The organism is Pseudomonas sp. CHM02 (genome assembly GCF_000612585.1).
Classification (GTDB): domain Bacteria; phylum Pseudomonadota; class Gammaproteobacteria; order Pseudomonadales; family Pseudomonadaceae; genus Aquipseudomonas.
This window is the reverse complement of sequence record NZ_JFCA01000021.1, coordinates 1-57,671: the sequence shown is the minus strand read 5'-3', so window position 1 is coordinate 57,671 and position 57,671 is coordinate 1. Positions and strand designations below refer to the sequence as shown.

The window sequence follows — 57,671 nt, the reverse complement described above, 5'->3', positions numbered from 1 at the left end:
AGCCTCGGCTGGGTGAACTACCGCCTGGGCAACCTGGACGAAGCCGAACGCTTGCTGCGCCAGGCACTGGAGCGCTTCCCGGACCAGGAAGTCGCCGCTCACCTGGGCGAAGTGCTGTGGGCCAACGGCAAGCAGCGCGAAGCACGCCAGATCTGGGAAAAATTCCTCAAGGAACAACCCGAAAGCCCCATCCTGCGCGGCACCATCAAGCGCCTGACCGGATCCGAGACCCTTTAAGCTTATGTTCTTGCGCCACATTGTCGTTTTCAGTTTCATCGCCCTGCTCGCCGGTTGCGCGGGCTTCGGTGCCCGTGAATCCGTTGAGGGTCAGGGCAACCCGGCGCAATGGAAGCAGCACAAGGATCAGCTCAGTAGCATCGATGGCTGGCAGATCGAAGGCAAAGTCGGTGTACGTGCGCCGAAAGACTCTGGCAGCGGCACCTTGTTCTGGCTGCAACGCCAGGATTACTACGACATTCGCCTCTCCGGCCCGCTCGGTCGCGGCGCAGCCCGCCTGACCGGCCGTCCGGGTCAAGTCAGCCTCGAAGTGGCCAACCAGGGTCGCTATGAAGCGACTTCGCCAGAAGCCCTGCTGGAAGAGCAGATTGGCTGGAAGCTGCCGGTGTCTCACCTGGTCTGGTGGGTACGCGGCCTGCCCGCGCCTGACAGCAAGAGCCGTCTGGGCCTGAACGGCGACAGCCGTCTGGCCACACTGGAGCAGGATGGCTGGCAGGTCGAATATTTGAGCTACGTGGAACAAAGCGGTTATTGGCTGCCTGAGCGCATCAAGCTGCATGGCACTGACCTTGACGTCACGCTGGTGATCAAGGACTGGCAACCGCGCAAGCTGGGGCAATAACGTGTCCGTACAAACATTGACCCTGCCCTCCCCGGCCAAACTCAATCTGATGCTGCACATCCTGGGTCGCCGTGAAGACGGCTATCACGAGTTGCAGACGCTGTTTCAATTTCTCGACTACGGCGATGAGCTGACGTTCGCCGTGCGCGACGATGGCGTCATCCAGTTGCACACCGAATTCGAAGGTGTGCCTCATGACAGCAACCTGATCGTGAAAGCGGCGAAAAAACTCCAGGAACAATCCGGCTGCCGGCTCGGCATCGATATCTGGATCGACAAGATCCTGCCCATGGGCGGCGGTATCGGCGGTGGCAGCTCGAATGCCGCGACAACTTTGCTGGGTCTGAACCACTTGTGGCAACTGGGCTGGGACCACGATCGCCTGGCGGCGCTGGGCCTGACGCTGGGCGCGGACGTCCCGGTTTTCGTGCGTGGGCATGCGGCTTTCGCCGAGGGTGTGGGCGAGAAACTCACCCCGGAATACCCCGAAGAGCCGTGGTATGTCGTGCTTGTTCCGCAAGTATCTGTAAGTACAGCAGAAATTTTTTCAGATCCACTGTTGACACGTAACTCTCCTCCCATTAAAGTGCGCCCCGTTCCCAAGGGAAACAGTCGAAATGACTGCTTACCGGTTGTAGCAAGGCGTTATCCAGAGGTACGTAACGCTTTGAATTTGTTAGGTAAATTTACCGAAGCAAAATTAACCGGCACTGGAAGTTGTGTGTTTGGGGGCTTCCCAAGCAAAGCTGAAGCTGATAAAGTCTCGGCCCTTCTTACAGAGACCCTTACAGGGTTTGTAGCAAAGGGAAGCAACGTTTCGATGTTGCATCGCAAGCTGCAAAGTCTGCTCTAAAAGGAACCGAGTGTTAGGCACTCGTTGCAACAGATACAGGGGCGTCGCCAAGCGGTAAGGCAGCAGGTTTTGATCCTGCCATGCGTTGGTTCGAATCCAGCCGCCCCTGCCATTTTCCTATACTCATCCAGGTTACCCTCAGCCTCTAGGTACTGCGCGTGTCCAAGATGATGGTCTTTACGGGGAACGCTAACCCCGATCTGGCTCGACGTGTCGTACGTCAGCTGCATATCCCTCTCGGTGACATCTCTGTCGGTAAATTCTCCGACGGCGAAATTACAGCCGAGATCAATGAAAACGTCCGCGGTAAAGACGTCTTCATTATTCAGCCGACTTGCGCTCCGACCAACGATAACCTGATGGAACTCGTCGTGATGGCTGATGCCTTCCGCCGCTCCTCAGCGACTCGAATCACAGCTGTAATCCCTTACTTTGGTTATGCCCGTCAGGATCGCCGTCCGCGTTCCGCACGTGTGGCCATCAGCGCGAAAGTCGTTGCTGACATGCTGACCGTGGTAGGTATCGACCGTGTTCTCACGGTTGACCTGCACGCTGACCAAATCCAGGGGTTCTTCGATATTCCGGTAGATAACATCTACGGCTCCCCAGTATTGGTGGATGACATCGAAGACCAGCGCTTTGAAAACCTGATGATCGTGTCCCCGGACATTGGTGGCGTCGTGCGTGCACGGGCTGTTGCCAAATCCCTGGGCGTGGACCTCGGGATCATCGACAAACGCCGCGAGAAAGCCAATCACTCTGAAGTGATGCATATCATCGGTGATGTCGAAGGGCGTACCTGTATTCTGGTCGATGACATGGTCGACACCGCCGGCACCCTGTGCCACGCGGCGAAAGCCTTGAAAGAGCACGGTGCAGCAAAAGTCTTCGCCTACTGCACACACCCTGTGCTGTCTGGCCGAGCGATCGAGAACATCGAAAATTCCATGCTGGACGAACTGGTGGTGACCAACACCATTCCGTTGTCCGCTGCTGCTCAAGCCTGTTCGCGTATCCGTCAACTGGATATCGCACCGGTTGTTGCCGAGGCGGTTCGCCGCATCAGCAATGAAGAATCGATCAGCGCGATGTTCCGTTAAGGGTCAAACCTTCGGTACATCTCACTGACGAAAAGCGCCCCGCCCCGACATTCTGTTGGGGCGGGGCTTTTTTGCCCATGTCGAGTCTGGCGCTGGTCGCAAACGCCGCTCGATGATGGCTATTTTGGAGATACAAAATGACTGACTTTACTCTGAACGCCCAAGCGCGTACTGACCTGGGGAAAGGTGCGAGCCGCCGCCTGCGTCACGCCGCCAACATCCCAGCCGTTGTATACGGTGGTAACAAGCCTGCTGAATCCGTGACCATCCTGGCCAAGGAAATCGCCAAGCTGTTCGAAAACGAAGCTGCCTACAGCCACGTTATCGAGCTGAACGTCGACGGCGCCAAGCAGAACGTCATCGTTAAAGCGATGCAACGTCACCCGTCCAAGCAGTTCATCATGCACGCTGACTTCGTTCGCGTTGTGGCTGGCCAGAAGCTGACCGCTATCGTCCCTGTGCACTTCGTCGGTGAAGAAGCACCGATCAAGAAAGGCGGCGAGATTTCTCACGTTGTGAACGAAATCGAAGTGACCTGCCTGCCGAAAGACCTGCCTGAGTTCATCGAAGTCGACCTGTCGGCTGCTGAAGTTGGCGCCATCATCCACCTGTCCGACCTCAAAGCGCCTAAAGGCGTTGAGTTTGTCGCACTGGCTCACGGTGATGACAAAGCTGTTGCCAACGTTCACGCTCCACGCGTTGCTCCAGAAGCTGAAGAAGGCGCTGCAGAGTAATTCACTCTGTATTGCCGGAGCTTGAGGAAACATCGCGGACCGAAACGTAGCGAGAAAGCGGGCGATAACGCGGCGTTTACTCTTGAGTAAATGATGTAGTGTTGTCCACTTTCGCCGCACCCAGGTCTGGCGATCTTATCCACAACTCCAAAGGAAGGGCCCCTGTCGTGACTGCCATTAAACTGATCGTTGGCCTGGGAAATCCAGGCGCCGAATACGAACAGACCCGGCATAACGCGGGGGCCCTTTTTGTTGAGCGCATCGCCCACGCCCAAGGTGTGAACCTGGTGGCCGATCGCAAATATTTTGGCCTGACCGGGCGCTTCTCGCACCAGGGTCAGGATGTTCGTCTGCTGATTCCCACCACCTACATGAACCGCAGCGGCCAGGCTGTCGCGGCGCTTGCGGGCTTCTTCCGGATCAAACCCGAGGAAATCCTGGTGGCCCATGACGAACTGGACCTGCCACCCGGTGTTGCCAAGCTCAAGCTGGGCGGCGGGCATGGCGGGCACAACGGCCTGCGCGACATCATCGCGCAGTTGGGCAATCAGAATAATTTCTACCGTCTGCGGCTCGGCATTGGCCACCCAGGCGTTGCCAGTATGGTTTCAAATTTCGTCCTGGGTCGTGCGCCACGCGCCGAACAGGAAAAACTCGATGCCAGCATCGACTTTGCCCTCGGCGTGCTGCCGGATATCTTCGCCGGTGAATGGAACCGCGCGATGAAAAACCTGCACAGCCAGAAGGCCTGACTCTTACCGAGGGGAAACACCATGGGATTCAATTGCGGCATCGTCGGCCTGCCCAACGTCGGCAAATCCACCCTGTTCAACGCCCTGACCAAGTCCGGTATTGCAGCGGAGAACTTCCCCTTCTGCACCATCGAGCCCAACAGCGGCATCGTGCCTATGCCCGATCCGCGCTTGGAGGCTCTGGCGGCCATCGTCAATCCCAAGCGCATCCTGCCGACCACCATGGAATTCGTCGACATCGCAGGCCTGGTTGCCGGCGCATCGAAAGGCGAAGGCCTGGGCAACAAGTTCCTGGCCAACATTCGTGAGACCGATGCCATCGCCCACGTGGTCCGCTGCTTTGAAGACGAGAACGTGATTCACGTCTCCAACAGCGTCGACCCGAAGCGCGACATCGAGATCATTGACCTGGAACTGATCTTCGCCGACCTCGACAGCTGCGAGAAGCAACTGCAGAAAGTCGCACGCAACGCGAAAGGCGGCGACAAGGACGCCGTGGTCCAGAAAGGCCTGCTGGAGCAATTGATCGCGCACTTCACCGAAGGCAAGCCTGCTCGCAGCCTGATGAAGAACATGGGCGCTGACGAAAAGGCCGTGATCAAAGGCTTCCACCTGCTGACCACCAAACCTGTGATGTACATCGCCAACGTCGCCGAAGATGGTTTCGAGAACAACCCGCTGCTCGACGTGGTCAAGGCCATCGCCGACGAAGAAGGCGCTATCGTTGTTCCGGTGTGCAACAAGATCGAAGCCGAAATCGCCGAACTCGATGACGGCGAAGAAAAGGACATGTTCCTCGAGGCCCTGGGCCTGGAAGAGCCTGGCCTGAATCGCGTGATCCGCGCCGGTTACGAGATGCTCAACCTGCAGACCTACTTCACCGCGGGTGTCGAAGAAGTCCGCGCCTGGACCGTCAAGGTCGGCGCCACCGCGCCACAGGCCGCTGGCGTGATCCACACCGACTTCGAAAAAGGCTTTATCCGCGCCGAAGTGATCGCCTACAACGACTTCATCCAGTACAAGGGTGAAGCCGGTACCAAGGAAGCGGGCAAATGGCGCCTGGAAGGCAAGGATTACATCGTTAAAGATGGCGATGTGATGCACTTCCGTTTCAACGTGTAAGCGTTACCTGCGGTTTACGCTGTAAATAAAAAGCCGATGCATTGCATCGGCTTTTTTGTGCGCGCTTGATTCTCATCGAATGTCGGACATTGAAATAACCTGATAGGTCCTCTCATGTGGGAACCTCATGAGCAAGACTGCTTTACATATATACCCAAAAAGCCGCCCCATTAAAGTTATTCCCTGCAATATTAAGACTTCTCTTACATAACACGGCCAAGTTTACTCATTTAAATTCAAACCCAATGACTAATTACCACTCACACTTTTAAAGTTACCTGATGCCCTGACAAGATCATGACAATATAAAAAAATCCTGTTTAACTGAACGCACAGGGAATAGCCCTTTAAAAAGCGGCCAACGCACTGGAGCAAAATACTGTGTCAACGCTCAGCCAGAACAGGCTTATGACAGATATAACTTTTTCTGATTGCCCGAGCATCGAAGCGACTGTAAACAACACGGCCCCCCTCGATATAGATATTCTCCTGCTGGGAGAAACAGGTACCGGTAAAGATACGCTGGCACAGCGTATACACCACCTGTCCCGGCGCAAAGGAAACTTCGTTGCAATCAACTGTGCCGCCATTCCGGAAAGCCTCGCCGAGAGCCAGTTGTTCGGCGTAAACACTGGCGCCTATACGGGCGCCATGCAATCCCGGGCCGGATTCGTTGAAGCGGCCCATCTGGGTACCTTGTACCTCGATGAGATCGATAGCATGCCGCTGACGCTGCAAGCCAAGCTGTTACGCGTTTTGGAGTCCCGTGGGGTGGAGCGTTTAGGCTCCACCCGATTCATACCGGTAGACATGCGCGTGATCGCGTCTGCCCAGCACGCCCTGCACGAGATGGTCGAGCAGGGCACCTTCCGACGTGACCTCTACTTTCGCCTGAATGTCGTCAGCATTCACCTCCCGGCCTTGCGGGATCGGCGAGAGCGAATCATCCCGATGTTCCTAGACATGATTGAGCAGGAGGCTGGTCATTTCAAACTCCCCACCCCGCCGCCGCCCAACAAGCAGTTGTTACAACAGTTGCTGTGTCACTCATGGAAGGGCAATGTCCGCGAATTACGCTCCACAGCGAAGCGCTTTGTATTGGGACTGCCACCGCTTTCAGCGACAGTGATAACCCGTCAGGAAATGGAAATGAGCCTGAAGGCTCGTCTGCATCAGATGGAAAAGTCGCTGATCGAGGAGTCTCTACGTCAGAACAGCCACTGCGTTGATAGCGTGGCCGTGGAACTGGGTGTCGCCAAAAGAACGCTCTATCACCGAATGAAACACCTGGGCGTGTCACTGAACTGAGTGATGGCCACAGAGGCACGCCAGAAGTAAACAGTTACATTTCTTGAAGCGTCGTATTCAGAAATGCATGGAACGTATAAATCTCTTGAACCACATAAATGATGGAACGGCAGTACTGTTGTGCGAAATTTTCTCAATGTATTGCCGAACCCAGTAAATTGACATTATCCACGGAGAAACAATATGACTATTCCTAGCGGATCATCCTACTCACCTTATTCCGGCGGTTTCGGCAGCGGCAGCATGTCTGCTCAAGATGCTGACGCCGGTTTGGAAGCTTCGGAAGCAAAGAAGCGTGCAGACGGCGTAAAAAACGCATTTAAAGCTGCAGAGAACGCCAATACCAGCGGTATCAAGAGCGCCGTTGACGCTCTGCGTTTGTAATCATCTTAAAGCGTACTGGCCTTTCCGACATACGCTGTCGGGAAGGTCATTCGAACAAGCACTTCTATTACCAGACATACACACTGAAACTTCAATAACTCGGTGGTAGGGCGACATGATGATAAACGTTTTAAATACGACCGAACTCAAGATTCCCGGCACCTCTCAAATAGATGGCGTATCCGTTTCAAACACCGATGTAAACTTTTTCAACGCCATGATGCCCCCGTCACTGCAGCCTGGTACAACCCACCCTGCGCACTCACAGAACCTGTTATCCGAGGCAGCAAGCACGCTGAACTCCATGACCAACCGCATGACGAAAAGCCTGCGCGCGTTGGGCAGCAGTGACAAATATGAAGAGGCTCGAAAATACCCGGAGCAACTCTCTCAGGCGGTGTTGCTTCAACACATGTTGACGAAGTGTGTCGGTAAAGCCGCTCAAGGCATCGATAAGATCAGCAACCTCCAGTAGGTAAAAATGACCCGCACGTTGCTTACCGTAGTAACGCTTTCTCTCACCCTCATGCTGAGTGCCTGCAGTGAACGTGTCGAGTTGCATCGGCAGTTAACAGAACAAGAGGCCAATGAGGTTGTAGCAGAGTTGGCAGACAAACATATTCGCGCCACTAAGGTTCCTGCTAAAGATGGCGTTATCGTCGTAGTCAACGCCACCGATATTGCGCGCGCCGTACGAACGCTGGAGGCTGTAGGACTACCTCGGGCAGCACGCGCCACGCTGGGTGGCACCTTTCGCAAGGAAGGCGTGATCTCAACGCCACTGGAAGAAAGAGCGCGCTACATCTACGCATTGTCCCAGGAACTGGAAACAACCTTATCGAATATCGACGGCGTCATCGTCGCCCGGGTACATGTGGTACTGCCCGAGCGCGTTGCTCCAGGCGAACCCGTACAGCCAGCCTCCGCGTCGGTGTTCATCAAGCATGACCCGAGGCTCGACCCCGACAACATCAGGGCACGTGTGCGCAGGATGGTTGCCAGCAGCATCCCAGGCATGGCCGCAGCGTTCGATAACCCGCAAAAATTGACCGTCGTATTCGTGCCTGCAACGGCTTATCTGGAGCAACAACGCTTGGCTTACTTCGGGCCGTTTCTGGTGCCTGGGGATGACCTGGCTTTCTGGCGAACCAGTGTGACGGTTTCGCTGCTCGCCTTGGTACTTATGGTGTCGGCAGGCATCTTCTGGCTAAAGCAAAAGCAACGGGTCATGCAGGCATCTGCCCTACGCGCCCAAGCGCATACGCCTTCTCCTGGCGGGCCTGCTCATTCAAGCAATGAGTAATCTTTCATGGGTCCAGTGGTGGGCAGCCCCCTGGTTGTATGCACATGAGGACTGGAAAAGCCCGACTATCCACGCAGCACTTGTAGAACTTCATCGCAGCGGGCAGGTAGCCGTCGGGCCCCATTACGGCATTGCCCCCTGCCTGCCTCCCATGCCTGACCCCGCATTACTTCAACTGGCAATTGCTTCAGCGGACCAACTTGACCTGGCGGTCGCACTGATTGATGGCATCTGCCGTCCTGCCTATGCGGCAGCATTGGATGAGCACCATCACCAGTGGTGCAACAGCCTGTCCAAGGCCCTGCCCCTTGATATCGTGCAGCCTGATAACGACCCGTTGCTGTTACTACGCGCCTGGGTCCCCCCTGCCACCTGGCAAAGGATCAGGCTGCGCTTTCCTCGACGACGCGTGCTTGAGCTGGAAGAAAGGCCACTGCCGCTCAACGGCTCGCACAGCCGCCTCGATACCCTCTGGCATGCGGTGGTGTGGCGTATGGGTGCGAGCGGCACCAGTAGCGCTCTCGGCCCACCGGAGCATGGAGATTAACGATGTTATGTCGACGCACAATCAACTCGCCTGGAGGAAAGCCGGCCCTGTCGGGTAGCCTGATCTCCTGCGAAACCCTGGCAAGTTACACCCAGGCCGATGACGTGGTGGAACAGGCAAAAGCGGGTGCCGAACAGTTACTGAGGGAGGCAAACAAGCAACGTGAAGACATGCTTGAAAAAGCGGGCCTGGAAATATGGCAACGTGCCGATGCCCAGCTCAAACGCTGGGAAGCCGACCGCCAAGCCTTGTGTGACAACCTCGAACGATACGCCACTGCAATTGCCAACCAGACTATTTACCTTTTGCTTGAAGAAACGCCTGCCCCCCGACGTATTTCAGCCCTGATCAAGCAACTGCTGGGATGCCATGTTCCTGCCATCAAGGCCACACTGGTTTGCAATCCCTATGAACTTGAAACGGTGAGGCAATACCTTGAAAGCTGCAGGTGTCATCACTGGACGTTGCGCGCGGAAAACACGCTTGAACCCCAGACGCTCATCTTGAATACCGAAGAGGGCGATTTCCGTATTGACTGGATCTCCATGGTTAACGCGCTCATGAAAAACGCTGACAGCCCTGCGGTAAAAGACGGCTGGAGCACATTTCATGAAATATAAAACCACTGCGCATGGAACCATTTCGAAATAAAAGCCAAGAAGGGGTACACACCTACGAAGGCACCCCACATGAATTTTTTCGATGGCCTTAAAGACAGGCTTCTTAGAGACGCAACACTCGTTAAACGGGAAGTCGACCAGGCCCTGGAGAATTACTCAGGGTCAGAGGAGGACGCGAATCAGTTTTACGAACTTCTCATGCAACACCGTAAATCCGAATACCTGGTCAATGAGCAAACCCGAGTCAACTTCATGCTTATGAAGTCTGGCCTGGACAGCGCCCAGTAAATTGAAAACGTTACTTGCCGAGTGCCTGAAAAGTCGCACCGGGGTATTCAGGTTTTTCGAGAACGATGACGAAGTGGTATTGCGTCACGGTCCAAACACCCTGTGGCTAAGCGTCCAACTGACCCAACACCCCCCGAATGAATCAATGCTGAGGAGCTGGATGCGACTCGGAGCGGTCAGCCTGGCTCACTTTCAGGGTGCTCTCGCCCAGTCCCCAGCCGGTGGTGAACTCTGGCTGATTCATTGCGTGCATAACCCACGCGACGAGCAGCAGCTGCAGCGCTGTATCGAGTCCCTGCTCAACCAACGCGATACCTGGCGCGCCACCGTGGCGCGCCTGAATAAGACGGCACATCGGCTCAAACCTACCTCGCTACGTTCGTTGTTGCACTAAACAGGGAAACACCTATGCATAACAAGATCTACAAGCGCAGCAGCTTGCGCGTTAACCCGCCTGTAGCTTCATCCCGGCGGGCCGACTGGCGATGCCTGATCGCACTCGCCTGTTTGCTGGCGCCCGTGCATGACGCCCTTGCTGCCATTCCACCCGAATGGAAAAATACCGCCTACGCCTATGAGGCCGAGCACAAACCGCTACGTGAAGTGCTCGAAGACTTCGCCCAGACCTTTGGCACGCAACTGCAAATCGAGGGCCTGCTGGAGGGCGACGTCAACGGCAAGATCCGCGCGAACACCCCACAATCACTGCTGGACAGACTAGGCGTCGAGCACCGTTTTCAGTGGTACCTCTACAACAATACCCTTTACATCAGCACGTTGGATCAGCAGGAGTCCGCGCGACTGGAGGTTTCTTCAGAGACGATCTCCGACCTCAAACAGGCCCTGACCGATATCGGGCTGCTTGATAGCCGTTTCGGCTGGGGCGAGTTGCCGGAAGATGGGGTCGTACTCGTCTCCGGTCCCAAGCGCTATATCGAACAAATCAAGCAGTTCAGCAGCCAACGCCGCTCGCCGGATGAAAAACAGAGCGTGTTGAGTTACCCATTGAAGTTCGCCAATGCGGCAGACCGCCAGGTGGACTACCGAGGCGAAAAGCTCAACGTTCCCGGTGTCGCCAGCATTTTACGCGGACTGCTGGAACCACGTGCCACCTCTACGCTCACAGGACTGAACCCGCGGCCAACCTCTCAACCAACCCCTCTCACGCCAACTCTGCCACGGTTGGGCAACCCGCTGCTGGGCCAAATGCTCGGTACAACTGGCAGCACAGCGCACGTAGATACCGCGCCTGCAGTGACGCCACGCGCATCGGTATCCGCCAGCCGGATCCGTGTCGAAGCCGATGTGCGCAATAACGCCGTACTGATCTATGACCTGCCGGAACGCCAGGCCATGTACCGCGAACTGATCACCCAACTCGACGTCGCGCGAAAATTGATCGAAATCGATGCAATCATTCTGGATATCGAGCGTACGCATTTGCGCGAATTCGGGGTGAACTGGGGCTTCCAGAACAGCCGTTTCCGGGGCGGCGTCAACATGGCACCCGGCACCTCGTCGCAGTTGTCGATTGAAAACCGTGATCGTTTCTACGCCGATATCCGTGCGCTGGAAGCCAAGGGGCTGGCGACCATGGTCTCGAACCCCTCGGTGCTCACCCTGGAAAACCAACCGGCGGTGATCGATTTCAACCGCACTCAATACCTCACCCCCGGCAGGGAAAACGCAACCATTTTGCCCGTCACCGTGGGCACCAGTTTTCAGGTGGTCCCCAGGGTGACCACAAGCCGCGGCGGTCACCAGATTCATTTGGCTGTGGATATTGAGGATGGCAATTTCGACGAGACCAATCCTGACCCCAATCACCTGGATGTACGCCGGGGCAAGGTCAGCACCCAAGCCGTAATGGCGGAAAAACGCTCGCTGGTGGTCGGCGGCTTCCATGTCACGGAAAGCACCGACAAGCAAAGAAAGATTCCCCTGCTGGGTGATATTCCGCTGTTGGGCAAGGCGCTGTTTTCCTCGACAGAGCGCCAGAACAATCGACGCGAACGCCTGTTTATCCTCACACCCCGTGTCATCGGGGACCAGGAAGACCCGTCACGCTACTTGCCGCAAGCCGACCAGGCCGAGTTGCAAGCCGCCCTCACACCGCTGGCCAGGCGGACTTCCCCCCATGAGCCGGTGATAAAACGCAGTGACATCATTGGCACCCTGGCGCGCCTGGTCAGTGGCGAGGTGCCAAAATCGTTCACCTCGGCGCCGATGCCTCTGGGCCTGAACACCTTGTGCAGCACCCGTGACTTGCTGGCGCTGAATACCGACCGCAGCCAGTGGTACGCAGGCCCCAATTACAACGTAGCAGTCGTGGTGTTGCGCAACCAGTTCAAGCGCAACGTACGTATCGACGAGAAAGAGTGCAGCAACTCGCAAACCCTGGCGGTCACCGTGTGGCCGCGCGCCTGGCTCAAGCCAGGCGAAGAAGCCGAGGTGTTTATCGCCATGCGTCCGGTGGTGAAGAATGAACACCTCAGTGTGCCCCGCCCCTCCTTGATCACTCCAGCCCGGAAGGCCACGCCATGAAACCTCGTTTGTTGTGCGTCACCCTGATCTTCGCAGCCTTGCATCTCACCGGTTGTACACCCACCTGCAAAGGTGATTCGTGCTCACGCCCACAATCTTCCCAGGACAAGATGGTGATCTGGTGGCCGCCGCAAATGCGCGTTGAACCTGGCCCCGCCGGCGAGCGGGCGGATTACCAGACGGTATCGCTGGAGCGGTGAAGTACCAGGCATGCCCGACGATCAACGCCAGGTGTTTCTGGACAATCTGGTGAGCGGCAGTGCCGCTCACCTGTGCCTCGCGCCCGGTATCACAGTACGCGCACTGAACGCTGGAAATCGCCCGGGACTTGCCCTTCAAGTTGCTCGCGAAGCGTTGCAGTCGGGGCAACTACAGCGCGCGCTGGAGCGACGCTTTGAGCAGCCGTTGGCGTTCGACGGTTGTTTTGTTTACCTCGACGCCCAGGACGCGCTGGTGATCTGGCACGCGCTGCCGGCGATACACAGCGCGCGCGACAGGCTCCTCAGCCGGATGCTGGCACTGGCAAACCTGCGAGCCCTGGATGTTGGTTCGAACCGCTGATCAACGCTGCTCAAGCTCCGGCAGTTCCAGGGTTTCGCGCTTGGCCTCATCATCGAGTTCGCGCAAGGTACGGTAAATCAGCGCCACAGCCTGCAAGGTTTCGCGGGGGATGCTCGCTCCCAGTTTTTTCGTGTAGAGCGTGCGGGCCAGCCATACGCACTGGATCACCGGCACTTCGGCGGCCTTGGCGCGCTGGATCAGCTTGCGGGCCTGGGCATCCGTGCCCTTATCGACCAGCAACGGCAGCGACGTTTTACCCGGACGGTAATACAGGGCGACAGCAAAGTGAGTCGGGTTGACCACCAGCATGTCGGCCTCCTCCAGCTTGGGCAACTTGACCTTGGGTTCTTCCTGGGCCAATTGATACGCCAGCGACCGCCGTTGTCCCTTGACGTGGGGATCGCCCTCCATGTCCTTGTACTCTTTGACGACCTCCACTTGGGTCATGCGCATGCGCTTGGCAAAAAAGTGCTTCACCAGTACCAGGTCGATGAGCGCCAACACCAGCAGCATGCCAAGGCAGACATGCAGCAGGTGACGAAACAGCGCAATCAACGCCAGGATGTAACTTTGCAGATCACTGGTGGCCAGGTTGATCAGCGTGCCCAATGAGGGATGGATCACGACATACAGAATCAACGCGATAAGGACAGCTTTCGCAACACTCATCAGCAGGTTCATCAACTGCTGGGCAGAGAACATTTGCTTGATTTGGCTGACAGGGTTGAGGCGATTGAAATCCAGCTTCAGGGTCTGCGGTGCAAACAGCAACCCGAACTGCATCCAGCTGCTGATCAGCTTGGTGGCAATCGCCACCCCGGCCATCAACAAGGCGAACGAGAAAAACATTACCAGCCCCTCAAACAGCACTTCTTGCAGCGCTCGTGCAAAGGGCTGGGTCAGGCGTGACATCGGCAGCAGCATCAATTGCTGGAAGCGTTGCAAACTGGTCTCGGCGGTGAACAAGGCAATCTCACTGATGGCCGTCAGCACCAGCAGCTTAGCAACATCCTGGCTTTGGGCAACCTGGCCCTTCTTGCGTTGGTCACGCAGTTTTTTCGCTGAAGCCGGGTGTTTTTTTTCGCCGGAATCACTCATGGGCTTGCCACCTTGATCAAGAGCCTCAGCGAGTGTTTCAGGTCGCCCAACTGGCTCATGCGCCCGACAATCAGGTCCTGCAGCAGCGCAAAGTAGAGCAGCAGGATACCGATACCTGCCAGGCATTTGACCGGTGGCGCCAGCGTGCTGACCTGCAATTGCTGGCTGTAGACCCCCAGCAACGCGATACCGAACTCCAGCAACAGCAACACCGCAATAAAGGGGGCGGCGTAGAGCATCATGTGCGTGAAGGTATCGCCCAGCAGGTCGATGAGTACGCTCATTCCATTCGCCGCCGGCAGTGGAAACCATACGGTGGCAGGCCAGATCAGGTAGCTGTCCCAGATCACCTGGGTCAACGTTCCCAACCCAAGGCTGACCATCAGCAGGAAAATCGCCAGTTGCTTGAACATGTGCCCGATTGGCGTGGCATCCGGCCCCAGCGAAGGGTTGAGCTGACCACCGGCCAAAGCGCCACGCTGGTTATCCAGCAACGCCCCCACCGCCTCGAACATCCAGAATGGCATCGAGAGCAGGACGCCCAGCAACACGCCCAGGGCAATCTCCTTGAGCACCAGCGCGCCCAGTATGAGCGCCGAGTAGTCATGCCCCTCCAGCGCGGCATGAATACCCGGTGCGGGCAGCAGTGCCATGACCATCACAACGGTGCCCCGAAGCCTGCCGCGGATGTGTTGAAAACAGAACGCTGCGACCAGCAGGGCACAGGGGTAGATACGCGCCATGCCAATGAGCAGGCTGGGCAGGAACTCGAGATACAGCAGCACAGGCGATACCTCAGTTCAGGGCCGAGCGGCCGATGATGTCGAAGGTCAGGTTGATCAGTTGGATCAACTCCACGCCGATCCAGCGCCCGGTCATGATCAGCGTGATCCCCACTGCCACCAACTTGATGCCAAAGGGCAGCGTCTGGTCCTGTATCTGCATCAGCGCCTGCACCAACGACGTCAACACACCCACCACCACCGCCACAATCAACGGCGGCGCCGACAGCATCACCACCAGCAACATGCCCTGCTTGAACAGCACGATCGGTTCCATAAGCCACTCAGAGATAGGAAAGGAACAGGCTGTCGAGCAGACGCGACCAACCGGACACCATCACGAACAACAACAGTTTGAGCGGCAAGGAAATGGTCATCGGCGAGACCATTTGCATGCCCAGCGCCAGCAGCAGATTAGAGACGATCAGATCGATGACGATGAAGGGGATGTAGATCAGAAAGCCGATCTCGAACCCCGCCTGCAGTTGCGACAGGACAAACGCCGGAATCAGCAGGATCAGGTCTTCGCGCTGGACCTCTTGTGCCATTTTCACGGGCCACAGGCGCGCGGTGTTTTCCAGCAGATGCGTCAGCACATCCGGGTCGACGTTGCGCAGCATGAAGACGCGCAACGGCTGGATAGCCTCAAGCCCGGTCTGCAGAAACATCGTCAGGTTGCTCGTGTCCAGGGGAGAAGCCTTGATGCTCTCGGCGATTTCGTAACCGACCGGCGCCATGATAAACAGCGTGGCTGCCAATGCGATGCCGTTGACGGCCATGCCCGGCGGCACCTGCTGCACACCAATGGCGTTGCGGGTGATCATCAGCACAATGACAATCTTCAAGAACGATGTGCAGATGATCAGCAGCATGGGCATCAGCGACAGCGCCCCCACGAACAGTGCCAGGACGAGGGGATCTACCCCCTGGAATGTCATCGACCGACCATCACGCGGGACAACTGCAAGCCCAGGCGCCCGTCAACTTCCACCAACTGCCCCTGGCCAATCGGCCGGTCGCCGTAATACAGGCCGGCCATGCCCGGCGCGTAGCCGGCAATGCCAAGCACCGCGCCCGGCGCAAGGTTGCGCAACTCGCCCAGGGTCAGGTTCAACGTGCCGCAGCGTACGTTCAGTGCCATGCTCAGCTCATCGAACGGCTCATGGCCGAATACGTCCATTACCGGTTTATCGTCCTCATCCCCTGCGTAGTGGGGGGCGATGAATTCTTCGTCCACAGACGTCTCCTCGATTGAAGTAAGGCTCAGGCATAACGGCCCGCTGTCATCGTCAATGCGCCCATGCAATCGCCGCATGCCAACCTGGACATAGCCGCTGCCCTCGGCCAGGAAAAAGGTCTGTTCAAGTACCAGCACATCACCCGTGCGCAGACTGCGTGCCTGCGCGATCGGCAACTGCAAGCGCCCAAGGGTCACCGCAATCGACAGTCGAAACGATGCCGGCATCGGCCCGGCGATGGCACGCCACGGCCCGGCATCGCACAACGCCAGGAAGCTTTCGGGGGTCAGCCACACATACCCCTCGACCCGGGCTTTCCCCAGGGTCACAGCGAGCCGACAACCAAATGCCTTGGGCGGGTCAGTCTCCAGTAACCGCACATAGCCCAACAGCGACCTCACCTGCGGGCTCAGGTGCGTTTGGAACAATGCCCAGAACCATGAATCCGGGTCGTTGCCGGACGAGGCCAATGTCACCGGGCAGTCGCCCAGCAGGCTGAGCAACGGCCCGGCTTCGGCGAGCGCCAGCACGCCGCACACGGTTTCGATGCACACCGCCGGGCCGCCTGCCGGGGCACGTCCAGGCTCGAGCCGCAGTTGACCGCCCTGCCCCGCCACCTGAAACGCCAGGCACAGGCCGCGCCCCAGTCGACGTCGCGCCGCAACCGTGGCGCCCTTGAGCAACGGCAAGGTCAGCAGCGGCACTATCATGCGCAGCCGACATTGGTCAGACGCAGGCAGACCGGCTGCCCCAGCGTGACCGCAAACCGCTCCTCACACTGTTGTCGAACGCCGCTGAGCCAGCGCACCGTCGCCTGCTCTTCAGCCTCCAGGTCGATACTCCAGGCCCCCTGCTCGCGGCGCACACTCGCGTTGATCCGCCCCAGGCGAGGCAAGTACAAGACAGCATTGAGCGGCCACTGCGAAGCGGCGTGCAGACGCGGCGCCAGTTGCTCGGCCAGCGCCTCCATCATGGCCGCACCGCCCGAAGCCATCGTCCCCAATCGGGAAGCCCCCGCCCCTGAGCCCTCATCGTCAGCGGCCCAAAACTGCGCAAACAACCGCGTCAACTCCGCGGGCACCACGCCTGTCGTGACCAGCTCTCGCTCCTCGCGTGATTCACGCCCGCGTGGCCGCTGGGCGGGGGTATCTGAAACCTGGGTCATGTCGACTCCTGCGCCAATAAAAGGGATAACTCTTGAAGTTTTTCCACCTGCCGCAGGCACTCGCTGACCTGCTTCTGGGCATTGCCGATGCAGGCTTGTTTCTGTTCCCGCTGGCCCTGCAATGCCTCCAACTGCCCGATATCTCGTCGGGTATTGGCAGACAGGCAGCGCTCTTGTACCCCCCAGGACTTCAGGGCCTGCAGGGTCAATACCTGGCCCTGGTGCTGGCTGAGCAACTGGGCGCTTCGCAGCGCTTCCTCCTGCCGGGTTTGCTCAAGGGCATCCTGAGCCTGCTGGATATGCGCAAGCAGCGCCTGCTGGGCCCGCTTCGCCTCGCGCAGGGCACGTTCGGCGCGGTCTGCCCGGTGCCGGCGCAGGCGTCGCAGCGTCTCGACTTCACCGAGCAGCTCATCAGAATGGGACATAGGCGGTCAGCTCCTTGAGTTGCGCAAGCGTCGCGGCCATCGGCGAAGGCTCACGCAAGTCCTGGCGCAAGAACTGATCGACCGCCTGGCGACTGTCCACGGCCAGGTCAGTCAAGGCATCGCTGCCGGGTTGGTATTCCCCCAGCTTGAGCATCAGCTCGATCTGCTGGTAGGCCGACAACAAGCGTCGCAACGCCGTACCCGCCTGGATATCCGTCGGCTCGGCGACGTTGCTCAGGATCCGCGACAGGCTCGCCAGCACATCCACCGCCGGGTAATGCCCACGCTCGGCCAACTTACGGGACAGCACGATGTGACCGTCGAGCAGCGAGCGCACTTCATCGGCCACCGGGTCGTTCATGGAGTCCTGCTCGATCAGCACGGTGTAGATCGCCGTGATCACACCGTCACGGGTCAACCCGGCGCGCTCAACCAGCCGCGGCAGCAGGCTGTACACCGAAGGCGGCAGGCCACCGCGACCGAGGGGTTCGCCAGCGGCCAGGCCGATTTCACGTTGGGCCCTGGCGAATCGGGTCAGGGAGTCGATCAGCAGCAACACGCGCAGCCCCTTGCGCCGAAAACCTTCCGCCAATGCCGTTGCCGTAAAGGCCGCGCGCGCCCGCTCCATGCTGGAGCGGTCGGAGGTGGCACACACCAGTACGGCCTTGGAGCGCAGTTGCTCATCGAGTTCATGGTCGAGGAATTCGCGCAGCTCACGCCCCCGTTCACCGATCAAGCCGAACACGATGACATCACACTCCACGTTCCGGGCGATCTCGGCCAACAAGGTGGTCTTGCCACAACCGGCCCCGGCGAACAGGCCCACGCGCTGGCCTTCGCCCAGAGTCAGCAGGCCATCGATCGAACGGACCCCGGTGGCGAGCGCGCGGTTGATTCGTGGCCGCTCGGTGGGCAACGGTGCCTCACACAACACCGCACTGGTATCCGGCAGGTCGGCCTCGACAAACGCACTGGGGCCTTCTCCCGAGATCGGGCGGCCGAAACCATCCAGCACCTGACCGAGCAATGCCTCACTGACCTGCACTCGATGCGACACCCCCAGGCGCTCCACGCTGGCGCCCACCTGCACCCCTTCCAGATTGCCCAGGGCACTGAGCACCGCATCCTGCTGATCGAAACCGATGATCTCGGCGAGCATGTAGTCGCCGGGCTTTCTCTCCACCTGGCACAAATCACCGATACGCGCCTGGGGCAGTCGACACTGCAGCAACATCCCATTCACACGCTGAATGCGACCTCGCATCGTTACGGGCGCGAAGGTGGCCAGCGACTGGGCCTGGCGCTGCTGCCAGGCGTCGAGACGGGCTTGCAACTGCGCGTTCACCAGCGCACCTCATAACGCTGTGCGCCATCGAACACCACCTTGCTGTTATCGATCAGCACCAGGCGCAGGCCATTCACTTCATCGCCGACAAAAAGCCGCCGCCCCTCCTCCAGGACCACATGACCACTGGGCCCACCCACGATCTGCACAATCTTGAACGGCAAGGTCCCATCACGCGCACGCACACGACTGATTACCGGCACCGCACTATCGAATTGCTCACCAAATCGGCTGAGCATGCGCGCGACCAGCTCTACCTCATCCTGCGAGACGTCCCCACTGAGCGCGATCTGCCCATTGATCACCTGCAAATCGACGCGTTGGCTCAATTCACGCTCACTGAGCATCTTCAGCAACTGTTGGCGCACCTCAAACGGCGAGGCCAGCTCCTGTTTCTGCACCGTCGGCGGCATCAACGAAGCCTGGGCCTCAGGCTCGCCAATGGAGGCCATGCCCACCCCCATGAAGATGAGCGTTGCCACCAGCACCAAGGTCAGCAGGCGCTTTTGCTGCGAGTGCGAGAGGGTCGACAACGTGAGCATCTGCGCCGGCTCATTGGCCTGTGACGGCGAAACCTGAGCAGGGGCCGGCGGCCAGGGCTCATCGGCCAAGGTGACACACAGCCGCACGCCACCCACCGAAAACGTCATGTTCGGCGCCAGGCGCGCGATCTGTGCCAGCACCCGACCATCCGCCCCGTGCAACAGCCCCGCTTCGGCCTGCACCGACCAGATCGATTCGATAAGGCGCAGCCTGGCATGCTGCTCGGCAATGCCCGGATCGTTCAGCACCAGGTCGGCATCGGCATGGGCGCCGATGCTCCACTGCTCTCCAAACAGGGGCAACGCAGCGCCCTGATGCTGTCCATCAAGCACTCGCAACTCGAACATCATCGAGCCCTCCGTGCCGGACATCGACTCGCCCTCATGCCACCGCACCCCGCATCAACTCGTCCCGGCCCAAGTCAAAGCGCCCTAGCACCTTGACCTTGGAGGTACTGCCCAGCTCGGCAAAAGACAGCACCGGTACGCGGTTGAATTCCTCCAGCAACAACGCGCGCAGAGGGCTGCGCAAATCCTGTGCAACGAGCATCACACTCTTGAGTTTGGCGCGTACGGGAAAGGCTTGATTGAGCAAGTTGACCAATGCCGCGCTGTGTTCGTCGCTGAGTGCGAAGAACACCCCGGTCTGGGTCTGGCGCAGCGCTTCACGCAGGACGTTTTCGGCTTGCGGCGACAGCAACCAGGCGTGCAGACCGTCGGTTTCGCTGTACTGGTGGTAGATCTGAGCCTTGAGCGCAATGCGCGCGTAGTCGGCGAGTGCGTCAGGTTCACGCTCATGCTGACCGTACTCGATCAGCGACTCGACAATCAGCCGCACTGCCCGCAGCGGCACCCCTTCACTGGCCAGACGTTGCAATACCGCTGAAAATCGTGACAGCGGCATGATCCGCTGCAGCTCCTGGACCAATTCCGGCTGGTTGTGCTCCAGCCAGCTGAGGATCGACTTGCTCTCCTGGACCCCGAGGAACTGCGGTCCGCTGAGCATCATGGCCTGCTTCATGCGCTCAACGATCAGGCTCGACGCCGTGAAGCGTTCCAACTGTGGATCATCGAGCAGCGGGTCATCCGGCGCCAGCCAGACCCACTCCTGTTCATCGCGCTCTGCCAGCCCCGGTAGGGCATGCGCAGGCTCTACCGCCAGCGCCTTACGCTCAACCGCCACATGGCTGACGACCGACGCCTTGACCATCGGCACCTCATGCACACAAAAGCGCATTTCATCGTCGGCCAGCGCGTCATCAAGTTCCACTTCGAACGGTGGCAATGTCAGCCCGATGTTGGCGACCAACGCATTTCGCGCCTGGCGAATCGCGTGAATGAGATCCGTCACCTCGGGCGTCCCGCGCAGCGTCGGGGAGAATTGCAGCAGGTAGGGCCTTGAAGGATCAAACCCACGCAAGTCCTCACGGCCGTTCTCTTCGGGACGCACCGCTTCGGCGGCTTCAGCTTCGGGTTGTTCCCGTCGTTGGCGCTGGCGCAGCAGGTAATACCCCAGGGAACCCGTGATCAGCGCTATCAGGATAAACACCCCGGTAGGCATGCCGGGTACCCCTGCAAAGGCAAGCATCCCGACCGAAGCGATCATCCAACTCTTGGGTTCACTGGTCATCTGCCGGGCAATTTCAACGCCCATGTTATTGGCACCCTTGCGCCCATCCGGCGCCACGCGGGTGATGATCATGCCCGCGGTGAGGGAGATCAGCAGCGCCGGAATCTGTGCAATCAGGCCGTCACCGATGGTCAGCACCGAGTACAGCGCCATTGAGTCGGCGGCGCTCAAGCCGTGCTGGAACATACCCGTGGAGAACCCGCCCAACAGGTTGACCACGACGATGATCAAGCCCGCAATGGCATCACCCTTGACGAACTTCATGGCGCCGTCCATGGCCCCGAACAACTGACTCTCACGCGACAACTGCTCGCGCTTGTCCCGTGCCTGCACGCCGTCAATCAAGCCGGCACGCAAGTCGCTGTCGATGGACATCTGCTTGCCGGGCATCGCATCCAGGCTGAAACGCGCCGCCACCTCGGCCACCCGTTCAGAGCCTTTGGTGATCACCAGGAAATTGACCAGGGTCAGGATCAGGAAGATCACCATCCCCACGGCCAGGTTGCCGCCGACCACGAAATTACCGAAGGCCTCGACGATGTCACCGGCGTCCTGCTCCAGCAGGATCAAGCGCGTCGTCGCAATCGACAGCGCCAGGCGGAACATGGTGGTCAACAGCAGAATCGACGGGAACGACGAGAACGCCAGGGGGCCCGGCAGGTACAGCGCCAACACTATCAGCAGGCACGAGATGCAGATGTTGAGGGCGATCAGAATGTCCACCAGCCAAGTGGGCAGCGGCACGATAAAGATGAACACGATGGCCATCACCACCACGGCGCCCAGCACTTCAGCACGCTGCGCGACCTTGAGCAAAACCCGGTTGATGGCCGAAAGTGCAGTCACGCCAGGGCTCCCAGCTCACCGGGAAAACGTGCGGGGCTGCGTGTGACCCGATCCAGCTCGTCCATCACCGCCAGGAAGCCGCGCAGGGTTTCCTCACGGACTCGGCTGTCGAGCCATAACGCCAATGGCAATTGCTGGACCAAGGGGTAAAGCGCGGTAAGGGCCGATAACCGTTGGGCACCCGAATCACCCAGCAAGTCGGCCCCAAGCCGCAGAATTTCAGCCGCGGCAATACCGGTGCCGGCGAAACCCAGCAGGCGCTGCAACAGGCTCACTGCGTCATGGTCAATGCCCAGGCGCTGGAGCAGCGCGTGACAACCCGCCAGCACCCCGCTCAACTGCCCACAGCTTTGCAGCCCCAGCAACAAGGTGCGCAGCAAGGGTGTAGGCAATGACGACACCTTGGCCGCGATATCGTCAGCCAACGCCTTTCGCATCAGCTTGAGCCCGTCGGAAAACCGTTCGCCACCGTACACATCCAGCAGCGCCTGCATCATCGTCGCCAGCGATTGACGCGTAACCACACTGGCGTAGTAGAGCGTACGCAGCGCCTGGCGCTCCTGTGGGTCGACACTGGCCGCCTGCAACGCCACGGCGATGTTCAGGCCGGCCTGGATCTGCCCTTTGAAGCGGACTTCCAGCTTGGCAATGGCGTCCCGCGCCAAGGCCGCTTCAGAGGGACGCACTTCAGTGTCTGCCAGTGCCGCCACGTACTTGAGCACCACGAACGCGCGCGCAGGGTCACCACCAGCAATTTCCAGCAATTTGCCGACATCGGGCTGCTGCAGCAATTGCCAGCGGACACGCCGTGAAATGCTCGCCAGGGTTGCCTGGGCCGGATGGCCCAACTGGTCATAAATGTGCGCAAGCTGCTCGGCCGGGAGCACACGCACGCCAATCGTTCTCTCGCTCAGCGCGCGACTGTTGAGGTCCACTTCCTGGCTGAACAGATGAGCGAGCTCATCCATGCCGACGACGGGCGCAGAAGCGGAAGTCGGGCTGACAGCAGGCTGATCCAGTTGCCGGACCGTTTGCACATCGGGGGAGAATTCAACTTTCATGGACACGCCTGAACAGGAAGAGTGTTTCCCTGTGTGGCAAGACCAGCCCATGCGGTTCCATCAATAAACGATCGCACAGCAAAATTGAAAAGACTTGCACAAGCCTTCGACGCCCTATGCAAACCGCTGCACAAAATCGCTTCAATACAAGATATTTATCTATAAAAATCAATTAGTTATTAGAAATTTTTCTTTGGCACAGCCAGTGCAAACAGGGTTGCCGTCGACACCCTTTCGACTGCGTCTACACCAAGGAAAAAACCATGAATATCCCTATTGAAGCTTTAGCGCACCTGGTTGGCAGCTCGCCTCAATTCATGCTTCACCTGACAGACGACCAGCAAAAAAAACTTCGCCGCTTCATTCACAAACGCGTACTCAACCCGGAAGATGCAGACGACCTGCTGCAATTGACGTACCTGGAAGCCTGGCGAAACCGTGAGCGTTTCAGCGGCAATGCCAGCCTCAGCACGTGGATGTGCGGCATCGCGCAGAACCTGATCCGCAATCACTTCAGGCGCCTGTACGCCAAACCCGTGCATTGCGAATTCGATGAAGCGTTGTGGCATGGCCAGGAGGACAATCGCAATCTGGATTGGGAATTCGAGATCAATCGTCGCCTGGAAAAAACCCTGAGCGCCATCGACCACCTGCCGATGGAAATGCGCAAGACGCTGTACGCCTCACTCGAAACCGACGGCAGCTACCAGGATACCGCCGACGCACTGGCGATACCTATCGGCACCGTTCGCTCGCGCCTGTCACGGGCACGCGAGCAGCTTAAACGCGCGACGCACAACTCGACGTATCCTTAAAGTCAGGCCCCGCGTTGGGCGGCAGGGATATCTGCCCGACGCGACCCGGCTTTTCGGGTGCCTGGCCGGTTGAATCGCGAACCACTCGTCGCCAGACGAGCCCGTTTCGCTTAAACAGTTGAAAGCGTAGATAAAAATTCAAAATAAATACTTGACGCATTGCCGTTCTACGCGAATAATGCGCGCCACTTGGCTACATAGCTCAGTTGGTTAGAGCATAGCATTCATAATGCTGGGGTCCGGGGTTCAAGTCCCTGTGTAGCCACCAAGTACCGATCCATAGATGTCTACAGGAGTCTATGAATCACCTCAAGAAGCCCGCCTAGTGCGGGCTTTCTTGTTTCTGGCTGTTCATCTCTATCTACCCTTATCCTTCCCCACCGTGTATGCCCACGTGTATGCTTCATAAATAATTGAACTGAAGGCATACAAGGATGAAACGCACAGATATTAAGCGGCGCCCTCTCGCTGACACTACGCTTTCCAGCCTGGAGCCTGAGGCAGGGGCATACCGCGAGCTAGACAGCCCAGGGCTATATTTCAGGGTCAAGCCGAACGGCCAAAAGTCTTGGGAGTTACGCTACAAGAAGCCAGACGGCAAATGGTCGTGGCTTGGCCTTGGCGGCTATCCGGAAGTGGGCGGTGCTTTCGCTCGGCAGAAAGCGGCTGATCTACGCGCCGACGCATCGGAAGGTAAGAACCCGATCACATCCAAGAAAGCTCGCCAAGCCGCCGAGATCGATGCAGCCAACGATACCTTTGAAGCATTGGCAAGGGAGTGGCACACGTCTCGCCTGAGCGGCTGGGATGCTGGTACGGCCAAAAGGATACTTGGCGCACTCGAACGCCATGTATTCCCCTTGCTCGGTAAACGCCCCTACACCTCTATCATGTCGATGGAGTGGATGGAGCTACTGAGAGGGCTTGAGCGTCAGGGGATTCTGGAGCAGATGAGCCGTGTAAGGGCCTACTGTAAAGATATCTATGACCTGGCTCGCGTAACAGGCAGAGCCGTCAACAACCCGTTGGAGGGTGTGCATAAATTTCTGTCCTCGGGAAAAGCAGAGAACTACGCCCACGTCCCCCCTGATGAGCTTCCGGGGTTACTTCGAGCGATACGCTCCTACCCCCACGCCAAAGATGTTCAGCTCGGCCTGAGGCTGTTGACCCTGATGGCTGTACGCCCCAGCGAACTCCGAGAGGCACAATGGGTAGAGTTCGATTTCGACAAAAGACTGTGGACCGTTCCAGTCGAGCGCAAGGGTCGCAAGAAAGGTCGTGAGCACCTGGTGCCACTCTGCACTCAAGCAGTGGAAGCACTGATAGAGCTTCGGCAACTAACCGGCGCTTACCCACTCCTGTTTCCAGGTCGAAGCGACCGCACCAAACCTCGAAGTGATACCGTTTTCCTTATGGCACTCCGGCGCCTTGGTTACGAAGGCCGCCAGACAGGTCATGGCTTCCGCCACATCGCCAGCACAATCCTCAACGAGCATGGCTATCCTGCTGACCATATCGAGGCCCAACTCAGCCACAAGGCACAAGGTGTTCGAGGGATTTACAACAAGGCTCAGTACCTTGAGCAGCGCACACAGATGATGCAATGGTACGCCGACCATCTCGATTCCCTGAAGGCAGGAAATGTGGTGCAAGGTCAATTTGGGAAGGTTGTATGAAGTTGTTAACCCTATACCCCCTCAAAAATCGTGTTACGGGTGTTACGCGTGTTACGCCAACCAATAACCAATTGTTTTCATTGAATATATTTAGCGTTACACGCAATGCGCAATCTCTGAACACCAGGTGTTACACCGAGCAGTCGTGTTACAGAAAGGCCACACCCGCAACCCTGCTGGCATACGCGTTTCCCTCCGAAAACCGCTGCGTTAGCCCACTGGCCTTGGGGCGTCGGGGAGAACTCAGTGGACATTGATTACGGCATAGAACTAGAGATCGCCGGTGTGGATGTCGACTGTCTACTTTGGGATCTCGACGATGTTGAAATCGCTGTTCGCTGGTTGTCGTTGTACCACCAAGTACTAAAAACGGCTTACCGAAAGGTAGGCCGTTTTTTTTATGCCTGGAGAAAATCGCCGAGACGAATCAGGACGTAGGCCGGTGTTGTGCCCGCACGCGCAGGTCTGCCAGGTCAATGGTCAGGTCGTGGCTCGGCAGGCTGCCCAGCGTATCGTTCAAGTTCATTCGCAACGGCTTATCGGCATCCATTCCGTATTCAAGGTCGGCATTGACGCGCTTATGGGTGTGACTCAGCGTGGCGCTGCTGGAAAAGCTGAGGTTCGTCATGGCCGGTATCGACATGCCATGGGACTGGGTGGCGGTGTAGCTCAAACTCATGTTTTTCACACGCAGGTTGTGACGATCACTCAGTGCCTGCCTGATCAATGGCTCGGTACTTTCCCCGCCAAGATGGCGACGCTCTATCGCGCGCAGGACCTGCGGCTTGAGCTCCATGCCGAGCCTCACTGAGGTGCCCTCGCCGTGCTGCAACTGATCGAACACCTGGGCAAACTGCGGGTCGTCCTTCAGCCACTGTTCAATGGCCACTTTGTTGGCCGGCGCCACATCATCCAGCCAGGCATGACGGCCATCGTCCCGTAACCCGACGCGCGTGACGGAGGACTCGACCGATGCCAGTTGGCGAAGCCCGTTTTTCGCCAGGTCCTGTTGGGTCATCAACGTATCCAGCGCCTGGCGGATGGCATGGTACGCATCCGGCTTTGTCGCCAGGGGCGGATGCATCGCGAGAAACTGCTGCAATGTGCCCACCTGTTGATCCGGCGTGGATCCCGACAGTTCGGTGGCAGCGAGATCACGCCTGAACGCCGGCGAATAAAGCGACACGGCGCGCTTGAGGTCATCGACCTGCGACTGAGTGACCGGTTGCGGATGCTTGAAGGAAAAACTGAAGGCCTGGGATTCTCCCCGATCAAACTTCACCATGACCGAAAGCTCCGGCAACGCAAACGCCGCCATACTCGGCCCGCCGCTTTCGCCCCTGCCCAACGCCAACGCGCTGAGCGGCACGATAGTGGCGCCCACACCGCCCTGCCTGAGTAACTGCACGCTGCCTGCAGTGCCTTGGCTGGTGCCTGTTGCAGTGCGCGTGGTGGACTGGCTCTTGTCCCCATGTGCGAGATTGAGGTTGCCCGTCACACCGATTCCGGCGCGGATCACTGCGTCCAGCTCGGCGATGTTTTCCTGCGGGCTGTACATCAGGCGCAATTGCGCGAGTGCATCCAGATTGATGTCGCCACTGAGCTTCGAGCTCTTGCCGGCAGCGTGCCCGTCACCCAGCGCCAGCAAGTCGTAGACGCTACCGTTCTCGCCGGTCAGGATCGACATCATCCTGCCGAAATCGGCCTCCTTCACGTCGAAGCCGATGCTCGAGCCGGTATTTTTCGCAACCGCGGCAGTCAGCTCAGCAGCGACCCTCAAGCCTGGTCCCAGCGCCCCCGGCCCTCGCCCCAGCGTCATGCCAGAGCCTAGCGAGCCGGCCAGTCGCCGCATGTCGTCTGTGCTGATCTCAACCCGCGCGCCGTTGTCGGTACGGCTGATACTCACGCTGTGGGTATGGGACCTGGAAGCGCCCAAAAAGAACTCCACGGGGGCGATGGGTTTTATCTCCGTCACCATCAACTCCAGGCTTTTGCCCTGGGTTCGGCTGGGCGCCAGGGTCTGGCCACTCCCCAGTCGCTGTACCTGCTGCGTCATGGCCTCCTTGATGGAAGCATCGGCGGGCAGCCCCAGCAGGCCCGAAAGATGCCAATGAAGGGCCGAACCTGGTGTTCCAAGGTCCTTGGCCAACAGTTTGAAGTTGCCATACAACGATTCCGCCTGGTCGTAACTGGCGATGCCCTGGCTGGCCAACGTGTGCACAGGACTGTCTTTGAACGCCTGCATGATGCCCTGCAAAGACGTTTCTATGCGCGCCAGCGTATTTGGGTTTTGGCCTGACGTACCGTCGAGCGCCTGAGCCAGATCCGTCAATTGCTTGAGCGTGATCGCATGGTGAATCAGGTCGCCCTCGATAAGTGCCGAGGGGTGGCGAGGATCGCGCTTGCGCTCGGGCTTCCAAGCGGGGAGCACCAGGTCCTGCACCTCCAGGTTGGCCAACAGTGCAGCCGTCGGCTTCTGCGCCGAGGGCGAGACTTTTTTGAACACCTCATACAGTTGATGCAGCGTCGAACCAGGGTTGATCGCTGCCCTGCTCAATGTCGGCCGAGGGTCGAACGCTATCCCGTGCACCTCTCCCAGGCGGCGTGCACGTGACTGGCTGCTGTCTTCTACTTCGGTCAGCGCTTGGCGAATCTGCCCGGCCAACACCTGTCGTGGCCCAGGCTCGTTCAGGACAGTGAGCCGAGCCTGCAGATCAGCAGGAATCGGCTTGCTTTGTGCGAGAGGCTTGAGCTGTTCATGCAGTCGCTTGTCGTCTGCATAAACCCCCTCCAACCCACGGCGCCCCTTGAAGGTGTGCTGAATATCCCTTCCCATTTGGCCAAGGGATTCCAAGGGATGAAAATGTGCTTTGATCCCTTGGAAAAAATCGCGCTTGAGCGGTACCCCCTCACGGGATTGCCCCATGACATTGCTGCCGACGGACAGCGCGCTTGCGGGTAACGGTGTGCGTACCTGCATGCCCGCCAACTGATCGGCCAGTGACGGTACGTGAGTCGTCGATTGCACAGGGCCCCACGCCAGTGCACTGGCGCAGGCATTATCCAGTCGATGGAACTGTTTATCCCAGCCGCCAATCAGGTGCTGATCGGCGCCCATGCGCAAGGACGCCAAGGGTTGGCGATCCGGCAATTCAACCTTGCTCCAGCTGTGCACGCTCCCTGGGGCGTCTTGCCAGGCATCGCGATCCACCCTGAACAATTCGCCGCCCCGCGTGTGTGCATAAAGATTGCCCGCGTGATCCAGGGCGAGTGTTTTTATGTCGATCAAGGGCAAGAGTTGCAACGGCCTGGCGCCCACCTCCTGATGGACCTGAAGCTGGTTACGCTGATCGACCGTCACGAAATTGCGGCCGTCAGCTACTGCGAATCCAGTAACGCGCCGGTGGCCATCCCCGGCCAGCACCTCGCCAAGAGACACGTGCGGGTGCGGCGCGGGAAGCGCGGCCAGATCATGACTGGCGCCTTCAATCAGCGGGTCACGCACCTGACTGATAGCCACGGCCTTCAATTGCCCGTCTTGCAGCACATAAGCGCGGCCATCCAGTCCGCGCTCCAGGTGTTCGACACCAGGTTGCGCAGCATCTTCCCAGCGTTGCGCAGCGCCATCCCACGTCAACAGATTGCCCGCATCCAGTGCAACCTTGCCCCGTTGCCCGAGATCGATCGCCGACGCCAGCGCCTGCACGCTGGGCAGAGGCAGGCCTTTCTCGATGCCCTTGACTAGCACGTCGCTGAGGTTCCACTGCGGACGAAGAACGTTTGCGTCCCCCAAGGGCACACTGTGCAATTGCTGGCGTGCGTCGCGAACCTGGGCATTGAGTTGCCCCGTGTCATCATGGAAGAACCCCTCCACGCTGATGGCCCCCTTCAACGCTCGCTCCAGCGAATCGACCGATTGCAGGACCATCGGCAGCGCTTGATCCCCCGCCGTACGCAGGTCTGCCCATGCCAGCTCACCGTCCGTGGTAGCGCCGTACACGATATTTCCCGACAACCCGATACGCGTAAGCTGCACAGGCGAACCCGCTTCGTCGATCGGGTGCACGACCTGCGTGCCAACACCCTGAATATGCACGACAGATCCCTCCTGGACCTGACTCAGCAAGACTGTCGTGCGCCCTTGCACACTGCTGTCGGCGAACCCCTTGGGCGTTTTCAACAATTGCCCTTCCTTCGTCAGGCCAATGCGGCTGAAAGCACGGGTATCCGCGTCGGGCGTCCAGGACAGTGCGAGGGGTTCAAAGCGAAACAGTCGCCCGCGCTCGAGGCGAAACTGCTGGCCCTCCAACGTCGTTTGAACACCGCTGACGCTCCCTATATGCGCACGTCCAGGGCTGGCGACCACATCAGGAAGGCTGCTTTTGAACACCGCCACGACAGCCGGCGTGGACTGAATATGAAACAGGTAGTGACGCTCATCCTTCATCCGCAGCGTGTAGGTGTCGGCTGCAGCAGGACCATCGGTGACATAGTGTTTATTCGGTTGGTTGAGATGACGGGCGATGTCACGCCCTGCCAGTGTTGTATCGGCGTGCACTTTGCCATCGCTGAGACGGACATCGAACTGCATCGAGGTCGGTTGCAGCGTTTGATTGTGGGTCAACGACACGGGCGGCAACCGTGGCAGGGTATTGCGCGGCGGGAGCTTCTGGCTCCAGTCCGTCAACCATTTGCTACGGTCGTGCTGTAACGTCGATAGCGGGTCTGGTCCTTTGTACATGGCAATGCCCCCTGAACGAATCAATCATTGCTGTCTAGTGGGCAACTGCTGTTTTTGGTTCCACACCTGCTTCATCACGACGGCGACTTCATGTCCGCAGCCCTACCCGCAAGGCATGTTTTCCCTGTAAAAAGCAGTACTTCAAGGACAACAGATCATTCTCAAAATGAACGGAGTTCAGCCCGTGTTTTCGATTTCCCGCCGTCAACTGTCAGTACTTGCCGCAACCCTCGCCCTGGCTGCCTGCAACACGTCTGTCAACGAGCAGCCCCCCGCACCGGAGCTGGGTTCGGGTTATCGCACCGACCTCACCCCCCAACATGCCGAGCGCCACATGGCTGCCGCCGCCAACCCATTGGCGGCCGAGGCCGGGCGCGAGATGTTGCGCATGGGTGGGTCGGCGATCGACGCGGCGGTTGCGATGCAGGCCGTGCTGACCCTGGTAGAGCCGCAATCCTCCGGCATCGGCGGAGGCGCGTTCATCATGCTGTGGGATGGGGAAAACGTGCACGCCTATGACGGCCGTGAAACCGCCCCGGCCGGGACCACCGAGCGCTTGTTCCTGAAGGCCAACGGCAAGCCGATGGCGTTTCCCGAGGCGCAGATAGGTGGGCGTTCAGTCGGCACACCGGGCGTACTGCGAGCGCTCGAGATGGCACACAGGAAGACCGGCCACCTGCAATGGGCCAAGCTGTTCGAGCCGGCGATCCGGTTGGCGGAACAGGGCTTCGCGATTTCTCCACGCCTGCACAGCCTGATCGCGGCTGACCGCTACATCCAGCAGTCGCCAGACATGGCGGCGTACTTCCTCAACGCAGATGGCACACCGAAAGCCACCGGCACGGTGTTGAAAAACCCGGCGCTGGCCAACGTGTTCAAACGCATTGCCAAAGAAGGGCCCGACGCGCTGTACCACGGGCCGATTGCCGAGGAAATCGCAAGCAAGGTACAGGGGAATCGCAACGCAGGCAGCCTGTCCCTGGCGGACCTGAAAGGCTACACCGCCAAGGAACGCATGCCGCTGTGCACCGACTACAAGCAATGGAAAGTCTGTGGCATGCCGCCGCCGTCGTCAGGCGGTATCGCCATCGCGCAGATCCTGGGGACCTTGCAAGCACTGGAGGCACGCGATCCGCACCTCGCGATCGCACCGATGCAACCACTGAAAAGCTCATCGCCCGCCGGCCTTGAGCCAACGCCCGACGCCGTGCACCTGCTGGCCGAAGCCGGGCGCCTGGCCTTCGCCGATCGCGGCCTGTACGTCGCCGACGCCGACTTTATCCCCGTGCCGGTTGCCGGCCTCATCGCACCGGACTACCTGGCCAAGCGCGCCGCGCTGATCGGCGAACGCAGCATGGGCATCGCCAAGCCGGGCGTGCCTGCGGGCATCCAGGTCGCGTATGCGCCGGACCGCTCGCCGCTGCGCATCTCCACCTCGCAAGTGGTGGCCGTGGATGACCTGGGAGGCGCCGTGTCGATGACCACCACGGTGGAAGCCGCATTTGGCTCCCATGTGATGGTCCAGGGTTTCTTGCTCAACAACCAGATGACCGACTTCTCGTTTATCCCTGAAGAAAATGGTCAACCCGTGGCCAATCGCGTCGAGCCTGGCAAACGCCCGCGTTCGGCCATGGCGCCCACGCTGGTATTCGACCGCAAGAGCGGCGAGTTGCTGGCCACCGTGGGTTCACCTGGCGGCTCACAGATCATCGAGTACGTGAGCAAGTCCCTGGTGGCGATGCTCGACTGGAAACTCGACCCGCAAGCCGCCATCAACCTACCCAACTTCGGCAGTCGCAATGGCGCCACCGAGCTGGAAACCGGTATGTTCAGCCCCTCGCTGAAACAGGCGCTCAAGGACAAGGGCCATGCACTGAGCGAGATCGATATGACCAGCGGCATCCAGGCCATCGTGCGCACGCGGGATGCCCAGGGCAAAGTGTCGCTGAGCGGCGGCGCCGACCCTCGGCGCGAAGGCGAAGCGGTCGGCGACTGAACACCTCAATCAACGGAGATAGCGCTCGTGCAACAGGCAGATAATCTCGGCGCCATCCCTGGCGTCGACCACGGTTTTTGTTCGATCAATGATCCGCAGCGCCCGGCAGACGTATTCATCTGCAAGCAAGTGCACAGTGCGTCAGTGATTGAATGGCAAGCGGGCCAAGTGAGCAATACGGTCGAGGCTGACGGGGTGTGCACGGGTGAGCATCACCCCATCGCGGTGATCACCGCCGATTGCCTGCCCATCCTGATTGCCTCGAAAAACGCTGAGAAAGTAGCTGCCGTGCACGGCGGTTGGAAAGGGCTGCAAGCCGGGATTGTGGCGAATGCGATACAGCGTTTTGCCGCTGAAGGGATTGCCATCGACCAGTTGCGGATAGCGATCGGCCCCTCGATCAAGCCGTGCTGCTATGAAGTGAGCGGGGAGTTCATCACCCGGTTTCAAGCTGACCAGGGCCACTTGTGGCGCGACGGCCAGGCGCCGTGGAGCCATGTGCAACCGGCGTCGCTGCTGCGCCCCGACATTGCCCCGCCCGATGCGAGGCAAACGGGAAGCGCCTGGTTTGACTTGAGCGGCTTTGGGGTGCTCTTGCTGCAAGCGGCGGGCGTTCGGCGCGAGCAGATCGAGGTGAGTGAGGTGTGCACTTACTGCACCTCCCCCACCTTTGCCAGCTACCGCCGCAGGACGCATTACCCGGAGGAGATGAAGACGTTGATCTATTCGTGGATTGCTCGCATCACCGGCTGATTTTCAACCCCTTGCGCCCCGCATGCCGCTCCAGCGCCAGCTCGATCAAGCGGCTCACCAGCTCGCTGTAGCTCATGCCCGCTGCCTGCCACAGCTTGGGGTACATGCTGATACGGGTGAAGCCGGGCAACGAGTTGATTTCGTTGATCAGCACTTCGCCGTCGTCGGTAAGGAACACGTCGACCCGCGCCAGACCGGAACAGCCCAGCACCTCGAACGCCTCGATGGCCAACCCGCGAATGCGCTCGCTGGCCGCATGGCTTATAGCAGCCGGCACCACCACCTGGGCGGCCTGGTCGTCGATGTATTTGCTGTCGTAGGAATAGAAGCCGCTGCTCACCACGATCTCGCCACAACCGCTGGCAATCGGATTCTCATTGCCCAGCACGGCGCATTCGATTTCGCGGCCCTTTACCGCAGACTCCACCAAGACCTTTTCATCAAAACCCAGGGCCAGTTCGACGGCAGCGAGGTATTCGGCTTCGTTGCCGACTTTGCTCACGCCCACCGAAGAGCCCTGGTTGGCCGGTTTGACGAACATCGGCAGGCCGAGTTTGTTCACCGCCGTATCAAAGGCGGTACGTGCGGCATTGCTACGGGTCAGGGTGATGAACGGGGTCACGGCAATACCAGCATCGCGCAGCAGGCGCTTGCTGATGTCCTTGTCCATGCACACTGCCGAACCAAGCACGTCGGAACCGACAAAAGGCAGGTCAGCCATGCGCAACAGGCCTTGCAGGCAGCCGTCTTCGCCAAGGGTGCCGTGGACGATGGGGAAGATGACATCGACATGTTCCAGCAGGCCGGCGCCTGAGGTTTCCACCAGTTGCTGGCTGGCCTTGCCGGGCACCACGGCCAGTTCGCGGTTGGACTGGTTGAGGGCGATCAGGGCCGGGTTTTCCTGGTTGAGCAGGAAATTCGAGGTGTCATTGAGGTGCCAGTGGCCGGCCTTGTCGATGCCGATCAGCACCGGTTCGAAACGTGAACGATCCAGCGCATCGACGATATTGCGCGCCGACTGCAACGAGACTTCATGCTCCGCCGAACGGCCACCAAAAATAATACCTACCCGCACCTTGCTCATGACCCGGCCTCACTGTTGAACGTATGGTTTCTTACCACGGGCCGTCAGCGGTTCGCCACCAGATGTGCACCGAACAGTACGTAGCAGCCCCCCGCAAAGCGGTCGAGCCACTTGCGCGAACGGCTGTAGAGATTGGCCATGCGCTCGCTGGAAAACACCAGGGCCACGCTGGAATACCAACTGAACGATAAGGTGGCCATGGTGATCACCGCCAGGGTCAGCAGCATCGGCGACGGAGAGGGCGGCATGGTGGACGCGAAGATCGTGGCGACAAACAAGGCCGCCTTGGGGTTGGACAAGTTACCCAGCAACCCCAGGCGCCAGGCAGAAAACAACGAGCGCCGGGCTTCATCCGGCAACACGTTCTGGCCCATGCTCGGCGCCGAGCGCTTGAACAGTTTCAACCCGAGGTAAATCAGGTAGCAGCCGCCAATGATCTTGAACGCCAGGTACAGCATCGGCGCCGCCGTAAACAGCGACTTGATGCCCAGGCCACCCGCCAGCCCCCACATGACCGTGCCCGTGGCCACACCGACTGACGCCACCACGCCATGCCGACGCGAACAGCTGGCAGCCAATTGCGCCGTGTTGAAAAAGTTGGGGCCAGGCGTCACCACCGCCACCGTCCACAGCAGGGCCAGCGAAACCAGGGGCGCCACGTAGGCGGGACTGAAAAATTCCATGAGGGGCAGCTCCATCAGCACAAGTCACGAACGGCGATCATAGGCCTCGACCCTGCCCTGCACAATCGTACAAGACCCCGGCAGACAAGGAATGCAGACTGGGTTAACGTGTTTCCATCTCTATTTTTCGTGACAAGTCACCATGGGCAAACCCACCGCCACCCTCGACTGGCTGCACCGCGCGCCGCATGCCAGTGGCCTGGACCGTATCGAGGCGTACTTTGCCGGCTTTGCCTTCGACCCGCATCGCCATGACACCTATGCCATCGGCCGCACCTTGACTGGCGTGCAGAGCTTTCATTATCGCGGCGACATGATCCACAGCGTGCCCGGCACGACCATGGTGCTTCACCCCGATGAAACCCATGACGGCCATGCCGGCAGCGACGAGGGCTTCAAATACCGGATGATTTACGTCGAGCCGGCGCTGATCCAGCAAATCCTCGGCGGCCGGCCGTTGCCGTTTATCCCCAATGGTTTATCCACCGACCCACGGCTGTTCCGCGCCAGCGAAGTGCTGCTGCAGAACCTGGATAACCCCATCGACCCGCTGCAGGAACAGGACGCCCTGTTCGAACTGGCCCACGCCCTCAACAACGTCTCCGGCGGGATCGTCAGCCGCAAGACCTTCGATTACGTCGCCGCCGAGCGCGCCCGGGAGTTTATCCACAGCGCCTTGGGCCGCAGCATCACCCTGGATGAAATGGCCGACCACGCCGGTCGCGATCGCTGGGCCCTGTCGCGGGATTTTCGCTTGCTGTTCGGCACCAGCCCCTACCGCTACCTGACCATGCGCCGCCTGGACCTGGTGCGCAGCCTGCTGGCCCAGGGCCAATCGCTGGTGGACGCCGCGTTGACCGCCGGTTTTACCGACCAGAGCCACATGACCCGGCAATTTCGCAGCACCTACGGCATGCCGCCATCGCGCTGGGTGAAGATGTCAGACCGCTTCCAGGCCCGCTGACCCGCATATCGCTGGTTTATCCGCTCGCCCAAGCTGATGGCCTTCGCCGAAGCCCTGAGCCAGGCGAAATGGTAACCCTGTAGGAGCCGGCTTGCCGGCGATGCGGCCAATGAAAGGTACGTTGAACGTTAGGACGCCATCGCCGGCAAGCCGGCACCTACAAGGGCCTGTCAGGGCAGGGTTTTGCCGATGATGGGCTGGCCGATCGTGAGGAAGTTCCCGCCCGCCACATGGTGCAGGGTGCGCAGTTCATCGTGCCCTTCGAAGTGCCAGTGACCGTCGCTGAAGACGCGCTCGTCGGCATAGGCCGCGACCACTTCACCCAGAAACAGATCGTAGGTCTGCTGGTTGTGAGGCTCGGGCAGCAGGCGACACTCCAGCCAGGCCACGCAGCCTTCCAGCAACGGCGCTTCGGTGTGTTCGCCGTTGAAGACCTGCAGGCCGTAGGTGGCGAATTTGTCAGTCTCGGAACCTGTGATGTTGCCCACCGTTTGCACAAGGTCGGCCTGGGCTGCACAAGGCACCTGGAGTACAAAGGTACCGGCGCCTTCCAGCAGTTGTCGGGTCCAGGTGGCTTTGTCCAACACCACCGCGACCTTGGGCGGTTCGAAATCCAGCGGCATGGCCCAGGCAGCGGCCATGATATTGCGCTGGCCATTGTGCGCGGCGCTCACCAGCACGGTGGGGCCGTGGTTGAGCAAGCGGTAGGCCTTGGACAGCGGAACGGCGCGACGGTGGGTAGGGCTCATGGAAGGTCGACTCTTCGTGCAAGAAAGAACCTACGATACCTGAAGCCCTACGCTCAACTCGACAGTTGGTTGGCGAACTGGCCCACCGCGCTGACCACTTTCTGGGCGCCGTCCTGGATTTCCACGATCACCGTGCCCGCTTCGGCGGCCAGCGCCAGGCCTTGCTCGGCTTGCAGGCGGCCGTCGGTCATCAGGGTCACCGCATCGCGGGCCATGTCCTGGTTCTGACGCACCACGCCGACAATTTCTTCGGTCGCCTTGCTGGTCCGCGATGCCAACTGCCGCACTTCATCGGCCACCACGGCAAAACCACGGCCCTGCTCGCCGGCGCGCGCCGCTTCGATGGCGGCGTTGAGCGCCAGCAGGTTGGTCTGCTCGGCAATGCCGCTGATGGTCTTGACGATGGAGCCGATCACCTGGGATTGCGCGTTCAGCGCCTCGATGCCTTCGCCGGCCTGCTGCATGTGCTTGGCCAGGTCGCGCATCACATCCACGGCCTGGGTCACGACCGTCGTACCGCGCTGGGCACTGTTGTCGGTTTGCAGCGAGGTGCTGTAGGCAATGTTGGCCGCCTCGGCGACCGCCTGTTCCTGATTGACCTGGTCAGTGATCACCGTGGCGAACTTGACCACTTTGTACAGCCGGTCGGTGGCATCCAGCACCGGGTTGTACGTAGCTTCCAGCCACACCAGACGGCCATGGCTGTCCACCCGCTTGAAGCGTGCCGCGACGAACTCACCGGCGTTCAGGCGCTTCCAGAAGTCCTGGTACTCGGTGCTGTTGTATTCCTCCGGCTCACAGAACATGCGGTGATGTTTGCCCTGGATCTGCGCCAGGCTGTAACCCATGCCGCTGAGGAACCGATCGTTCGCGGTCAGCACGTGGCCACCGAGGTCGAACTCGATCACTGCCGTGGAACGCACCAGCGCGGTGATCAGGTTTTCATGCTCGCGGGAGGCCTCGATGGTGCGGGTGAGGTCGCTGGAATAAATCGAAAAATGCTTGATGTGCCCCTCGGAACTGCGCACCGGCTGCACAATCGAGCGCAACCAGGCTTCCTGGCCATTGCCGCGCATCAGGCGCACGGTGCCCGCGAAGTGTTCGCCACGTACCAGGGCGTTCCTGAAGCGCTGCTGGAATTCATCCTTGCGCACATGGGCCGGCACCAGGTCTTCGATCGGGCGCCCCAGCAGCTGGCCGTTCTGATACGCCAGTTCCTGCAGGAAGTTGGCGTTTGCCCATTCAACCCGGCCCTCGGGATCCAGCGTCAGGCACAGCATTTCGCTTTCCAGGCTCTCCTTGACCTGCTGCAGGCTGGACAATTCTTCGCGAAGAGCCGACAGCTCCTGCTTCAAGCGGGTGTTGAACATGAGGCACCGATGGTCAAATGATGGAGATGGATCTGACCTGCATCGGCGCTCCCGGCGTTTTCTTAAGAGGGCTTTAGCCCCGCGCTCAACTATATTTTTGGATCCATTAACTGCCATTGTTCCGGCACACGCCCATCACTTGGTATTCAAGGGTATTGAGCTTGCCGCTGGAATCTTCATAGGTCATGCGCGACGGCACCGGGTTGCACGCGCGGATCGGTGGGGTGACGTTGACCACCTTGACGATGTCGAGCTTCATGCCATAGCGATAAGCCCGTACCTCGGGCGCCGGCTTGCCGTTCTTGGCGGCGTAGTCGGCCATGGCTTTTTCATTGCGTTCCATCATCAGCGCGAACGTACGATCGCCCCCGCCTTCGGCCAACGCACCGAAAGACAACATGGCCGTTAACACACCCAGACCGATGGTATAAAACTTCATGGTTAGTTCCTCGACTGAAAAGTTCAGTGCCGAGATTAACCAACGGACCCTGACGCCATCTTCACCAGAACATTACTTATTTGTTAGATAACAGTGAGTTTCCAGAATTGTAATCTTCGTGCCACTTCTTCGTTATCCACGGTTTGCAACTATCAGCCCGGGCCAAATCAATAAGAACGCCCACTCTCATAAGAAGCTGATAACTGCCATTACCAAGGAGCGAACCATGCGTATTCGTCACTACAGCCTTCCCCTGTCACTCTGTGCCGCGTTGCCGCTGGCCGCAGCGGCCGTGGAAGACACACCGCAAGGCTTTATCGAAGGCAGCAGCCTCAACGTGCTGGCACGTAACTTTTACTTCAACCGCGATGATCGCAAGGGCCAGTCCAGCCCTACCGGCAACGGCTATTCAGAGGCATGGGCGCAGGGGTTGATCGGCAAATTCGAATCCGGCTTTACCCAAGGCACCGTGGGTTTTGGCCTGGATGCGTTCGCGATGGTCGGCGTGAAACTCGACTCGGGCACCGGTCGCAGTGGCGGCAAGGGTTCGTTCGGCATGCTGCCGGTGGACAGCGAAAACCACCCCGAGGACAACTACAGCAAATTCGGCGGCGCCGCGAAATTGCGTGTGCTGGACACCGTGGTCAAGGCCGGTGACGTATTCCCGCTGAACCCGGTGGTGGCTTACGGCGATTCGCGCGTCTTGCCGGAAAGCTTTCGTGGCGTGACCGCACAAAACACCAGCCTCGAGGGCCTGACCCTGCAAGGCGGACGCTTGAGCGGCATGAGCCAACCCACCCAGAGTGGCATGAACAAGGGCTTCGCGACCTTTTATGCAGGCCAGGTTGACTCGCCCTGGATCGGCTATTTCGGCGGCGATTACACTGTAAACAAACACCTCAGCGTCAGCCTCTACGGCAGCCGCTTGAAGGATGCCTGGGACCAGTACTACTTCGGCACCGCCGCCAGCTATCCGCTGGGTGAGGACGTTTCGCTGTTCGGCGACTTCAACTACTACAAAGCCGTGGACGAAGGTAAAAAACGCCTGGGTGAATTCGACAACAACATCTGGAGCGCCAGGCTCGGTGTAAAGGTCGGCGCCCACAGCCTGGCCGTATCGCACCAACGTAACAACGGCGATGACGACTTCGATTACCTGCGCCAATCGGACTCGATCTTCCTCAACAACTCGATCCAGTACAGCGACTTCAACTCGCCCAAGGAGCGCTCATGGATGGTGCGCTACGACCTGGACATGCAGGCGTTCGGCATCCCCGGCCTGTCGTTCATGACCCGCTACGGCAAAGGCACCGGCGCCGACTACAGCAACGCCAACGCGGTGTACATGCGCCGCGATGCGGCAGGCGACCCACTCACCGATCAACGCCGCTGGGAGCGGGATATCGAGGCCAAGTATGTGGTGCAGGGCGGAAACTTGAAGGATTTATCGCTGCGACTTCGCCAGGCAACGGTGCGCTCAAGTGCATTCGAGTCGGACCTCGAAGAAGTTCGGCTAATTGTCGAGTACCCACTCGCCGTGCTCTAAGGCATCGCACTTACATTCACTTGCCGATGGCCTACATCTGTTCACACGTTGAAGTCTGTCAGAACTGTAATATCGGCCTCACCTTCGCGTTAAGTTGCACTTTTTACACTGCACATCGAACACATCTCATCTCTGCGGCTTTTGTGTAGCTCCTTTGGAACAGAGATGAATTTTTACGCCCCCACCGGGGCGTTTTTTTTGTGCGCGGGCTCAGTGACGAATCGTCGCACCCGCCTGACTTGCCTTGACCCTAAAGCTACTTCACGGTTCAGAGTTTTCCTACAGCGTACTCAGCCTCGCTATGAGGCCATGCCCTTTTTCGTTTTCTTTGAAGGTAACCCCCCATGCGTATCCTTGTGGTTGAGGACGAGCAGAAAACCGCCGACTACCTGCAGCAAGGCCTGACCGAAAGCGGTTATGTCGTCGATTGCGCAGCCAGCGGCATTGATGGCCTGCACCTGGCACGGCAACACAGCTACGAATTGGTAATCCTCGATGTCAACTTGCCCAACACCGACGGTTGGGAAGTGCTGGAACAACTGCGTCGCGACGGCAACCAGCGCGTGATGATGCTGACCGCGCGCGGCCGACTGGCCGACAAGATCAAGGGCCTGGACATGGGCGCCGATGACTACCTGGTCAAACCCTTCGAGTTTCCCGAGCTGTTGGCCCGAGTGCGCACCCTGCTGCGGCGCAGCGAGCACATCCCGGTGCCGGAGGTGCTACGCGTCTCGGACCTGGAGCTGGACCCGCGCCGACATCGCGCCTATCGCGGCAACCGCCGCATCGACCTCACCACCAAGGAGTTCGCCCTGCTGCATGTACTCATGCGCCAGGCCGGAGAGGTGATGACCCGCACGCAGATCATCTCGCTGGTGTGGGACATGAACTTCGACTGCGACACGAATGTGGTGGAAGTCTCCATCAGCCGCCTGCGCGGCAAGGTCGATGACCAGAGCGAGGTGAAGTTGATCCACACCATACGCGGCGTGGGTTATGTGCTGGAGGCGCGCACATGAGGACCAGCAGCCTGTCGATGCGCCTGGGGTTGACCGTCAGCCTGATGGGCGCCGGGCTGGTCGTGCTGTTGGCGACCCTGGCTTACCTGGCCCTGACCCACGAGCTGGACAAGCTGGCGCGCAAGGGCCTGGAAAACAAGATGGAGCAACTGGAGCACAGCCTTGGCCAGGGCCTCGACGCTCACGACATCACCAGTCGCCCCCACTCACTACTGGACCTGGTGATGGGCCACGACAACATCTACCTGACCATCATCGGCGCACGCCCCGATGCGCCCGTGTTGCTGAGTGTCGGCGCCAAACCGCAGCAGCCATTGCTGCTCGACGTGCCCGCAAGCAAAACCCTGGCCTATTTGAATTGGGTCGATGGCCTGGGCAATCGCATCCTCAGCGCCACGCGCCTGATGTCATTGCAAAAGGGCGAGAACGTGCGCGTGCTGCTGTCGCTGGATCGCTCCGATGATGAAGCGCTACTCAGTGCCTACCTGCGCTCCACGGTCATCGCCTTGCCGATGCTGCTGATCCTGATCGGCATGGGCGCCTGGTGGCTGGTGCAACGCGGGCTCGCGCCCTTGCAGCAGTTCAGTCGCGTGGCGGCCAAAGTCAGCACCCAGGACCTGACCCATCGCCTGTCCCTGGACAACCTGCCCCAGGAGCTGGGCGAATTGGCCCAGGGCATCAATTTCATGCTGCACCGCCTCGACGCCGGGGTGCAGCAACTGTCGCAGTTCTCCGACGACCTGGCCCACGAACTGCGTGCACCGTTGACCAACCTGATGGGCAAGGCCCAGGTGACCCTGTCTCGCGAACGGCCCTCGGAGGAATACAAGGCCGGCCTGGAATCCTGTACCGAGGAAATGGAGCGCCTGTCGCGGATTGTCTCCGACATGTTGTTCCTGGCCCAGGTCAGCCACCCGGCGGCGCGGGCCGGGTTTGCCCCGGTGTCGCTGGCGCAGGAAGCGCAGCGGGTGATGGAACTGTTCGCCCTGAGTGCCGAGGACAAGCACATCACCCTGAGCCTGCGCGGCGACGCCTGGGTGACGGGTGACCGCTTGATGATCCAGCGCGCCATTTCCAACCTGCTGTCCAATGCGATTCGCCATACCCCCAGCGCTTCCAGTGTGATGCTGCTGGTGGAAAGCTATGACCAGAAAGTATCGCTGTCGGTCGGCAATCCGGGGCGCGGCATCGAGGCCCATCACCTGCCGCACCTGTTCGAACGTTTCTATCGCGCCGACAGCAGCCGCACCCGCGCTGAAGGCGGCACCGGCCTGGGGCTGGCGATTGTGCAGTCGATCATGCACCTGCATCAGGGGCACGCCGACGTCAGCAGCCAGCCGGGCCGCTTCACGCGGTTCAGCCTGGTGTTTCCTCTTCCTTGAACAAGCCGTGTTTCAGTAAGCAAGCTTGATGTGGTGAGCAGGATTGATGTGGTGAGCGGGGCGGCTTCGCCACCCAACGCAGGACAAGCCTGCTCACCACAACGATCACACCTCAGGTGTTTGCTCTTCCTTGCGTGAGCAGGATTGATGTGGTGAGTGGGCTTGCCCCGCGCCGGGCTGCGGAGCAGCCCCATCACGAACAGCATGTCTCCTCAAATAGAAATGCGGTGCCTGGTTTTGGGGCGGCTTCGCCACCCAACGCAGGACAAGCCTGCTCACCACAACGATCACACCTCAGGTGTTTGCTCTTCCTTGCGATGCGCCCACTGATACAGCGCCGGCAGCACCAGCAGGGTCAGCAACGTCGAGGAAATGATCCCGCCGATCACCACCGTCGCCAGCGGCCGCTGCACTTCGGCGCCGGTGCCGGTGGCAAGCGCCATAGGAATAAACCCAAGCGACGCCACCAACGCCGTCATCAGCACCGGGCGCAGCCGCGTCAGTGCGCCTTCGTGGATGGCCACCGACAACGAGCGCCCTTCTTCGCGCAAATTACGGATGAAGGCGATCATCACCAGGCCGTTCAGCACCGCCACGCCGGACAAGGCAATAAAGCCCACGCCGGCCGAGATCGACAACGGAATATCCCTCAGCCACAGCGCCATGATCCCACCGGTCAAAGCGAACGGAATGCCGGTAAATACCAGCAAGCCGTCCTTGAGGTTGTTGAACATCATGAACAGCAAGCCGAACACCAGCAGCAACGCAACCGGCACCACGATGCGCAGCCGGTCGGACGCCTCCTTCAATTGTTCGAACTGGCCGCCCCACGTGGTCCAGTAACCCGCCGGCACGTTCACCTGAGCGATGAGCGCCGCCTCGGCGTCCTCCACGAATGAGCCGATATCCCGCCCACGCACGTTGGCACTGACGATCACCAGGCGCTTGCCGTTTTCACGGCTGATCTGGTTCGGGCCGAGTACCAGGTCCAGGCTGGCGACCTGGGACAGGGCAATAAAGCCCAACTGGCCAGATGCATTACCCGGCACCGGAATCAACAGCCGCGACAGCCCGTCGATATCGGTACGCAGCGCGTCGGACAAACGCACGACCATGTCAAAGCGCCGATCACCTTCGTACAAGGTACCGGCCTGGCGCCCTCCGACGGCGACGGCAATGGTGTCCTGCACATCGCCCACATTCAGGCCAAAGCGCGCGGCCTTGTCGCGGTCGATATTGATGGTCAGCACCGGCAGCCCGGACGTTTGTTCAACCTTGACTTCCGAGGCGCCGTCGAGTTTTTGCAGGGTCTCGGCGATTTCCGCGGCGGTCTTGTTGAGCACATCCATGTCATCGCCGAATACCTTCACCGCGACGTCGCTGCGGACCCCGGAAATCAACTCGTTGAAACGCAGTTGGATCGGTTGCGACAACTCGTACGCGCTGCCCGGCACAATCGCACTGGCGCGCTGGATGTCGGCGATGAGTGTCTCGCGGGACTTGCTCGGATCGGGCCATTGGTCCTTGGGCTTGAGCATCACGTAGCTGTCGGAAATGTTCGGCGGCATCGGGTCGGAGGCAATTTCCGCGGTGCCGGTACGCGCAAACACCCGCTCGATTTCCGGCACCTGGGCCATCAAGGTTTTTTCCAGTTGCTGCTGCATCTGCACCGATTGCGTCAGGCTGGTGCCTGGCACGCGCAAGGCCTGCTGGGCAAAGTCGCCTTCACTGAGGCTGGGGATAAATTCGCTGCCCATGCGGCTGGCGACAGCGCCCGAAGCGACGATGGCCAATACGGCCAGGCCGAATACCAGCGGACGACGCGCCATCACCCAATCGAGCACCGGCGCATAGACCCGGCGCGCACCGCGCATGACGAAGTTTTCCTCTTCCTTGACCTTGCCCGTGACGAACAGCGCAATCGCCGCCGGCACGAAGGTCACCGACAGAATCATCGCGCCCAACAGGGCGATCACCACGGTAAACGCCATCGGGTGGAACATTTTCCCGGCCACACCGGTGAGGGCAAAGATCGGCAGGTACACCACCATGATGATCAGTTGCCCGAAGATCAGCGCCCGTCGCGCTTCCTTGGCCGCCGCAAACACTTCATGCAGGCGTTCGCTGCGGGTCAGCAGGCGACCATGGCGCTGTTGTGCATGGGCCAGGCGGCGGATGGCGTTCTCGACGATCACCACCGCGCCGTCGACGATAATGCCGAAGTCCAGCGCGCCGAGGCTCATCAGGTTGGCGCTGACCTTGTTGGTGAACATCCCGGTAAACGTGAACAGCATCGCCAGCGGAATCACCATCGCGGTAATCAGCGCGGCGCGGATATTACCGAGGAACAGGAACAGCACCGCCACCACCAGCAGTGCACCTTCGAAGAGGTTTTTCTTCACGGTGGCGATGGCTTTCTCGACCAGGTTGGTGCGGTCGTAGACGGTGACCGCAACGACGCCTTCGGGCAGCGACCGGTTGATCTCTTCGAGCTTTTTCGCCACGGCCTGGGACACGCTGCGGCTGTTTTCGCCGATCAACATGAACACCGTGCCCAGCACCACTTCGCGGCCATTTTCCGTGGCGGCACCGGTACGCATCTCACGGCCGATCTCGACCTGAGCCACATTGCGCACGCGAATCGGCGTGCCGTCCGAACTGGTGATGACGATATTGGCGATGTCGTCAATCGAGGCCAATTGCCCCGGCGCCCGGATCAGCAATTGCTCGCCGCTGCGCTCGATATAGCCAGCGCCGACATTGGCGTTGTTACGCTCAAGCGCCGTGACCAGGTCATTCAAGGTCAGGTTGTAGGCGGCCAGGCGCTTGGGGTCGGGCGCAATCTGGTATTCCTTGGCAAAGCCGCCGATGGTGTTGATCTCGGCCACGCCGGGCACATTGCGCAGTTGCGGCTTGATGATCCAGTCCTGGATCACCCGCAGATCGGTCGGAGTGTAGGGCGTACCGTCGTCCTTGAGCGCGCCGTCCTTGGCCTCCACGGTCCATAGGAAAATTTCCCCGAGGCCGGTGGAAATCGGCCCCATGGCGGTTTCGATACCGGCGGGCAATTGCTCGCGGGCCACCTGCAGGCGCTCGTTGACCAGTTGGCGGGCGAAAAACAGGTCGGTGCCGTCCTTGAAAATCACCGTCACCTGAGACAAACCGGAACGCGACAGCGAACGGGTCTGCTGCAAACCGGGCAAGCCGGCCATGGCGGTTTCGATGGGAAAGGTGATGCGCTGCTCGGTTTCCAGCGGCGAAAACCCGGCCGCGGCCGAGTTGATCTGCACCTGCACGTTGGTGATATCGGGCACCGCGTCGATGGGCAACTTCTGGTAGCTGGCGATGCCAACACCGGCCATCAGCAGCACCGCCAGCAGCACGATGATGCGCTGCTCGATGGCAAATTGGATAAGGCGCTCAAACATGGGAAATCACTCGCAGGATCAATGGGCGTGCTCGGCCGAGCCTTTGCCCAGTTCGGACTTGAGGATGAAGCTGCCGACCGTGGCCACCTGCGCCCCGGCATCCAGGCCCTGGCGGACTTCGACGTAGCCGTTTTCGCGCGCGCCCAGTTCCAGGTGACGGGTGACAAAACCGTGCTCGGTGCGCACGAACACCGAAGGTTTGTCCTCGACGGTCTGGATCGCCTCCTGGGGTACGGTGACCTTGGCCTGGAATGTGTCGGTGGCCAGTTGCACGCTGACAAACAATCCAGGGCGCCAGGCATCGTCGGGGTTGGGCACGCTCACACGCACGGTGGCGGTGCGCGTCTGCTCGCCGAGCAGGTTGCCGACATAGGCCACGGTGCCGTGTACCTCGGTGCCCATTTCCGTGGAGCTGACTTTTACCGGTTTGCCGACGCGCACCTTGTTCAAGTCCTTGGGGAACACCCCGAAGGTCACCCACACCTGGGACAAGTCCGAGAGGGTGAAGGCGTTTGTGCTCTCACTCACGACTTCGCCGACGCCCAGGTGTTTTTCCACCACGACGCCAGCAAAAGGCGCACGCAGTTCGTAGCGATTGCCCCCCACCAGCACAACGCTGCCGCTCAACGCGCTCATCTTCTGGCGGGCGTTGTTCAGGGCGATTTCGGCTTCCTGCAGAGACTGGCGCGCCTGCAGGTAATCCTGCTCGGCGGAGATCTTGTCCTGCCACAATTGCCGCTCTCGCTGGAAGGTGGTGCGGGCCAGTTCGACCCGACGCTCGCTGGCGGCCAACTCGCTGCGCTGATCGGAAATCTGCTGGCTGGCGATCACCGCCAACAACTCGCCCTTCTTCACCGACTGGCCGAGATTGACCTTGACCGACTCCACCACACCCGCCGCACGCGGGACGATGTGGGAGGTACGGTCTTCATCGAAGCGCACCTCTGCCGGCAGCACCAGCAACGTGCTGATCGCACGCGGTTGAGCCTGGGCGATCTGAATGCCAGCGGCCTGAATCTGCTGCTCGGTGAGTTCAAGCTCACCTTCTTCTTCATCAGCCTTTGCAACGCTGGACAGCATCAGGCTCAAGGCGACGGCAAGCGCCACGCCACGTGTGTTGTTCATAGAGGACTCCAGGAAAAATCAAAACCGGGCGAGGTCGCCGTAGATCCGTTCGATACGCACCCAGGCATCGGTGGCCTGGGCGGTGGCCGCGAGGTATTGGGTACGGGCCGCGATCAGGGTGCGCTGGGCGTCGAGCACGTCGAGGAAACTGAACTTGCCCATCTCGAAGCCGCGGGTGGCGCTGTCCACCGCACTTTGGGCGGCCGGCAGGATCTGCTGGTTGAAGGCGCGCACTTCGGTATTCGCGGTTTGCCACAGGTCGAGGGCTTGTCGGGTTTCGGTGCGCAGGCGCAATTCGGCGGCGTTGCGCAGGTCGCGGGCCTGGTCGGCGCGGCGAGTCGCCGCCAGCACGTTGCCCTGGTTGCGATTGAACAGCGGGATGGGCATCGACACGCCCACCAGGTTCACGCGCTCGCGCACGCTGGCGTCGTATTGGCTGCCGATGGACACGTCGAGGTCGGGAATGCGCTGGGCCTTTTCCAGGCCGACGCTGGCTTCGTTTTGCAGGATGTTCAGTTCGGCCAGGCGCAGTTCGGCGGTTTGTTCAAGACGATCCAGCAACTGGACGGCTGGCGGCAACGACGGTGTGGATGATTGTGGTGGGGCGACGGCCTGGAAGTCCGGCATGGCGCTGCCGGTGCTGGCGGCCAGGCGGCGATAGGCATCGGTGAGGCCTGTTTGCGCGCGATTGAGCTCCAGGCGGATCTCCGACACCTGCACCTGGGCGCGGGTGGCTTCCACCGGCGAGGATTTCCCGGCGCTGACACGACCGTTGGCGACGACCAGGCCGCGCTCGGCCAAGGCCATGGAACGCTGCGCCAGATCGAGGCGTTCCTGCGCCTGTAGGGCACCGTAATAGCTGTCGATGACATCGGCGCGCAATGTGTTGCGACGTTGTTCCAGGGTGAGCGCGGCAGCGTCCTGGGCACGCGTGGCGACGTCGATACGAGCGCCGCGCTTGCCACCCAGCTCCAGGGTCTGGCTGAGTTTCACCGTGGTGGTACGTGTATCGCGACGGGTGTCTTCGGCATCCCAGGAGACCACCGGGTTAGGGATCAAGCCGGCCTGTTGGCGACCGCCTTGGGCGATGTCGATTTCCCATTGCGCGGCCGCCAGGTCCGGGTTGTTGGCAAAGGCGGTCTGCAGCGCCGAATCGAGGGTCAGGGTCTGTGCGTGAGCACTGCTGGCAATCACCCACAACACACCCGCCCCCAGAAGTTTTCTAACGGAAATTGCCATAACGAGAGTTCCACGCCCATGAAGTACAAGCGGGGGCAATGTAGCGGTCGCGACTTATCACAGCGGTGGAGCAAAGATTACAAATCCGACAGCAATGGCTCTGCGGCAGGTATTTCGGACCGTTATTGACGGTTGCACCAAAACGGCACATAAGCACTGGGCTATCGCGGTATCAGGTATGCTTTTCGAGCAGGAAACAAAAAGAAACAATTTTCCCAACCTGTTCGATAAGGAGTCCCGCTTTGGAGTTATCGACTGCCGCGTGGATGGTTCACGACACACGCCTTATGTTTTGCGTCCTGCTGGCCATCGCCAGCATCATCGTGCTGATCAGCGCGACCAAACTGCCGCCGTTCCTGTCGATCCTGATCGGCACCTTTATCGCCGGTGTCGGCGCCGGCCTGCCGCCGGAAGAAGTGGCCAAGGCGTTCAGCAAGGGCGCCGGGGCGATACTCGGTGAAGCCGGGATCATCATCGCCCTGGGCTCGATGCTCGGCGCGCTGATGGCCGAATCCGGCGCGGCCGATCGCATTGCCACCACCTTGCTCGGGCTGGGCAAGGGCAAGTCATTGCCGTGGGTGATGGCGCTGGTAGCGATGGTGATTGGTTTGCCGCTGTTCTTCGAGGTAGGCCTGGTGATGATGGTGCCGATCATCTTTGTGATGGCCAAACGTTCGAACCAGCCGCTGCTGAAAATTGCCATTCCGGCGCTGGCGGGCATGACCACCCTGCACGCCCTGATGCCACCGCATCCGGGGCCGCTGATTGCGGTGAGCGCGCTGCACGCCGACCTGGGCCTGACCATGTTGCTGGGCTTCTGCCTCGCGGTACCGGCAGTGATTCTGGCGGGCCCGATCTACGGCAACTGGCTGTCCAAACGCCTGCACGTGGATGAGCCGGCTGACATCGGCGCACTGTTCAGTGCTCCGCCCAAGGCGCCGCGCCAGCCGAGTTTTGGCGTGTCGCTGCTGATCATTCTGTTGCCCGTGATTCTGATGCTGGGCAGCACCCTGGCCAAGGTCGCGCTGCCGGCCGAAAGCACCGTCGGCCTGACCTTGAAGTTCCTCGGCGAACCCCTGATCGCCCTCGGCCTGGCCGTGATCGCCGCAGTGATCTGCCTCGGCTGGGCCGCCGGCATGCCGCGTGCCGACGTCGGCAACACCCTGCGCAAAGCCCTCGCCCCCATCGCCGTGTTGCTGCTGACCATCGGCGCCGGTGGCGGCCTCAAGCAGACCCTGCTGGACGCCGGCGTCAGCCAGACCATCAGCAAGGTCGCCGAAGGCGCACACATGCCCTACCTGCTACTCGCGTGGTTGATTGCGGTTGCGTTGCGCCAAGCCACCGGCTCGGCCACCGTCGCCACCACCACGACCGCCGGCATCCTCGCGCCGATGATGGCGGGGCTGGCCGCGACGCAAAGCTCATTGGTAGCGCTGGCGATCGGCGCCGGCTCGGTGTTCTTCTGCCACGTCAACGACGCCGGGTTCTGGATGGTGCGTGAGTACTTTGGCTTGCAGTTGAAGCAGACGATCTGGGTGTGGTCGGTGCTGCAGACCATCGTGTCCGTCGTGGGGTTGGTCGGTACGTTGCTGATGTGGCACTTCTTGACCTGAAACTAGGCAGCCAACGTGTGGCGCTTGCCAAACAGCGCCACACTCCCCACGCCCACCGCCCCCATCACCACGCAGTACCCCACGCAAATCCACGGGCTGGTGGGCATCAGCGCAATCAGTAGCAGCGGTGTCGTACTCGCCCACAGCGCGTAGGCAATGTTGTAGGTGAAGGATATCCCTGACACCCGCACGTGCGCCGGAAACAGGCCGACCATCACCGACGGCACCGCACCCACCACGCCGCAACTCAGGCCCGCCACGGCGTAGGCTGCGCCCAGCCAGACACCGCCATTGATCAAGCTGGCGTACAGCAGCGCAATGCCCACCGGCAGTAACAGGCTGTAGACCAGCACCGCGCGCCAGGCGCCAATGCGGTCCACCAGCAGGCCCGCCAGGACGCAGCCGATATTCAGGAACACGATGCCCAACGCGCTCAAGGCGAAGGTGTGGCTGGGGCTCATGCCGAAGGTTTTCTGCATCATGGTAGGGGTGATGACCACCAGTACTACCACGGCGGAGGTGAGCACACAGGTGAGGATCATTGCCGGCAGCAGCACGGCGCGGTGGTCGCGCAGCACGGTGCGCAAGGGCAGCTCGGCGGCAGCCTGGCGACGGGCCTGCATTTCGAGGAACACCGGGGTTTCACTGAGCCAACGGCGCAGCCACACGCCAATCACACCGAATACGCCCCCTAGCAGGAAAGGAAACCGCCAGGCGTAGTCGAGGATTTCTGCAGGGGTGAAGACTTGCGCCAGCAGTGTGGCGGTGAGCGCGCCGAGCAGGTAGCCGAAGGTCAGGCCGGCCTGCAGAAAGCCCAGGGCATAACCGCGATGGTGGGGGGGCGCGTGTTCGGCGACGAAGGTCCAGGCGCTGGGCACTTCACCGCCTACCGCTGCGCCTTGCAGCACGCGCAGCGCCAGCAGGATCAGCGGCGCAAAATAACCGATTTGCGCATAGGTGGGCATGATCCCGATGAGCAAACAGGGCAAGGCCATCATCAGGATGCTCAGGCTGAACACGCGCTTGCGCCCCAGGTGATCGGCGAAATGGGCCATCAGGATGCCGCCCAGCGGGCGTGCCAGGTAGCCGGTGACGAAAATGCCGAAGCTTTGCAGCAGGCGCAGCCACTCGGGCATTTCCGGCGGGAAGAACAGTTGGCTCAACGTCAGCGCGAAAAACACGAAGATAATGAAGTCGTAGATTTCCAGGGCGCCGCCCAGGGCGGCCAGGCCCAGGGTTTTGTAGTCGGAGCGGGAAAAACGCTGCGCCTGTGGGGAAAAGGTGGCAGTCATGTGAAGGCTCGGCAGACAAACAAAATGGCGTGCAGGTTATGAGCTGAGCCCAATGATGGCAATCGCAACAGATATATTTGTTTTCCTCATGGATCGATGAAAATAACTGCATTCCCATATCAATCGCCGTAGCGGAACATGCCGTAAAACTGCCAACACCATAATAAATACAAGAGGAAAGACTCGTGGCCGATGCTATCGAAGAAAGCCGCTATGCCCGATTTGCCCTGCGCTGTTCCAACTTCGCCGAACGCTGGTTTCCAGACTCCTGGGTGTTTGCAGCCCTCGCCGTGATCATCGTCACCGTCGCGACCCTGGGCATGGGCGCCGCGCCGACCGAAGCCGCCAAAGCCTTTGGCGATGGGTTCTGGAGCCTGATTCCGTTCACCATGCAGATGGCCTTTGTGGTGATCGGGGGCTATGTGGTGGCCAGTTCGCCGCCCGCGATAAAACTGATCGACCGCCTGGCGCGTATCCCGAAGAACGGCCGCTCGGCCGTGGCCTGGGTGGCGCTGATCTCGATGGTCGCCTCCTTGCTGAACTGGGGCCTGTCCCTGGTATTTGGCGGCCTGCTGGTGCGGGCATTGGCTCGTCGCACGGATTTGCGCATGGACTATCGTGCTGCCGGCGCTGCGGCGTACCTGGGTCTTGGCGCCGTATGGGCGTTAGGGCTGTCGTCGTCCGCCGCACAGTTGCAGGCCAACCCGGCCAGCCTGCCTCCGTCGATTCTGTCGATCACCGGCGTGATCCCGTTCACGGACACCATCTTTCTGTGGCAGTCCGGAGTGCTGCTGCTGGCGTTGATCGTGGTGTCACTGATCATCGCCTACGCCACCGCGCCCGGCCCGAACAGCGCCCGCGACGCCAAGGCGTGCGGGGTCGACCCGGCGTTCAACCTGCCCAAGCTGCAAGCCCCGACACGCCCGGGCGAGTGGCTGGAACACAGCCCGTTGCTGACCATTCTGCTGGCGTTGCTGGCGGCCGGCTGGCTGTTCCATGAGTTTTCGACCAAGCCGGCGATCAGCGCCATCTCGGGGCTGAACACCTATAACTTCCTGTTCATCATGGTCGGCGCCCTGCTGCACTGGCGTCCGCGCAGCTTCCTCGATGCAGTGGCCCGTGCGGTGCCGACCACCACCGGCGTGCTGATCCAGTTCCCGCTGTACGGCTCGATCGCCGCGCTGATGACCGTGGTCAAGGGCGGCGACGGCCAGACCCTGGCGCACCATATCTCGACCTTCTTCACCTCCATCGCCTCCCACGACACCTACGCGCTGCTGATGGGCGTGTACTCGGCGGTGCTGGGCTTCTTTATCCCGTCGGGCGGCGGCAAATGGATCATCGAAGCGCCTTACGTGATGCAAGTGGCCAATGACCTGCAATACCACCTGGGCTGGGCGGTGCAGATCTACAACGCCGCCGAGGCGCTGCCGAACCTGATCAACCCGTTCTATATGCTGCCGTTGCTGGGCGTATTGGGCTTGAAGGCGCGGGATTTGATCGGCTTTTCGTTCGTGCAACTGCTGGTGCACACGCCGCTGGTGTTGTTCCTGCTGTGGGCATTGGGGACAACGTTGAAGTATTTGCCGCCGGTAATGCCATAGGTAATGCCATAGAAGCAGCAATAAGCTGCAAGCGGTCAGCCTCAAGCGTGTTGCTTGAAGCTCGCCACTTGCAGCTGTCTTCGTTCCGTCACATTCCATTGCTACCGTCCTGCGAAATATCTTGCAACATCTCGCCAGGACTCCCCCCACAATGAGTGACGATCACAAAGACCACCCTACCCCCGATTCCGTAGCCCAACCGCCGGTAGACACCAGCCGTCGGCGCTTCCTGGGGGGCGCGGCGGTGTTGGGGGTCGGTGCGACCTTGAGTGGCTGTGGCAATACCAGCGAAGCACCGGGCAAACCGGTGGCGCGGCCGCTCACGCCACAAGAGCTAGACAAAGCCCTGCACGACCAGGTGAAAACCGTGGTGGTGATCTATGCCGAGAACCGCAGCTTCAACAACCTGTTTGCGGACTTCCCCGGTGTGGAGAAACCGCTGTCGGCATTGTCTGCCGTCGACACTCAGCAACGCGACCGCGACGGCAGCGTGCTGACCACGCTGCCCCCCGCCTGGGGTGGCGTGTTGCAGGTCGGCCCACAGACGGTTGATGGGGTGACCTACCCCAGCGAAGTGCAATTCCAGGAAAACCTGCCCAATGCGCCGTTCGCCCTCAAGGGCCCGAACGCCGAGGACCTGCCTCTGAGCCTGGTCACCCGCGACTTGTGGCACGTGTTCTATCAGAACCAGATGCAGATCAACGGTGGCAAGAACGACGGCTTCGTCGCCTGGGCGGATTCCGGTGGCCTGGTGATGGGCCACTACGCCCAGAGCCGATACTCCCTGCGTTTGTGGGATGTGGCCAAGGAGTTCGTGCTGTGCGATAACTTCTTCCAGGGTGCGTTCGGTGGCTCATTCCTCAACCATCAGTACCTGATCAGCGCCACCGCGCCGTTTTACCCGAATGCCGCGCAATCGGTGGCCAAGGCACAGATCGCCACGCTGCAAAGCGATGACCCCACCGACCCGCGCCTCAAGCCGCTGGACAAGTCTCCCGCCAGCGCCATGACCGGCCCACCGCAGTTCGGCCCCAGCGCCCTGACCCCGGATGGCTACGGTGTGAACACTCTGGCCCCGCCATACTGGCCGACCTGGATTCGCGACCCGGAAAACCCGGACTACTCCAAGCCCGACCTGCCTAACGTGCTGGTGCCGCAAACCCACGAGCACATCGGTGACAAGCTGTCGAAAAAGAATGTCGACTGGGCGTGGTACGCCGGTGCGTGGCAAGCGACGCTGGACCAGTTCAAGGATTCGGGCGGTATCCCGAAGATTCCGAACTTCCAGTATCACCACCAGCCGTTCAACTACTTCAAGCAACAAGGTCCGCAGAACCGGGCCGAGCGTGACAAGCGCCTGCGCGATGGCGGTTTGGGGGACGAGTCGAGCACCAACAGGTTCTTTGCCGATGCCCAGGCCGGCACATTGCCCGCCGTGACCTTCTACAAGCCCCAGGGCAACCTGAACATGCACGCAGGCTATGCCGACGTGGCCTCGGGCGACCGCCATATCGCACGCGCCTTGAAGGTACTGCAGGAGAGCCCGCAGTGGAAAAACATGGTGGTGGTGGTGACCGTCGATGAAAACGGCGGTTGGTGGGACCACGTGGCACCGCCCAAGGGCGACCGTTGGGGCCCGGGCACGCGGATCCCGGCGATTGTAGTGTCGCCGTTCGCACGCAAAGGCACGGTGGACCATACCGTGTATGACACGGCATCGATCCTGCGCTTGATTACTCGGGTGTTCCAGTTGGAGACCCTGGACGGCCTCAAGCAGCGGGATGACGCGATGATCGCCCGCGGCCAGACGCCCATGGGCGACTTGAGCAACGCCTTGCAGTTCAACCTGTAGGTTTTCTTATCCAATAGCGACACGCCTGGCGATTTAGCACGCGGTTTTCCTGGTCAGCCGCTACTGTGTGGAGGTGGGCTTCCATCCCGCGCAGACGGGCTTTCGCTGACAAGGAAACAACCATGTTCAAACCGACCAGGCTGACCTTCACCCTGGCCGCACTGATGGCGAGTGCGGTCGTACAGGCCGATATCGAAGTTCCGCTGGGGAGCACCCAGCGCGTGACCCAACTGTTCGCCTATCCCAATAACTGCAACGTGATCTGCTTTCGGCCATGGACGCTGGAGCAGACTGCCGAGCACTATCTGAACCAGAGCCTGCAACGGGATGGCTACAGCCGGGCGAAAGTCAGCGTCAAAACCCATGACGGGCAGGTCTCAGCGACCTTCAGCGGCGTACCGGACAGTTACGGCCAACCCCTGACCACGTTGCTCAACACCGCCGACCTGGCCTATCAAGGCGCCAGGCAGCTCAACAGCGACGGCAAGTGGGCCTATAACTGGTACCTGTTCCTGCCGCTGGGCATGGCCCTGGAGAACCGCAAAAGCGTCGAGCTGCTGCACTTCCCACCGGATTACTCGCTGACCCAGGCCCAGGACTACCTGCAATCGGCCACCACGGACCGCTGGGCCACCCTGCTCACGGATAACGGCATCCCAGCCACTGAAACGCCGGCTTACCAGACCATCATCGATATCGCGCCCATCGCCGCGCCGTCCAACGCCGGCAAGGACCTGGAAACCGTCTACAGCTACTTCACCGATTACCAGACGCGCATGGTCCAGGAACTGAGCCTCTCCGCCAAAGGGGCGTTGCCGATGGTGGCGTTCGGCGCGCCGGTGCGCAGTTGGATCAAGCAACAATACGGGCAGACCGTGGCGGTGCTGGGCCTGGCGCAGATCAGCCCGGTCGCCGGCAAGACCGTCCCGGTGCTGGGCGCCAACCACCCGAGTTACATCTGGTATGCGGCAAGCCCCGACACTTACGACGGCAACGAGCAGAAAGCCGACGAGGCCGGGTTGAAGGTGATGGGTCAGGACCTGAGCGCCGCCTGCTGGCAAGCCGGGATGGGGCAGAAACCGGCGAGCGATCCGAATGTGTTGCTCAAGGCGTGCATGAACACTTGGCAGGTTACGCGCAAGGAGCAAACCTGTGAGTTGTTCTATACCTCGGTGCGCAACCTGTCCCCGGAGGAGGCCAACGCCAAATGCGCCACGCCGGGCATCAAGACCCAGTTGAAACAATTGAGGAACGCGGCCCCGACGCCAGCCATTGCAGCCCCGGCGCTGTAGTGCGCACAAAAAACCGATTTCTACTGTCAACATTGACAGTAGAAATCGGTTTCGTCTTCAGCGAGTCTTGAGCCGCGTCCATCAGCTGCAAGACTGGCAGTCAGACACCACCCGCAGGTCGATGCAGCCTAAACCAGGAGAGTCATGAAAACTCAGGCCATGGATAAGGCTAAAACCGCTGTGAGTGACTGCCTTTACCCGTTCAAATCCAAGCTCGGACAAGGCTACCCTTCAAGCGAGCAATTCGAAGTGGTGCAGGACACGGGCGGCAGTGGTGCCGTGGTCAAGGCGCGCGTGGCCTTCGACAGCCGTGTATGCATCGCCACGATTTCCGGCTACGTCCTCAGGGAGCGACGCCGACACACCTTGCAACTGTCGTCGCGCACCCATCTCTATGACTGTTGGTTCAGCGGCCTGTTTTCGCATTCGTGCAAACCGAATGTGTTTCTCGACTTGCACTACCTGGAGGTCTGGGCCCTGCATGAAATCCATCCCGGCGAGCGGTTGACCATGGATTACGCCATGACCGATGACGTACTGTTCCGGCAGTTCGCCTGCCGATGCGGCGAACTGAGCTGCCGGGGCTGGATTACCGGTCGCGATGAGCCGCTGAACGCCGAAGGGCAGGCGTTCATGGCCCAGTGGCGCGAGCGCAAACGCCCTTAGGCTTCACCCAACGGACGCAGGCGATACTGCGGCGGCAGTTGCTCGAAGCCACTGATGGTGGTGTTCAAGCTCTTCCAGCGGCCATCCTTGATGCCGTAGATACAGCCATGGATGGACAGGCTCTGCCCACGGTGCCAGGCGTTTTGCACAATGCTGGTGTGACCGACGTTGGCTACCTGCTGGATCACGTTCAGCTCGCACAGGCGGTCGACGCGTTCTTCTTCGGTAGGCAACTGGGCCAGTACGTCGCGGTTTTCGTAATAAAGGTCACGAATGGTGCGCAACCAGCCGTCGATCAGGCCGAACTGACGGTCCTGCATCGACGCACGCACGCCGCCACAGCCATAGTGGCCGGTGACGAGGATATGTTTGACCTTGAGCACGTCCACCGCGTACTGGATCACCGACAGACAGTTGAGGTCGGTGTGCAGCACCACGTTGGCCACGTTACGGTGCACGAACAGATCACCCGGCAGCATGCCGACGATCTCGTTGGCCGGGACCCGGGCGTCGGAGCAGCCGATCCACAGGTATTCCGGGGTTTGCTGGCGGGCGAGCTTGGCGAAGAATTCGGGATCTTCCTGTTTGATCGCGTCCGCCCAGCGTTCGTTGTTATCAAGCAGGTCTTGTAGTTCGTTCATCAGGGAAAGCCTCAGGAATGATGCGCAGTTTTGTGACTGACAACCCCTCGTCCAGGTCACGCCGCGCGCAAATTAGCTTGAATCTTTGGGGAGCCCAGCCTGTCCACACACTATAAGCCCCACAGTATGAGGATTGGCCATGACTGAATCACGACGTCCCTACGGTGCTACGCAGCCCGAACCCATTGATGACAACGAAGATCGCATGGGTTCGATGCGTGAGCTGGATTTTGACGAGGAAGAACCGACCGCAGAAATTGGCGATGAGATCCCGCAAAGCGAGCGCGAACACCTGATGCCCGACGAACGGGTACGCGAAGCGGGAATGACCGGGGCTTCGACGGCGGATCATGAGTCCACGGATGATGACATGAGCCCGGAAACGCTGATCCATGAAGATGGCGCGCGGGATGCCCGGGAGGCCGGTGAGGGCGAACAGGCGGATTGGGACCTGAGTATCGTCGATGAAGATGAAATTGGCGGCGGCAATGGCCTGGATGAGGCCGAGTTGGCCGACATTGATCCCGTCGACGGCAATCGCTGAGACGACATGGTCCGCCGTGAACAATGACCCGTAGGAGCCCGGCTTGCCGGC

General features: G+C 60.2%; 52 protein-coding genes, 2 tRNA genes and 2 pseudogenes (1 of these 56 running past the window's edge). 33 read left to right on the top strand and 23 right to left on the bottom strand.

The features are described from left to right. The 18 genes from BM70_RS0113820 to BM70_RS0113740 all read left to right on the top strand — a co-directional run. A protein-coding gene (locus BM70_RS0113820; protein ID WP_025856550.1) for a tetratricopeptide repeat protein crosses the window boundary here: on the top strand, positions 1–237 show its 3' end. It extends 1,488 nt beyond the left edge of the window; only the last 237 of its 1,725 coding nucleotides appear in the window; its start codon lies beyond the left edge, outside the window; the stop codon is at positions 235–237. A 4-nt stretch (positions 238–241) separates the two neighbouring features. Then, complete coding sequence (gene lolB / locus BM70_RS0113815) at positions 242–859, top strand: lipoprotein insertase outer membrane protein LolB (RefSeq protein ID WP_025856549.1); 618 nt, start codon at positions 242–244, stop codon at positions 857–859. 1 nt (position 860) lies between these two features. After that, positions 861–1,712, top strand: coding sequence for a 4-(cytidine 5'-diphospho)-2-C-methyl-D-erythritol kinase (ispE, locus tag BM70_RS0113810; protein WP_025856548.1), 852 nt, complete (start codon positions 861–863; stop codon positions 1,710–1,712). Between the two features lie 37 nt (positions 1,713–1,749). Beyond that, a tRNA-Gln gene (locus BM70_RS0113805) sits at positions 1,750–1,824 on the top strand. 46 nt (positions 1,825–1,870) lie between these two features. Next, complete coding sequence (locus tag BM70_RS0113800) at positions 1,871–2,812, top strand: ribose-phosphate pyrophosphokinase (RefSeq protein WP_003208392.1); 942 nt, start codon at positions 1,871–1,873, stop codon at positions 2,810–2,812. Between the two features lie 137 nt (positions 2,813–2,949). Next, positions 2,950–3,546 (top strand): 50S ribosomal protein L25/general stress protein Ctc, encoded by a 597-nt coding sequence (locus tag BM70_RS0113795; protein ID WP_025856547.1) that lies wholly within the window; start codon positions 2,950–2,952, stop codon positions 3,544–3,546. Positions 3,547–3,713: 167 nt separating this feature from the next. Further along, positions 3,714–4,298, top strand: a complete 585-nt coding sequence (gene pth / locus BM70_RS0113790) for an aminoacyl-tRNA hydrolase (RefSeq protein ID WP_010213318.1) — start codon at positions 3,714–3,716, stop codon at positions 4,296–4,298. Between the two features lie 21 nt (positions 4,299–4,319). Next, on the top strand, positions 4,320–5,420 hold the full coding sequence (gene ychF / locus BM70_RS0113785; RefSeq protein ID WP_025856546.1) for a redox-regulated ATPase YchF: 1,101 nt from the start codon (positions 4,320–4,322) through the stop codon (positions 5,418–5,420). 408 nt (positions 5,421–5,828) lie between these two features. Continuing rightward, the gene (locus tag BM70_RS0113780; protein WP_043274251.1) at positions 5,829–6,728 is read left to right on the top strand and encodes a sigma 54-interacting transcriptional regulator; all 900 of its coding nucleotides are present in this window, start codon (positions 5,829–5,831) and stop codon (positions 6,726–6,728) included. A gap of 183 nt (positions 6,729–6,911) precedes the next feature. Further along, positions 6,912–7,112, top strand: coding sequence for a hypothetical protein (locus BM70_RS33080; protein ID WP_155952159.1), 201 nt, complete (start codon positions 6,912–6,914; stop codon positions 7,110–7,112). A 115-nt stretch (positions 7,113–7,227) separates the two neighbouring features. Then, the gene (locus BM70_RS32360; protein ID WP_025856544.1) at positions 7,228–7,587 is read left to right on the top strand and encodes an EscI/YscI/HrpB family type III secretion system inner rod protein; all 360 of its coding nucleotides are present in this window, start codon (positions 7,228–7,230) and stop codon (positions 7,585–7,587) included. Between the two features lie 6 nt (positions 7,588–7,593). Continuing rightward, positions 7,594–8,415: a type III secretion system inner membrane ring lipoprotein SctJ gene (sctJ, locus tag BM70_RS0113770; protein ID WP_025856542.1), complete on the top strand. Its 822-nt coding sequence runs from the start codon at positions 7,594–7,596 to the stop codon at positions 8,413–8,415. Between the two features lie 151 nt (positions 8,416–8,566). Next, on the top strand, positions 8,567–8,962 hold the full coding sequence (locus tag BM70_RS31250) for a type III secretion protein (protein ID WP_256220906.1): 396 nt from the start codon (positions 8,567–8,569) through the stop codon (positions 8,960–8,962). A gap of 2 nt (positions 8,963–8,964) precedes the next feature. After that, on the top strand, positions 8,965–9,582 hold the full coding sequence (gene sctL, locus BM70_RS0113765) for a type III secretion system stator protein SctL (RefSeq protein ID WP_025856541.1): 618 nt from the start codon (positions 8,965–8,967) through the stop codon (positions 9,580–9,582). Positions 9,583–10,030: 448 nt separating this feature from the next. Beyond that, positions 10,031–10,264, top strand: coding sequence for a hypothetical protein (locus tag BM70_RS33610; protein WP_256220905.1), 234 nt, complete (start codon positions 10,031–10,033; stop codon positions 10,262–10,264). A 14-nt stretch (positions 10,265–10,278) separates the two neighbouring features. Then, a complete protein-coding gene (gene sctC, locus BM70_RS0113750; RefSeq protein WP_025856537.1) occupies positions 10,279–12,414 on the top strand; it encodes a type III secretion system outer membrane ring subunit SctC in 2,136 nt (711 codons plus the stop codon). Then, positions 12,411–12,614, top strand: a complete 204-nt coding sequence (gene hrpT / locus BM70_RS0113745) for an HrpT family type III secretion system protein (protein WP_025856536.1) — start codon at positions 12,411–12,413, stop codon at positions 12,612–12,614. The genes sctC and hrpT overlap by 4 nt, the downstream gene beginning before the upstream one ends. 10 nt (positions 12,615–12,624) lie before the next feature. Next, positions 12,625–12,975 carry a hypothetical protein gene (locus BM70_RS0113740; RefSeq protein WP_025856535.1) on the top strand — a complete coding sequence of 117 codons (351 nt, stop codon included), beginning with the start codon at positions 12,625–12,627 and terminating at the stop codon, positions 12,973–12,975. Here BM70_RS0113740 and sctU read toward each other — a convergent pair whose 3' ends face one another. From sctU to BM70_RS0113685, 11 genes are all read right to left on the bottom strand, one after another. Next, positions 12,976–14,073, bottom strand: coding sequence for a type III secretion system export apparatus subunit SctU (gene sctU / locus BM70_RS0113735; protein WP_025856534.1), 1,098 nt, complete (start codon positions 14,071–14,073; stop codon positions 12,976–12,978). Next, positions 14,070–14,858: a type III secretion system export apparatus subunit SctT gene (gene sctT / locus BM70_RS0113730; RefSeq protein ID WP_025856533.1), complete on the bottom strand. Its 789-nt coding sequence runs from the start codon at positions 14,856–14,858 to the stop codon at positions 14,070–14,072. Before sctT ends, sctU begins: the two co-directional genes overlap by 4 nt. A gap of 10 nt (positions 14,859–14,868) precedes the next feature. Then, a complete protein-coding gene (gene sctS / locus BM70_RS0113725) occupies positions 14,869–15,132 on the bottom strand; it encodes a type III secretion system export apparatus subunit SctS (protein ID WP_025856532.1) in 264 nt (87 codons plus the stop codon). A 7-nt stretch (positions 15,133–15,139) separates the two neighbouring features. After that, positions 15,140–15,793: a type III secretion system export apparatus subunit SctR gene (gene sctR, locus BM70_RS0113720; protein WP_025856531.1), complete on the bottom strand. Its 654-nt coding sequence runs from the start codon at positions 15,791–15,793 to the stop codon at positions 15,140–15,142. Continuing rightward, entirely contained in the window at positions 15,790–16,803 is a 1,014-nt protein-coding gene (locus BM70_RS0113715; protein ID WP_025856530.1) for a FliM/FliN family flagellar motor switch protein, read from the bottom strand. The genes sctR and BM70_RS0113715 overlap by 4 nt, the downstream gene beginning before the upstream one ends. After that, a complete protein-coding gene (locus BM70_RS33945; RefSeq protein ID WP_371262146.1) occupies positions 16,800–17,087 on the bottom strand; it encodes a type III secretion system HrpP C-terminal domain-containing protein in 288 nt (95 codons plus the stop codon). The genes BM70_RS0113715 and BM70_RS33945 overlap by 4 nt, the downstream gene beginning before the upstream one ends. A gap of 167 nt (positions 17,088–17,254) precedes the next feature. Then, a complete protein-coding gene (locus tag BM70_RS0113705; RefSeq protein ID WP_025856527.1) occupies positions 17,255–17,683 on the bottom strand; it encodes a YscO family type III secretion system apparatus protein in 429 nt (142 codons plus the stop codon). Continuing rightward, a complete protein-coding gene (locus BM70_RS0113700; protein ID WP_025856526.1) occupies positions 17,670–19,028 on the bottom strand; it encodes a FliI/YscN family ATPase in 1,359 nt (452 codons plus the stop codon). The genes BM70_RS0113705 and BM70_RS0113700 overlap by 14 nt, the downstream gene beginning before the upstream one ends. Next, positions 19,025–19,918, bottom strand: a complete 894-nt coding sequence (locus BM70_RS0113695) for an FHA domain-containing protein (protein ID WP_025856525.1) — start codon at positions 19,916–19,918, stop codon at positions 19,025–19,027. The genes BM70_RS0113700 and BM70_RS0113695 overlap by 4 nt, the downstream gene beginning before the upstream one ends. 34 nt (positions 19,919–19,952) lie before the next feature. Beyond that, positions 19,953–22,046: a type III secretion system export apparatus subunit SctV gene (gene sctV / locus BM70_RS0113690; protein ID WP_025856524.1), complete on the bottom strand. Its 2,094-nt coding sequence runs from the start codon at positions 22,044–22,046 to the stop codon at positions 19,953–19,955. Further along, complete coding sequence (locus BM70_RS0113685) at positions 22,043–23,107, bottom strand: HrpJ domain-containing protein (RefSeq protein ID WP_025856523.1); 1,065 nt, start codon at positions 23,105–23,107, stop codon at positions 22,043–22,045. The genes sctV and BM70_RS0113685 overlap by 4 nt, the downstream gene beginning before the upstream one ends. Before the next feature lie 263 nt (positions 23,108–23,370). Here BM70_RS0113685 and BM70_RS0113680 point away from each other — a divergent pair, with 263 nt between their 5' ends. From BM70_RS0113680 to BM70_RS0113670, 3 genes are all read left to right on the top strand, one after another. Next, the gene (locus BM70_RS0113680) at positions 23,371–23,922 is read left to right on the top strand and encodes an RNA polymerase sigma factor (protein ID WP_025856522.1); all 552 of its coding nucleotides are present in this window, start codon (positions 23,371–23,373) and stop codon (positions 23,920–23,922) included. Between the two features lie 191 nt (positions 23,923–24,113). Then, positions 24,114–24,190, top strand: a tRNA-Met gene (locus BM70_RS0113675). A 166-nt stretch (positions 24,191–24,356) separates the two neighbouring features. Continuing rightward, positions 24,357–25,598: a tyrosine-type recombinase/integrase gene (locus BM70_RS0113670; RefSeq protein WP_025856521.1), complete on the top strand. Its 1,242-nt coding sequence runs from the start codon at positions 24,357–24,359 to the stop codon at positions 25,596–25,598. A 427-nt stretch (positions 25,599–26,025) separates the two neighbouring features. On the opposite strand, the gene BM70_RS0113665 is transcribed toward BM70_RS0113670, so the two are convergent. After that, positions 26,026–30,228, bottom strand: coding sequence for an AvrE-family type 3 secretion system effector (locus BM70_RS0113665; protein WP_256220904.1), 4,203 nt, complete (start codon positions 30,226–30,228; stop codon positions 26,026–26,028). Positions 30,229–30,505: 277 nt separating this feature from the next. Here BM70_RS0113665 and ggt point away from each other — a divergent pair, with 277 nt between their 5' ends. Then, positions 30,506–32,335, top strand: a complete 1,830-nt coding sequence (gene ggt, locus BM70_RS0113660) for a gamma-glutamyltransferase (RefSeq protein ID WP_051556760.1) — start codon at positions 30,506–30,508, stop codon at positions 32,333–32,335. 27 nt (positions 32,336–32,362) lie between these two features. Then, positions 32,363–33,088, top strand: a complete 726-nt coding sequence (gene pgeF / locus BM70_RS0113655; RefSeq protein ID WP_025856518.1) for a peptidoglycan editing factor PgeF — start codon at positions 32,363–32,365, stop codon at positions 33,086–33,088. Here the strand turns inward: pgeF and ddlA are convergent. Beyond that, positions 33,078–34,172 (bottom strand): D-alanine--D-alanine ligase, encoded by a 1,095-nt coding sequence (ddlA, locus tag BM70_RS0113650; protein WP_025856517.1) that lies wholly within the window; start codon positions 34,170–34,172, stop codon positions 33,078–33,080. The genes pgeF and ddlA overlap by 11 nt on opposite strands. Positions 34,173–34,216: 44 nt before the next feature. Continuing rightward, complete coding sequence (locus BM70_RS0113645) at positions 34,217–34,855, bottom strand: LysE family transporter (RefSeq protein ID WP_025856516.1); 639 nt, start codon at positions 34,853–34,855, stop codon at positions 34,217–34,219. Positions 34,856–34,997: 142 nt separating this feature from the next. Between BM70_RS0113645 and BM70_RS0113640 the strand changes: the two genes are divergently transcribed. Next, entirely contained in the window at positions 34,998–35,819 is an 822-nt protein-coding gene (locus BM70_RS0113640; protein WP_025856515.1) for an AraC family transcriptional regulator, read from the top strand. Between the two features lie 170 nt (positions 35,820–35,989). Here the strand turns inward: BM70_RS0113640 and BM70_RS0113635 are convergent, their stop codons facing one another. The 4 genes and pseudogenes from BM70_RS0113635 to BM70_RS0113625 form a co-directional block, all read right to left on the bottom strand. Further along, complete coding sequence (locus BM70_RS0113635) at positions 35,990–36,568, bottom strand: flavin reductase family protein (RefSeq protein WP_025856514.1); 579 nt, start codon at positions 36,566–36,568, stop codon at positions 35,990–35,992. Positions 36,569–36,621: 53 nt separating this feature from the next. Further along, a pseudogene (locus tag BM70_RS33940) lies at positions 36,622–37,053 on the bottom strand (methyl-accepting chemotaxis protein); the annotation flags it as partial. A 108-nt stretch (positions 37,054–37,161) separates the two neighbouring features. Beyond that, a pseudogene (locus BM70_RS33935) lies at positions 37,162–37,848 on the bottom strand (PAS domain-containing protein); the annotation flags it as partial. A 196-nt stretch (positions 37,849–38,044) separates the two neighbouring features. Beyond that, a complete protein-coding gene (locus tag BM70_RS0113625) occupies positions 38,045–38,377 on the bottom strand; it encodes a DUF2790 domain-containing protein (protein WP_025856512.1) in 333 nt (110 codons plus the stop codon). 226 nt (positions 38,378–38,603) lie between these two features. Here BM70_RS0113625 and BM70_RS0113620 point away from each other — a divergent pair, with 226 nt between their 5' ends. The 3 genes from BM70_RS0113620 to BM70_RS0113610 all read left to right on the top strand — a co-directional run bounded on the left by BM70_RS0113620 (position 38,604) and on the right by BM70_RS0113610 (position 42,324). Further along, entirely contained in the window at positions 38,604–39,923 is a 1,320-nt protein-coding gene (locus BM70_RS0113620) for an OprD family porin (protein WP_025856511.1), read from the top strand. 344 nt (positions 39,924–40,267) lie between these two features. Further along, positions 40,268–40,942, top strand: a complete 675-nt coding sequence (locus BM70_RS0113615) for a heavy metal response regulator transcription factor (protein ID WP_025856510.1) — start codon at positions 40,268–40,270, stop codon at positions 40,940–40,942. Next, on the top strand, positions 40,939–42,324 hold the full coding sequence (locus BM70_RS0113610; protein ID WP_025856509.1) for a heavy metal sensor histidine kinase: 1,386 nt from the start codon (positions 40,939–40,941) through the stop codon (positions 42,322–42,324). The genes BM70_RS0113615 and BM70_RS0113610 overlap by 4 nt, the downstream gene beginning before the upstream one ends. 287 nt (positions 42,325–42,611) lie before the next feature. Here the strand turns inward: BM70_RS0113610 and BM70_RS0113605 are convergent, their stop codons facing one another. From BM70_RS0113605 to BM70_RS0113595, 3 genes are read right to left on the bottom strand one after another with little or no spacing between them, the layout of a single operon-like run. Next, positions 42,612–45,752, bottom strand: a complete 3,141-nt coding sequence (locus tag BM70_RS0113605) for a CusA/CzcA family heavy metal efflux RND transporter (protein WP_025856508.1) — start codon at positions 45,750–45,752, stop codon at positions 42,612–42,614. A gap of 18 nt (positions 45,753–45,770) precedes the next feature. Further along, positions 45,771–46,877: an efflux RND transporter periplasmic adaptor subunit gene (locus tag BM70_RS0113600; protein WP_025856507.1), complete on the bottom strand. Its 1,107-nt coding sequence runs from the start codon at positions 46,875–46,877 to the stop codon at positions 45,771–45,773. 18 nt (positions 46,878–46,895) lie between these two features. Beyond that, positions 46,896–48,116: a TolC family protein gene (locus tag BM70_RS0113595; protein WP_025856506.1), complete on the bottom strand. Its 1,221-nt coding sequence runs from the start codon at positions 48,114–48,116 to the stop codon at positions 46,896–46,898. A gap of 242 nt (positions 48,117–48,358) precedes the next feature. Between BM70_RS0113595 and BM70_RS0113590 the strand changes: the two genes are divergently transcribed. Beyond that, positions 48,359–49,729: a gluconate:H+ symporter gene (locus tag BM70_RS0113590; RefSeq protein ID WP_025856505.1), complete on the top strand. Its 1,371-nt coding sequence runs from the start codon at positions 48,359–48,361 to the stop codon at positions 49,727–49,729. A gap of 2 nt (positions 49,730–49,731) precedes the next feature. Here the strand turns inward: BM70_RS0113590 and BM70_RS0113585 are convergent, their stop codons facing one another. Further along, the gene (locus BM70_RS0113585; protein WP_025856504.1) at positions 49,732–51,021 is read right to left on the bottom strand and encodes an MFS transporter; all 1,290 of its coding nucleotides are present in this window, start codon (positions 51,019–51,021) and stop codon (positions 49,732–49,734) included. 185 nt (positions 51,022–51,206) lie between these two features. On the opposite strand from BM70_RS0113585, the gene BM70_RS0113580 reads away from it, so the two are divergent. The 4 genes from BM70_RS0113580 to BM70_RS0113565 all read left to right on the top strand — a co-directional run bounded on the left by BM70_RS0113580 (position 51,207) and on the right by BM70_RS0113565 (position 56,435). Continuing rightward, positions 51,207–52,625 carry a short-chain fatty acid transporter gene (locus BM70_RS0113580; protein WP_025856503.1) on the top strand — a complete coding sequence of 473 codons (1,419 nt, stop codon included), beginning with the start codon at positions 51,207–51,209 and terminating at the stop codon, positions 52,623–52,625. 151 nt (positions 52,626–52,776) lie between these two features. Further along, positions 52,777–54,477, top strand: a complete 1,701-nt coding sequence (gene acpA, locus BM70_RS0113575) for an acid phosphatase (protein ID WP_025856502.1) — start codon at positions 52,777–52,779, stop codon at positions 54,475–54,477. Between the two features lie 122 nt (positions 54,478–54,599). Further along, entirely contained in the window at positions 54,600–55,769 is a 1,170-nt protein-coding gene (locus BM70_RS0113570; protein ID WP_025856501.1) for a hypothetical protein, read from the top strand. 144 nt (positions 55,770–55,913) lie between these two features. Next, positions 55,914–56,435, top strand: coding sequence for an SET domain-containing protein-lysine N-methyltransferase (locus tag BM70_RS0113565; RefSeq protein ID WP_025856500.1), 522 nt, complete (start codon positions 55,914–55,916; stop codon positions 56,433–56,435). On the opposite strand, the gene can is transcribed toward BM70_RS0113565, so the two are convergent. After that, on the bottom strand, positions 56,432–57,076 hold the full coding sequence (can, locus tag BM70_RS0113560; RefSeq protein WP_025856499.1) for a carbonate dehydratase: 645 nt from the start codon (positions 57,074–57,076) through the stop codon (positions 56,432–56,434). The two genes, BM70_RS0113565 and can, sit on opposite strands and share 4 nt — an antisense overlap. A 139-nt stretch (positions 57,077–57,215) precedes the next feature. Between can and BM70_RS0113555 the strand changes: the two genes are divergently transcribed. Continuing rightward, complete coding sequence (locus BM70_RS0113555) at positions 57,216–57,620, top strand: hypothetical protein (protein ID WP_025856498.1); 405 nt, start codon at positions 57,216–57,218, stop codon at positions 57,618–57,620. Positions 57,621–57,671 lie beyond the last annotated feature (51 nt).

Coding starts and splice junctions, on each gene's coding strand:
- lolB (WP_025856549.1), top strand. CDS start 242: ATGTTCTTGCGCCACATTGTCGTTTTCAGTTTCATCGCCCTGCTCGCC.
- BM70_RS0113795 (WP_025856547.1), top strand. CDS start 2,950: ATGACTGACTTTACTCTGAACGCCCAAGCGCGTACTGACCTGGGGAAA.
- ychF (WP_025856546.1), top strand. CDS start 4,320: ATGGGATTCAATTGCGGCATCGTCGGCCTGCCCAACGTCGGCAAATCC.
- BM70_RS0113780 (WP_043274251.1), top strand. CDS start 5,829: ATGACAGATATAACTTTTTCTGATTGCCCGAGCATCGAAGCGACTGTA.
- BM70_RS33080 (WP_155952159.1), top strand. CDS start 6,912: ATGACTATTCCTAGCGGATCATCCTACTCACCTTATTCCGGCGGTTTC.
- BM70_RS32360 (WP_025856544.1), top strand. CDS start 7,228: ATGATGATAAACGTTTTAAATACGACCGAACTCAAGATTCCCGGCACC.
- sctJ (WP_025856542.1), top strand. CDS start 7,594: ATGACCCGCACGTTGCTTACCGTAGTAACGCTTTCTCTCACCCTCATG.
- BM70_RS31250 (WP_256220906.1), top strand. CDS start 8,567: ATGCCTGACCCCGCATTACTTCAACTGGCAATTGCTTCAGCGGACCAA.
- sctL (WP_025856541.1), top strand. CDS start 8,965: ATGTTATGTCGACGCACAATCAACTCGCCTGGAGGAAAGCCGGCCCTG.
- BM70_RS33610 (WP_256220905.1), top strand. CDS start 10,031: ATGCGACTCGGAGCGGTCAGCCTGGCTCACTTTCAGGGTGCTCTCGCC.
- sctC (WP_025856537.1), top strand. CDS start 10,279: ATGCATAACAAGATCTACAAGCGCAGCAGCTTGCGCGTTAACCCGCCT.
- hrpT (WP_025856536.1), top strand. CDS start 12,411: ATGAAACCTCGTTTGTTGTGCGTCACCCTGATCTTCGCAGCCTTGCAT.
- BM70_RS0113740 (WP_025856535.1), top strand. CDS start 12,625: ATGCCCGACGATCAACGCCAGGTGTTTCTGGACAATCTGGTGAGCGGC.
- sctU (WP_025856534.1), bottom strand. CDS start 14,073: ATGAGTGATTCCGGCGAAAAAAAACACCCGGCTTCAGCGAAAAAACTG.
- sctS (WP_025856532.1), bottom strand. CDS start 15,132: ATGGAACCGATCGTGCTGTTCAAGCAGGGCATGTTGCTGGTGGTGATG.
- sctR (WP_025856531.1), bottom strand. CDS start 15,793: ATGACATTCCAGGGGGTAGATCCCCTCGTCCTGGCACTGTTCGTGGGG.
- BM70_RS0113715 (WP_025856530.1), bottom strand. CDS start 16,803: ATGATAGTGCCGCTGCTGACCTTGCCGTTGCTCAAGGGCGCCACGGTT.
- BM70_RS33945 (WP_371262146.1), bottom strand. CDS start 17,087: ATGGCTTCGGGCGGTGCGGCCATGATGGAGGCGCTGGCCGAGCAACTG.
- BM70_RS0113705 (WP_025856527.1), bottom strand. CDS start 17,683: ATGTCCCATTCTGATGAGCTGCTCGGTGAAGTCGAGACGCTGCGACGC.
- BM70_RS0113695 (WP_025856525.1), bottom strand. CDS start 19,918: ATGTTCGAGTTGCGAGTGCTTGATGGACAGCATCAGGGCGCTGCGTTG.
- BM70_RS0113685 (WP_025856523.1), bottom strand. CDS start 23,107: ATGAAAGTTGAATTCTCCCCCGATGTGCAAACGGTCCGGCAACTGGAT.
- BM70_RS0113680 (WP_025856522.1), top strand. CDS start 23,371: ATGAATATCCCTATTGAAGCTTTAGCGCACCTGGTTGGCAGCTCGCCT.
- BM70_RS0113670 (WP_025856521.1), top strand. CDS start 24,357: ATGAAACGCACAGATATTAAGCGGCGCCCTCTCGCTGACACTACGCTT.
- ggt (WP_051556760.1), top strand. CDS start 30,506: ATGAACGGAGTTCAGCCCGTGTTTTCGATTTCCCGCCGTCAACTGTCA.
- ddlA (WP_025856517.1), bottom strand. CDS start 34,172: ATGAGCAAGGTGCGGGTAGGTATTATTTTTGGTGGCCGTTCGGCGGAG.
- BM70_RS0113645 (WP_025856516.1), bottom strand. CDS start 34,855: ATGGAATTTTTCAGTCCCGCCTACGTGGCGCCCCTGGTTTCGCTGGCC.
- BM70_RS0113640 (WP_025856515.1), top strand. CDS start 34,998: ATGGGCAAACCCACCGCCACCCTCGACTGGCTGCACCGCGCGCCGCAT.
- BM70_RS0113635 (WP_025856514.1), bottom strand. CDS start 36,568: ATGAGCCCTACCCACCGTCGCGCCGTTCCGCTGTCCAAGGCCTACCGC.
- BM70_RS0113625 (WP_025856512.1), bottom strand. CDS start 38,377: ATGAAGTTTTATACCATCGGTCTGGGTGTGTTAACGGCCATGTTGTCT.
- BM70_RS0113620 (WP_025856511.1), top strand. CDS start 38,604: ATGCGTATTCGTCACTACAGCCTTCCCCTGTCACTCTGTGCCGCGTTG.
- BM70_RS0113615 (WP_025856510.1), top strand. CDS start 40,268: ATGCGTATCCTTGTGGTTGAGGACGAGCAGAAAACCGCCGACTACCTG.
- BM70_RS0113610 (WP_025856509.1), top strand. CDS start 40,939: ATGAGGACCAGCAGCCTGTCGATGCGCCTGGGGTTGACCGTCAGCCTG.
- BM70_RS0113605 (WP_025856508.1), bottom strand. CDS start 45,752: ATGTTTGAGCGCCTTATCCAATTTGCCATCGAGCAGCGCATCATCGTG.
- BM70_RS0113600 (WP_025856507.1), bottom strand. CDS start 46,877: ATGAACAACACACGTGGCGTGGCGCTTGCCGTCGCCTTGAGCCTGATG.
- BM70_RS0113595 (WP_025856506.1), bottom strand. CDS start 48,116: ATGGCAATTTCCGTTAGAAAACTTCTGGGGGCGGGTGTGTTGTGGGTG.
- BM70_RS0113585 (WP_025856504.1), bottom strand. CDS start 51,021: ATGACTGCCACCTTTTCCCCACAGGCGCAGCGTTTTTCCCGCTCCGAC.
- acpA (WP_025856502.1), top strand. CDS start 52,777: ATGAGTGACGATCACAAAGACCACCCTACCCCCGATTCCGTAGCCCAA.
- BM70_RS0113570 (WP_025856501.1), top strand. CDS start 54,600: ATGTTCAAACCGACCAGGCTGACCTTCACCCTGGCCGCACTGATGGCG.
- BM70_RS0113565 (WP_025856500.1), top strand. CDS start 55,914: ATGAAAACTCAGGCCATGGATAAGGCTAAAACCGCTGTGAGTGACTGC.
- can (WP_025856499.1), bottom strand. CDS start 57,076: ATGAACGAACTACAAGACCTGCTTGATAACAACGAACGCTGGGCGGAC.
- BM70_RS0113555 (WP_025856498.1), top strand. CDS start 57,216: ATGACTGAATCACGACGTCCCTACGGTGCTACGCAGCCCGAACCCATT.